General features: G+C 73.9%; 60 protein-coding genes (2 of these 60 cut by a window edge). 28 read left to right on the top strand and 32 right to left on the bottom strand.

The window, feature by feature from the left end; all coding sequences use genetic code 11:
* Positions 1–128, bottom strand: partial view of a DUF899 family protein gene (locus AB0J74_RS26500; protein WP_363452472.1) — the 5' portion only. The gene continues 520 nt to the left of window position 1, outside the view; 128 of the gene's 648 nt are visible here — the first part of the coding sequence; its start codon is at positions 126–128; the stop codon falls past the left edge of the window.
* Positions 129–183: 55 nt separating this feature from the next.
* Here AB0J74_RS26500 and AB0J74_RS26495 point away from each other — a divergent pair, with 55 nt between their 5' ends.
* Genes AB0J74_RS26495 through AB0J74_RS26480 form a run of 4 tightly spaced genes read left to right on the top strand, consistent with a single transcriptional unit; the run spans position 184 to position 4,653 of the window.
* The gene (locus AB0J74_RS26495) at positions 184–1,224 is read left to right on the top strand and encodes a DUF4037 domain-containing protein (RefSeq protein ID WP_363452470.1); all 1,041 of its coding nucleotides are present in this window, start codon (positions 184–186) and stop codon (positions 1,222–1,224) included.
* A 9-nt stretch (positions 1,225–1,233) separates the two neighbouring features.
* A complete protein-coding gene (locus AB0J74_RS26490) occupies positions 1,234–2,337 on the top strand; it encodes a Xaa-Pro peptidase family protein (RefSeq protein ID WP_363452468.1) in 1,104 nt (367 codons plus the stop codon).
* Positions 2,334–3,476 (top strand): acyl-CoA dehydrogenase family protein, encoded by a 1,143-nt coding sequence (locus AB0J74_RS26485; RefSeq protein ID WP_363452466.1) that lies wholly within the window; start codon positions 2,334–2,336, stop codon positions 3,474–3,476. Before AB0J74_RS26490 ends, AB0J74_RS26485 begins: the two co-directional genes overlap by 4 nt.
* Positions 3,477–3,486: 10 nt before the next feature.
* Positions 3,487–4,653 (top strand): DUF6596 domain-containing protein, encoded by a 1,167-nt coding sequence (locus AB0J74_RS26480; RefSeq protein WP_363452464.1) that lies wholly within the window; start codon positions 3,487–3,489, stop codon positions 4,651–4,653.
* On the opposite strand, the gene AB0J74_RS26475 is transcribed toward AB0J74_RS26480, so the two are convergent.
* A complete protein-coding gene (locus AB0J74_RS26475; protein WP_363452461.1) occupies positions 4,643–4,996 on the bottom strand; it encodes a YciI family protein in 354 nt (117 codons plus the stop codon). The two genes, AB0J74_RS26480 and AB0J74_RS26475, sit on opposite strands and share 11 nt — an antisense overlap.
* 9 nt (positions 4,997–5,005) lie before the next feature.
* Positions 5,006–5,356, bottom strand: a complete 351-nt coding sequence (locus AB0J74_RS26470; protein WP_363452459.1) for a YciI family protein — start codon at positions 5,354–5,356, stop codon at positions 5,006–5,008.
* Positions 5,357–5,453: 97 nt separating this feature from the next.
* Here AB0J74_RS26470 and AB0J74_RS26465 point away from each other — a divergent pair, with 97 nt between their 5' ends.
* Complete coding sequence (locus tag AB0J74_RS26465) at positions 5,454–5,924, top strand: Lrp/AsnC family transcriptional regulator (RefSeq protein ID WP_363452457.1); 471 nt, start codon at positions 5,454–5,456, stop codon at positions 5,922–5,924.
* On the opposite strand, the gene AB0J74_RS26460 is transcribed toward AB0J74_RS26465, so the two are convergent.
* Positions 5,896–6,468 (bottom strand): histidine phosphatase family protein, encoded by a 573-nt coding sequence (locus tag AB0J74_RS26460; RefSeq protein WP_363452455.1) that lies wholly within the window; start codon positions 6,466–6,468, stop codon positions 5,896–5,898. The two genes, AB0J74_RS26465 and AB0J74_RS26460, sit on opposite strands and share 29 nt — an antisense overlap.
* Positions 6,469–6,590: 122 nt before the next feature.
* Between AB0J74_RS26460 and def the strand changes: the two genes are divergently transcribed.
* From def to AB0J74_RS26435, 5 genes are all read left to right on the top strand, one after another.
* Entirely contained in the window at positions 6,591–7,088 is a 498-nt protein-coding gene (def, locus tag AB0J74_RS26455; RefSeq protein ID WP_363452453.1) for a peptide deformylase, read from the top strand.
* A complete protein-coding gene (locus tag AB0J74_RS26450; protein WP_363452451.1) occupies positions 7,073–7,300 on the top strand; it encodes a hypothetical protein in 228 nt (75 codons plus the stop codon). The genes def and AB0J74_RS26450 overlap by 16 nt, the downstream gene beginning before the upstream one ends.
* A 3-nt stretch (positions 7,301–7,303) precedes the next feature.
* On the top strand, positions 7,304–8,035 hold the full coding sequence (locus tag AB0J74_RS26445; protein WP_363452449.1) for an arginase family protein: 732 nt from the start codon (positions 7,304–7,306) through the stop codon (positions 8,033–8,035).
* Between the two features lie 159 nt (positions 8,036–8,194).
* Positions 8,195–8,524: a sigma factor gene (locus AB0J74_RS26440; RefSeq protein ID WP_363452447.1), complete on the top strand. Its 330-nt coding sequence runs from the start codon at positions 8,195–8,197 to the stop codon at positions 8,522–8,524.
* Between the two features lie 38 nt (positions 8,525–8,562).
* Entirely contained in the window at positions 8,563–10,074 is a 1,512-nt protein-coding gene (locus tag AB0J74_RS26435) for a glycoside hydrolase family protein (protein WP_363452445.1), read from the top strand.
* Here AB0J74_RS26435 and AB0J74_RS26430 read toward each other — a convergent pair.
* Genes AB0J74_RS26430 through AB0J74_RS26415 form a run of 4 tightly spaced genes read right to left on the bottom strand, consistent with a single transcriptional unit; the run spans position 10,056 to position 14,930 of the window.
* Positions 10,056–10,859, bottom strand: coding sequence for a hypothetical protein (locus tag AB0J74_RS26430; RefSeq protein WP_363452443.1), 804 nt, complete (start codon positions 10,857–10,859; stop codon positions 10,056–10,058). The two genes, AB0J74_RS26435 and AB0J74_RS26430, sit on opposite strands and share 19 nt — an antisense overlap.
* A gap of 9 nt (positions 10,860–10,868) precedes the next feature.
* The gene (locus AB0J74_RS26425) at positions 10,869–12,005 is read right to left on the bottom strand and encodes a type III PLP-dependent enzyme (RefSeq protein WP_363452441.1); all 1,137 of its coding nucleotides are present in this window, start codon (positions 12,003–12,005) and stop codon (positions 10,869–10,871) included.
* On the bottom strand, positions 11,995–13,551 hold the full coding sequence (locus AB0J74_RS26420) for an IucA/IucC family protein (RefSeq protein WP_363452440.1): 1,557 nt from the start codon (positions 13,549–13,551) through the stop codon (positions 11,995–11,997). The genes AB0J74_RS26425 and AB0J74_RS26420 overlap by 11 nt, the downstream gene beginning before the upstream one ends.
* Positions 13,548–14,930 (bottom strand): IucA/IucC family protein, encoded by a 1,383-nt coding sequence (locus AB0J74_RS26415; protein WP_363452438.1) that lies wholly within the window; start codon positions 14,928–14,930, stop codon positions 13,548–13,550. The genes AB0J74_RS26420 and AB0J74_RS26415 overlap by 4 nt, the downstream gene beginning before the upstream one ends.
* Before the next feature lie 178 nt (positions 14,931–15,108).
* Between AB0J74_RS26415 and AB0J74_RS26410 the strand changes: the two genes are divergently transcribed.
* Complete coding sequence (locus AB0J74_RS26410; RefSeq protein WP_363452435.1) at positions 15,109–15,918, top strand: endonuclease/exonuclease/phosphatase family protein; 810 nt, start codon at positions 15,109–15,111, stop codon at positions 15,916–15,918.
* Here AB0J74_RS26410 and AB0J74_RS26405 read toward each other — a convergent pair.
* Both AB0J74_RS26405 and AB0J74_RS26400 read right to left on the bottom strand, forming a co-directional pair.
* Positions 15,915–16,850, bottom strand: a complete 936-nt coding sequence (locus AB0J74_RS26405) for an RNA polymerase sigma-70 factor (protein WP_363452433.1) — start codon at positions 16,848–16,850, stop codon at positions 15,915–15,917. The two genes, AB0J74_RS26410 and AB0J74_RS26405, sit on opposite strands and share 4 nt — an antisense overlap.
* Positions 16,847–17,779: an NAD(P)-dependent oxidoreductase gene (locus AB0J74_RS26400; RefSeq protein WP_363452431.1), complete on the bottom strand. Its 933-nt coding sequence runs from the start codon at positions 17,777–17,779 to the stop codon at positions 16,847–16,849. The genes AB0J74_RS26405 and AB0J74_RS26400 overlap by 4 nt, the downstream gene beginning before the upstream one ends.
* 154 nt (positions 17,780–17,933) lie before the next feature.
* On the opposite strand from AB0J74_RS26400, the gene AB0J74_RS26395 reads away from it, so the two are divergent.
* A complete protein-coding gene (locus AB0J74_RS26395; protein WP_363452429.1) occupies positions 17,934–18,362 on the top strand; it encodes a GNAT family N-acetyltransferase in 429 nt (142 codons plus the stop codon).
* A 162-nt stretch (positions 18,363–18,524) separates the two neighbouring features.
* On the opposite strand, the gene AB0J74_RS26390 is transcribed toward AB0J74_RS26395, so the two are convergent.
* Positions 18,525–19,058, bottom strand: coding sequence for a DUF6817 domain-containing protein (locus tag AB0J74_RS26390; protein WP_363452427.1), 534 nt, complete (start codon positions 19,056–19,058; stop codon positions 18,525–18,527).
* A gap of 157 nt (positions 19,059–19,215) precedes the next feature.
* Here AB0J74_RS26390 and AB0J74_RS26385 point away from each other — a divergent pair, with 157 nt between their 5' ends.
* The 10 genes from AB0J74_RS26385 to AB0J74_RS26340 all read left to right on the top strand — a co-directional run bounded on the left by AB0J74_RS26385 (position 19,216) and on the right by AB0J74_RS26340 (position 26,290).
* Positions 19,216–19,554 carry a YciI family protein gene (locus AB0J74_RS26385; protein ID WP_363452425.1) on the top strand — a complete coding sequence of 113 codons (339 nt, stop codon included), beginning with the start codon at positions 19,216–19,218 and terminating at the stop codon, positions 19,552–19,554.
* Positions 19,555–19,556: 2 nt separating this feature from the next.
* Positions 19,557–20,714, top strand: a complete 1,158-nt coding sequence (locus tag AB0J74_RS26380) for a sigma-70 family RNA polymerase sigma factor (protein ID WP_363452423.1) — start codon at positions 19,557–19,559, stop codon at positions 20,712–20,714.
* A 43-nt stretch (positions 20,715–20,757) separates the two neighbouring features.
* Positions 20,758–21,180 (top strand): ester cyclase, encoded by a 423-nt coding sequence (locus tag AB0J74_RS26375; protein ID WP_363452421.1) that lies wholly within the window; start codon positions 20,758–20,760, stop codon positions 21,178–21,180.
* On the top strand, positions 21,177–21,527 hold the full coding sequence (locus AB0J74_RS26370; protein ID WP_363452419.1) for a DoxX family protein: 351 nt from the start codon (positions 21,177–21,179) through the stop codon (positions 21,525–21,527). The genes AB0J74_RS26375 and AB0J74_RS26370 overlap by 4 nt, the downstream gene beginning before the upstream one ends.
* 15 nt (positions 21,528–21,542) lie before the next feature.
* Complete coding sequence (locus tag AB0J74_RS26365; RefSeq protein ID WP_363452417.1) at positions 21,543–22,181, top strand: hemerythrin domain-containing protein; 639 nt, start codon at positions 21,543–21,545, stop codon at positions 22,179–22,181.
* A 220-nt stretch (positions 22,182–22,401) separates the two neighbouring features.
* Positions 22,402–23,238 (top strand): patatin-like phospholipase family protein, encoded by an 837-nt coding sequence (locus AB0J74_RS26360; protein ID WP_363452415.1) that lies wholly within the window; start codon positions 22,402–22,404, stop codon positions 23,236–23,238.
* A gap of 93 nt (positions 23,239–23,331) precedes the next feature.
* Complete coding sequence (locus tag AB0J74_RS26355) at positions 23,332–24,069, top strand: hypothetical protein (RefSeq protein WP_363452413.1); 738 nt, start codon at positions 23,332–23,334, stop codon at positions 24,067–24,069.
* 1 nt (position 24,070) lies between these two features.
* On the top strand, positions 24,071–24,550 hold the full coding sequence (locus tag AB0J74_RS26350; RefSeq protein ID WP_363452411.1) for a pyridoxamine 5'-phosphate oxidase family protein: 480 nt from the start codon (positions 24,071–24,073) through the stop codon (positions 24,548–24,550).
* Positions 24,551–24,579: 29 nt separating this feature from the next.
* Complete coding sequence (locus AB0J74_RS26345; RefSeq protein WP_363452409.1) at positions 24,580–25,371, top strand: lysophospholipid acyltransferase family protein; 792 nt, start codon at positions 24,580–24,582, stop codon at positions 25,369–25,371.
* Between the two features lie 550 nt (positions 25,372–25,921).
* Positions 25,922–26,290, top strand: a complete 369-nt coding sequence (locus AB0J74_RS26340) for a hypothetical protein (RefSeq protein WP_363452407.1) — start codon at positions 25,922–25,924, stop codon at positions 26,288–26,290.
* A gap of 4 nt (positions 26,291–26,294) precedes the next feature.
* On the opposite strand, the gene AB0J74_RS26335 is transcribed toward AB0J74_RS26340, so the two are convergent.
* Together AB0J74_RS26335 and AB0J74_RS26330 are read right to left on the bottom strand one after the other, a co-directional pair.
* Positions 26,295–26,825 (bottom strand): LuxR family transcriptional regulator, encoded by a 531-nt coding sequence (locus AB0J74_RS26335; protein WP_363452405.1) that lies wholly within the window; start codon positions 26,823–26,825, stop codon positions 26,295–26,297.
* A gap of 30 nt (positions 26,826–26,855) precedes the next feature.
* Positions 26,856–29,735: a LuxR C-terminal-related transcriptional regulator gene (locus AB0J74_RS26330; RefSeq protein ID WP_363452403.1), complete on the bottom strand. Its 2,880-nt coding sequence runs from the start codon at positions 29,733–29,735 to the stop codon at positions 26,856–26,858.
* A 237-nt stretch (positions 29,736–29,972) separates the two neighbouring features.
* On the opposite strand from AB0J74_RS26330, the gene AB0J74_RS26325 reads away from it, so the two are divergent.
* From AB0J74_RS26325 to AB0J74_RS26315, 3 genes are read left to right on the top strand one after another with little or no spacing between them, the layout of a single operon-like run.
* On the top strand, positions 29,973–31,493 hold the full coding sequence (locus AB0J74_RS26325; RefSeq protein WP_363452401.1) for a dynamin family protein: 1,521 nt from the start codon (positions 29,973–29,975) through the stop codon (positions 31,491–31,493).
* A gap of 43 nt (positions 31,494–31,536) precedes the next feature.
* Entirely contained in the window at positions 31,537–33,384 is a 1,848-nt protein-coding gene (locus AB0J74_RS26320) for a dynamin family protein (RefSeq protein WP_363452399.1), read from the top strand.
* Complete coding sequence (locus tag AB0J74_RS26315) at positions 33,381–34,013, top strand: hypothetical protein (RefSeq protein WP_363452397.1); 633 nt, start codon at positions 33,381–33,383, stop codon at positions 34,011–34,013. The genes AB0J74_RS26320 and AB0J74_RS26315 overlap by 4 nt, the downstream gene beginning before the upstream one ends.
* A 90-nt stretch (positions 34,014–34,103) precedes the next feature.
* On the opposite strand, the gene AB0J74_RS26310 is transcribed toward AB0J74_RS26315, so the two are convergent.
* The 8 genes from AB0J74_RS26310 to AB0J74_RS26275 all read right to left on the bottom strand — a co-directional run bounded on the left by AB0J74_RS26310 (position 34,104) and on the right by AB0J74_RS26275 (position 42,659).
* Positions 34,104–35,786, bottom strand: a complete 1,683-nt coding sequence (locus tag AB0J74_RS26310) for an acyl-CoA dehydrogenase family protein (RefSeq protein WP_363452395.1) — start codon at positions 35,784–35,786, stop codon at positions 34,104–34,106.
* Positions 35,787–35,878: 92 nt separating this feature from the next.
* Positions 35,879–37,423 (bottom strand): hypothetical protein, encoded by a 1,545-nt coding sequence (locus tag AB0J74_RS26305; protein WP_363452393.1) that lies wholly within the window; start codon positions 37,421–37,423, stop codon positions 35,879–35,881.
* A 32-nt stretch (positions 37,424–37,455) separates the two neighbouring features.
* On the bottom strand, positions 37,456–38,334 hold the full coding sequence (locus AB0J74_RS26300; protein WP_363452391.1) for an ABC transporter ATP-binding protein: 879 nt from the start codon (positions 38,332–38,334) through the stop codon (positions 37,456–37,458).
* Positions 38,331–39,116, bottom strand: a complete 786-nt coding sequence (locus AB0J74_RS26295) for a hypothetical protein (protein WP_363452389.1) — start codon at positions 39,114–39,116, stop codon at positions 38,331–38,333. Before AB0J74_RS26295 ends, AB0J74_RS26300 begins: the two co-directional genes overlap by 4 nt.
* Complete coding sequence (locus tag AB0J74_RS26290) at positions 39,113–39,658, bottom strand: RNA polymerase sigma factor (protein ID WP_363452387.1); 546 nt, start codon at positions 39,656–39,658, stop codon at positions 39,113–39,115. Before AB0J74_RS26290 ends, AB0J74_RS26295 begins: the two co-directional genes overlap by 4 nt.
* Before the next feature lie 55 nt (positions 39,659–39,713).
* Positions 39,714–40,385 (bottom strand): thymidine kinase, encoded by a 672-nt coding sequence (locus tag AB0J74_RS26285; RefSeq protein ID WP_363452712.1) that lies wholly within the window; start codon positions 40,383–40,385, stop codon positions 39,714–39,716.
* 55 nt (positions 40,386–40,440) lie between these two features.
* Entirely contained in the window at positions 40,441–41,841 is a 1,401-nt protein-coding gene (locus AB0J74_RS26280; protein ID WP_363452385.1) for an MFS transporter, read from the bottom strand.
* Between the two features lie 14 nt (positions 41,842–41,855).
* Positions 41,856–42,659 carry a glycerophosphodiester phosphodiesterase gene (locus tag AB0J74_RS26275; protein WP_363452383.1) on the bottom strand — a complete coding sequence of 268 codons (804 nt, stop codon included), beginning with the start codon at positions 42,657–42,659 and terminating at the stop codon, positions 41,856–41,858.
* Between AB0J74_RS26275 and AB0J74_RS26270 the strand changes: the two genes are divergently transcribed.
* Positions 42,658–44,082 carry an Hsp70 family protein gene (locus AB0J74_RS26270; RefSeq protein ID WP_363452381.1) on the top strand — a complete coding sequence of 475 codons (1,425 nt, stop codon included), beginning with the start codon at positions 42,658–42,660 and terminating at the stop codon, positions 44,080–44,082. The genes AB0J74_RS26275 and AB0J74_RS26270 overlap by 2 nt on opposite strands.
* 6 nt (positions 44,083–44,088) lie before the next feature.
* On the opposite strand, the gene AB0J74_RS26265 is transcribed toward AB0J74_RS26270, so the two are convergent.
* From AB0J74_RS26265 to AB0J74_RS26225, 9 genes are all read right to left on the bottom strand, one after another.
* Positions 44,089–44,685, bottom strand: coding sequence for a dihydrofolate reductase family protein (locus tag AB0J74_RS26265; RefSeq protein ID WP_363452379.1), 597 nt, complete (start codon positions 44,683–44,685; stop codon positions 44,089–44,091).
* A 50-nt stretch (positions 44,686–44,735) separates the two neighbouring features.
* Positions 44,736–45,668 carry an RNA polymerase subunit sigma-70 gene (locus tag AB0J74_RS26260; RefSeq protein ID WP_363452377.1) on the bottom strand — a complete coding sequence of 311 codons (933 nt, stop codon included), beginning with the start codon at positions 45,666–45,668 and terminating at the stop codon, positions 44,736–44,738.
* A gap of 193 nt (positions 45,669–45,861) precedes the next feature.
* Positions 45,862–46,740, bottom strand: coding sequence for an ABC transporter ATP-binding protein (locus tag AB0J74_RS26255; protein WP_363452375.1), 879 nt, complete (start codon positions 46,738–46,740; stop codon positions 45,862–45,864).
* A gap of 13 nt (positions 46,741–46,753) precedes the next feature.
* Positions 46,754–47,602 carry a hypothetical protein gene (locus AB0J74_RS26250; protein ID WP_363452373.1) on the bottom strand — a complete coding sequence of 283 codons (849 nt, stop codon included), beginning with the start codon at positions 47,600–47,602 and terminating at the stop codon, positions 46,754–46,756.
* A complete protein-coding gene (locus AB0J74_RS26245; protein WP_363452371.1) occupies positions 47,599–48,285 on the bottom strand; it encodes a hypothetical protein in 687 nt (228 codons plus the stop codon). Before AB0J74_RS26245 ends, AB0J74_RS26250 begins: the two co-directional genes overlap by 4 nt.
* 83 nt (positions 48,286–48,368) lie before the next feature.
* On the bottom strand, positions 48,369–49,265 hold the full coding sequence (locus AB0J74_RS26240; RefSeq protein WP_363452369.1) for a zf-HC2 domain-containing protein: 897 nt from the start codon (positions 49,263–49,265) through the stop codon (positions 48,369–48,371).
* On the bottom strand, positions 49,262–49,828 hold the full coding sequence (locus AB0J74_RS26235) for a sigma-70 family RNA polymerase sigma factor (RefSeq protein WP_363452367.1): 567 nt from the start codon (positions 49,826–49,828) through the stop codon (positions 49,262–49,264). The genes AB0J74_RS26240 and AB0J74_RS26235 overlap by 4 nt, the downstream gene beginning before the upstream one ends.
* A 70-nt stretch (positions 49,829–49,898) precedes the next feature.
* A complete protein-coding gene (locus AB0J74_RS26230) occupies positions 49,899–51,158 on the bottom strand; it encodes an MFS transporter (RefSeq protein WP_363452365.1) in 1,260 nt (419 codons plus the stop codon).
* Entirely contained in the window at positions 51,155–51,721 is a 567-nt protein-coding gene (locus AB0J74_RS26225) for a helix-turn-helix domain-containing protein (RefSeq protein ID WP_363452363.1), read from the bottom strand. The genes AB0J74_RS26230 and AB0J74_RS26225 overlap by 4 nt, the downstream gene beginning before the upstream one ends.
* Positions 51,722–51,815: 94 nt before the next feature.
* On the opposite strand from AB0J74_RS26225, the gene AB0J74_RS26220 reads away from it, so the two are divergent.
* Positions 51,816–52,991: a winged helix DNA-binding domain-containing protein gene (locus AB0J74_RS26220; protein ID WP_363452361.1), complete on the top strand. Its 1,176-nt coding sequence runs from the start codon at positions 51,816–51,818 to the stop codon at positions 52,989–52,991.
* A gap of 93 nt (positions 52,992–53,084) precedes the next feature.
* Here AB0J74_RS26220 and AB0J74_RS26215 read toward each other — a convergent pair whose 3' ends face one another.
* Together AB0J74_RS26215 and AB0J74_RS26210 are read right to left on the bottom strand one after the other, a co-directional pair.
* Entirely contained in the window at positions 53,085–54,050 is a 966-nt protein-coding gene (locus AB0J74_RS26215) for a tyrosine-type recombinase/integrase (protein WP_363452359.1), read from the bottom strand.
* Between the two features lie 9 nt (positions 54,051–54,059).
* Complete coding sequence (locus AB0J74_RS26210; RefSeq protein WP_363452357.1) at positions 54,060–54,875, bottom strand: AraC family transcriptional regulator; 816 nt, start codon at positions 54,873–54,875, stop codon at positions 54,060–54,062.
* A gap of 50 nt (positions 54,876–54,925) precedes the next feature.
* Here AB0J74_RS26210 and AB0J74_RS26205 point away from each other — a divergent pair, with 50 nt between their 5' ends.
* On the top strand, positions 54,926–55,192 hold the 5' portion of the coding sequence (locus AB0J74_RS26205) for a DUF2000 domain-containing protein (protein ID WP_363452355.1). 144 nt of this gene lie beyond the right edge of the window; the window shows 267 of its 411 coding nt (coding positions 1–267); it begins with the start codon at positions 54,926–54,928; its stop codon lies off the right edge, out of view.

The following is a 55,192-nucleotide window of genomic DNA, read 5'->3' as shown; positions in this document are numbered from 1 at the left end:
ACCATCGGCAGCCGGCGCCGCTCGGCGGCCAGCGCGTCCAGCGCCCGGGTGGCCGCCTTCTCCTTGACCAGCAGGGCGTCGCGGGCTGCCTGCCACTGCTCGCGGGGCACGATCTCCGGATGAGCCATGGTCTCTCGTCCTCTCACCGTGAGTGATCAAACAACCCTATCCCGGGGGTACGACATGACGTTCACACCGGGGCTGGCGGTCAGCCGAAGGCTGCACGACCAGGTGGTCGGTCCGGCCCTGCGCGGACGGCCCTACGCCGCGGCCCGGGTCGACACCGGCTCCGATGTGCTCGGCTTCGACACCACCCGGTCGATGGACCACGACTGGGGCCCACGGCTGCAGGTCTTCGTCGCCGACCGGAACGCCGCGGCGGGCGCCCGCGCGGCCATCGACGCGGCCCTGCCGGCGACCTTCCACGGCCTACCGACCCGGCCGTCCGCCGACGGCGGCGAGCGGCTCGGCGTGACCGTCGACGCCCTCGACGACTACCTGCGCGACAGCCTCGGACTCGCCGACCCGGCCCGACCGACCACCACGGAATGGCTCGCGCTGCCGACCCAACGGCTGGCCGAGTTCACCGGCGGCGCGGTGTTCCACGACGGCCTCGGCGGGCTGACCGCGGCCCGCGCCGCGCTGGCCTGCTACCCGGACGACGTCTGGCGCTACGTGCTCGCCGCGCAGTGGACCCGGATCGACCAGGAGGAGCCGTTCGTCGGGCGGTGCGGCGAGGCCGGCGACGACCTGGGCAGCCGGATCGTCGCCGCCCGGCTGGCCCGCGACCTGATGCGGCTGTGGCTGCTGCTGGAGCGCCGCTACCCTCCGTACGCCAAATGGCTCGGCACCGCCTTCGCCCGGCTGCCCGGCGCACCGCACGACGCGCTGACCGCCGCCCTGGCCGCCACCGACTGGCGCGAGCGCGAGCGGCACCTGGTCGCCGCGGCCGTGCGGGCCGGCGAGCGCACCAACGAGGTGCTCGGCACCGCCGTCGACCCCACCCCGGTGCGCTTCCACGACCGGCCCTACACGGTGCTCGGCGCCGCCCGGTTCGCGGCCGCGCTGACCGCCACGATCACCGATCCCGGGCTGCGCGACCGGCCGCCGGTCGGCGCCGTCGACCAGTTCGTCGACAGCACGGATGTCCTGGCGCATGTCGGACGCGCCCGGGCGGCGGCGGGTGGCTTCGAGGGGCCACGGAGCGGCCCGAACGAACGTTAAGCTGACGGTGTGCTCAGTGCGGAGCTCCACCCACCCGAGCGGCTCGAGGCCGCACAGCGTGCGACGGCCGGCGTCGGCCTCGACGCGCTGCTCATCACGCCCGGCTCCGACCTGCGCTACCTGACCGGCTACGACGCGCACGCGCTGGAGCGGCTGACCTGCCTGGTGGTGCCCGCGCGGGGCGAGCCGACCCTGATCGTGCCGACCCTGGAGCGGCCCGCCGCCGAGGTCGCCACCCGCGGCCTGCGGATCGTCGACCACCGCGACGGCCAGGACCCCTACCCGCTGGTCGTCGCCGCCCTCGACGGCCCGCCCAGCGTGGTCGCGCTCGGTGACCGGATGTGGGCGGCCCACGTGCTCGGCCTGCGGGCCGCGCTGCCCGGCACCGAGCAGCGCCTCGCCGGCGACGTGCTTGCCGAGTTGCGGATGCGCAAGTCACCGGCCGAGGTCGAGGCGCTGCGCCAGGCCGGCGCCGCCATCGACGCCGTGCACGCCCGGATGGGCGAGTGGCTGCGGCCGGGCCGCACCGAGCGGCAGGTCGGTGTCGACATCGCCGAGGCCATCCTGGCCGCCGGGCACGCCACCGTCGACTTCGTCATCGTCGCCTCGGGCCCCAACGGTGCCAGCCCGCACCACGAGACCGCCGACCGGGTGATCCGCGAAGGCGAGCCGGTGGTGGTCGACATCGGCGGCACGATGCCGTCGGGCTACTGCTCCGACTCGACCCGCACCTACGTGGTCGGCCGCCCGCCGGCCGACGTGGTCGACTTCTACGCGGTGCTGCGGGCCGCCCAGCGCGCCGCCGTCGACGCGGTCCGCCCCGGGGTCACCTGCGAGCAGGTCGACGCGACCGCCCGTGACCTGATCGCCGCCGCCGGCTTCGGAGCGGCGTTCCTGCACCGCACCGGTCACGGCATCGGCCTCGACGGGCACGAGGAGCCCTACATCGTGGCCGGCAACGACCGGCCGCTGGAGCCCGGCATGGCGTTCTCCATCGAGCCCGGCATCTATCTGGCGGGCCACGCCGGTGCCCGCATCGAAGACATCGTCGTCTGCGCCGGCGGGGGAGCAGACGTCCTCAACACCACGACCACGGAGTTGGCCGAACTATGACCATCGACCGCATCCTGCCCACCGAGGAAGCCGGAGACCTGCTCGCCCTCACCACGGAGATCGCCGACCAGGAACTGGCGCCGATCGCCGCCGACCACGAGGCCCGCCGCGCGTTCCCGCGCGAGGCGATCCGCCTGCTGGGTCGCGCGGGCCTGCTCGGCCTGCCCTACCCGGAGGAATACGGCGGCGGCGGCCAGCCCTACGAGGTCTACCTCCAGGTCCTGGAAATCCTCGCGTCGCGCTGGCTGGTGGCCGCCGAGGCGGTCAGCGTGCACACGCTGGCCTGCTACCCGGTGGCGTCCGTCGGCAGCGAGCAACAGCGCAAGCTGCTGCCCGACATGCTCGGTGGCGAGTTGTTGGGCGCCTACTGCCTCTCCGAGCCGCAGGGCGGCTCCGACGCGGCCGCGTTGACCACCCGGGCCGTCCGCGACGGCGACGCCTACGTCGTCGACGGCACCAAGGCCTGGATCACCCACGCCCACGACGCCGACTTCTTCAACATCTTCGCCCGCACCGGCGGCCCGGGCCCGGGCGGCATCTCCTGCCTGCTGGCCGACGCCAACACGCCGGGCATCGTGCCGCAGGCGCCGGAGCGCACCATGGGCCTGCACGCCTCGCCGATCTCCCAGATCGCGTTCGACGGCGCCCGGGTGCCCGCCGACCGGCTGGTCGGCGACGAGGGCACCGGCTTCGGCATCGCGATGCGCGCCCTCGACTCGGGCCGGCTGGGCATCGCCTCCTGTGCGGTCGGGCTGGCCCAGGCGGCGCTCGACTACGCGGTCGACTACGCCCGCGAGCGCGAGCAGTTCGGCACCCGGCTGGTCGACTTCCAGGGCGTCGGGTTCATGCTCGCCGACATGGCCACCCAGGTCACCGCCGCCCGCGCGCTGACCCTGGCCGCGGCCCGGCTGCGTGACCACGGCCGGCCCTACTCGACCGAGGCGGCCAAGGCCAAGCTGTTCGCCACCGACACGGCCATGCGGGTGACCACCGACGCGGTGCAGGTGCTGGGCGGCTACGGCTACGTCGCCGACCACCCCGTGGAGCGCTACATGCGCGAGGCCAAGGTGCTGCAGATCGTCGAGGGCACCAACCAGATCCAGCGGGTGGTGATCTCCCGCTCGCTGGCCAGGGGATAGCCTCGCGACCGTGGTCGATGCCACCGGCGCCCTGGAGGCCGTCTGGCGGTCCGACGCCGCCGGGATGCGGGCGGTGCTCGCCCGCCGCCTCGGCGACCTCGACCGGGCCGAGGAGGCCCTCCAGGACGCCGTGGGCGAGGCAATGCGCCGCTGGCCGACCGAGGGCGTGCCGCAGCGGCCGGCGGGCTGGCTGGTCACCACGGCCTGGCGCAAGGCCCTCGACGGCCTGCGCCGGGAGGCGACCGGCCGCGAGAAGGCAGCCCAGCTCGCCCTGGAGCCGCCCGTCGAACCGACCGGCGACGACCGGCTCGCGATGATCTTCGCCTGCTGCCACCCGGAGCTGAGCGAGGCGTCCCAGGTCGCGCTCACCCTCTCGGCGGTCAGCGGCCTGTCCACCGAGCAGATCGCCGCCGCCCACCTGGTGCCGACGGCGACGATGGCGCAGCGGCTGGTCCGGGCCAAGCGGGCGCTGCGCGGCGCCCGCTTCGACGTGCCCGGTGATCGGCTGCCCGCCGTCCTCGCCACCATCTACCTGGTCTTCAACCAGGGCTACGACGCGGTCCGCCGCGACCTGGCCCGGGAGGGCCTCGACCTGGCCTGCCAGCTCGCCGCCCTGCTGCCCGACTCGGCCGAGGCCGAAGGGCTGGCCGCGCTGCTCACCCTGCACGAGGCCCGGGCCGCGACGCGGGTCGACTCCGCCGGCCGGCTCGTGCTGCTCGCCGACCAGGACCGGTCGCGGTGGGACCGAGACATGATCACTTCGGGGGTACGCCGCCTCGGCCGCGCCGCCGCCCTCGGCCCGCCCGGGCCCTACCAACTCCAGGCCGCCATCGCGGCACAGCACGCGCTCGCGCCGTCCTACGCGGCGACCGACTGGGCCGCCGTCCGCGGCCTCTACGACCGGCTCCTCGACCTGCGCCCCTCGCCGGTGGTCGCGCTGAGCCGGGCCGTGGCGACCGGCTTCGTCGACGGCCCAGCGGCCGCGCTGGCCGAGACCGAGGCGCTGGCCGAGCGGCTGGCCGGCTACCGGATGTGGCACGCCACCCGGGCCGACCTGCTGGCCCGGCTGGGTCGCACGGCCGAGGCGGCGGACGCGACCCGCCGGGCGCTGGCGCTGGCCACCAACGACGCCGAACGGGACCTGCTCGCCCGCCGCCTCGCGGCGCTCAGTTCATGACCGGCCGGACCTCGACCGTCTCCCGGAACGGGACGATGCCCGGCCAGGTGGCCGCGATCGCGACCGCCTCGTCGGCGTCGGTGACGTCCAGCGGCACGATGCCGCCGATCACCTCCTTGAGCTCCACGTAGGGGCCGTCGGTGACCGCGACCCGGCCGCCCTCGCCGGCGGCGATCGTGCGGGTCGCCGCGGCCGGGCCGAGCATCGCCCCGCCCGGCAGGACCTTGCCGGTGGGCAGCCAGCGGGCGTACCAGTCGCGGATCTGCCCCATCACCTCCCGCGTGGCCGCGTCGTCGCCACTCCAGGCAGCCTCGTCTCCGCTGATCAGCATCAGGAACCGCATGGGTACCACCTAACGTTCGATCGTCGGCCGGACCTCGACCTGGTCACCGAGCGCCTCGATGCCCGGCCAGGTCGCCGCGCAGGCGATGGCGTCGTCGATCGTGTCGGCCTCCAGCAGCATGAAACCGCCGACCACGTCCTTGATCTCGATGTAGGGCCCGTCGGTGACCACGGCCTTGCCGTCGGCGCCCCGCCGCACCGTCCTGGCCGTCGCGACCGGCTGCAACTCGGCGCCGCCGTCGAGGATCACCCCGGCCGCGTGCCACCTCTCCCACCAGGAGTTGACCGTCTCCATCACGACCTCGGCCTCCGGGCCCTCCCAGTTGGACTCGGGCCCGCAGATCATCATCACGTACCGCATCGTTTCGCCTCTCGTCGGAAGTGTCATGGGGATGACGAATGGCACCGTGGCGGGATCGACATCGCCGTGGACGGAACGTGCCGGTAGTTTCTTGCGCGTGGAGGACATTGACCGCGCCATCGTCGCAGCCCTGACCGCCGACGGCCGGCTGTCCTACACCGACCTCGCCGAACGCGTGGGGCTGTCGGTGTCGGCGGTGCACCAGCGGGTCCGCCGGCTGGAGCAGCGCGGGGTGATCCGCGGCTACACGGCCAGGATCGCCTACGACGCGGTCGACCTGCCGCTGGCCGCGTTCGTGGCGATCCGCCCGTTCGACCCGTCGCAGCCCGACGACGCGCCCGAGCGGCTGGCACACATCCCGGAGATCGAGTCCTGCTACTCGGTCGCCGGGGATGACTTCTACCTGTTGCTGGTGCGGGTGGCCGGCCCGGCCGACCTGGAGCGGGTGCTGCAGGAGATCCGTACGGCGGCCAACGTCACGCACCGCACCACCGTGGTGCTGTCGACCCCCTACGAGGGCCGGTCGCCGAAGGTGGCGCTCACTGACCCGAGTTCCACTGCTGGATGACCCGGGTGCCGTGCTCGAAGCCGAGCACGGACAGCGTGGCGGTGTCGAGCTTGAGCAGCCCGCCGCCCTCGGTGCCCAGCCCGATCCAGCGGGCGCCCACGACCCGCAGGCAGTGCCCGTGGCCGACCAGCGCCACGTCGCCGTCGTCGAGCAGCTTGGCCGCCTTCTCCAGCACCCGGTCGACCCGCGCGCCGACCTGCGCCGGCGTCTCCCCGCCGGGCGCGCCGTCGGTCCACAGCGACCAGGTCGGGTCGTCGCGCCGGTGGATCTCGGCCGAGGTGATCCCCTCGTAGCGGCCGTAGTTCCATTCCGTCAGGTCCTCGTCGACCTCGGTGACCCGCAGGCCCGCGAGTTCCGCGGTGCGCAGCGCCCGCCGCCGCGGACTGCTGATCACGGCGGCGAAGGACCGTCCGGCGAGAAGGTTGCCGATCTCCCGGGCCTGGCGCTCGCCGTCGGTGGTCAGGTCGATATCGGTGTACGAGGTGTGGTTCCCGGCCATGCTCCACTCGGTCTGCCCGTGCCGGACCAGGACGATCTCCGCCATGGAGTCCATCCAACCGGAGCCTCGCCCGACGCGCTGGCCGAATCATCATCCTAGGACGCCGTAGGGGGCGTGCCGAGGTCCATAGATCAACACTGCGGCGGGGGAGCGGTAGGGTCGGCCGCATGACGATCCGTCCCATCCGGCTCCTGGGCGACGCGGTGCTGCGCGCCGAGTGCGACCCGGTGCGCAGCTTCGACGCGGAGCTGCGGGCGCTGGTCACGGACCTGATGGACACGCTGCTCGGCGAGCCCGGCCGGGCCGGCGTGGCCGCCAACCAGATCGGCGTCAGCGCCCAGGTGTTCGTCTACGACGCCGAGGGCCAGCGCGGCCACGTGGTCAACCCGTCGATCACGGTGTCCGAGCAGACCCAGGACGGCGACGAGGGCTGCCTGTCCATCCCGGAGCTGTACTTCCCGACGCCGCGGGCCATGCACGCCACGGTCACCGGCTTCGACCAGCACGGCGAGCCGCTGACGGTGTCCGGCAGCGGCTTCCTGGCCCGGGCGCTGCAGCACGAGACCGACCACCTGGCCGGCCGCCTGTTCGTCGACACGTTGCGCGGCCAGACCCGCCGCGAAGCCCTGCGGGCCATCCGCGCGGAGCCGTGGAAGCGTCGCTGATCCGGGCCGCGGGCGAGTTCCGCCGCACGCCCTTGGAACGGTCCGATCAGCGCGTCTCGTGGCAGCGGCCGGACCAGGCCGTCCCGATCACCGTCGGCCTCGCCGCGTTCTGCGCGGGCCACGTTCACCGGATGCCGCACGGATACTGGGACGACCCGCTGCCGCGGGCCCGCGCCTACCTGCGCCGCCGCACACCACCATGGGAGGCCTGACCGGTGATCGTTCGCGTGCCCTACCACCAGGACGAGGTGGTCGACAGCATTCCGCCGTTGGGGGAGACGGTCGCACCGGTGTTGCCGGCCGGCACCGTCTGGGAGCGGCTCGCGGCCCTGCACGGCGTGGTCGCCGACAGGGTGGCCGCCGAGATCCGTGCCGGTGGAGCGCCCACTGTGGTCTCCGGTGACTGTCTGGTCGCGCTCGGGACGCTCGCCGGGGTGCAGCGGGCCGGTGTCGACCCCGCGGTGGTCTGGTTCGACGCGCACGGTGACGTGCACACGCTGGAGACGACGACCTCCGGCTACCTCGGCGGTCTGGCCCTGCGGCTGGCGATGGGCGCCCACCCCGACCTGGTGGCCGGGCCGCTCGGGTTGCGTCCGCTCGCCGCGGCCCGGGTCCTGCTGGTCGACGCCCGCGACCTGGACCCGCCGGAGGCCGCGTTCCTGGCCTCCGGCGGTCCCGCCGTGTGCGCCGTCGACGAGATCGACGACGCGGTGCTGCCCGCCGGCCCGCTCGTGCTGCACGTCGACGTCGACGTGATCGACCCCGCGGAGCTGCCCGGCCTGCGCTTTCCCGCTCCGGGCGGCCCGTCCACCGGCGCGGTTCTCGGTGCGGTCCGCCGGGTCCTGGCCACCGGCCGGGTTGTCGCGCTGGACATCGCCGCACCCTGGCACCCCGCTCCTGACGACGAGGCCCGCGCCGACCTCCTCTCGGCACTTCTAACATCCTAGGACGCCTTACGGGTAGTGCCGCCAGTCGCAACGACAAGTCAGCGCCGATGGCGCTACGGGCCGGTCGGGAAGTCCTAGGCGGACCTTAAAACTGTTATCCGGCGGTCGCGCCGGTCGTCTCCTGTGCGCCACGATGGGGCGGCTTCAAGGAGAGGTGCGATGCGCGAAGGGTACGAGCAGGCGTTGGTCGTCGCTGCTCGCGACGGTGATCCGCGGGCGGTCGACCGGCTGGTCGCCGAGTATCTGCCGCTGGTCTACAACGTGGTCGGTCGTGCGCTCGACGGGCACGCCGACGTCGACGACGTCGTGCAGGAGACGATGCTGCGCTGCGTGACCGGCCTGCGGGGGCTGCGCGACCCGGCGAGCTTCCGGGCCTGGCTGGTCGCGACCGGCAGGCGGACCCCTACCGCGCACGGCAGGCCGGTCACCTGGGCTACCCGGGCAGCGAGCAGACCCTCGCCGACCCGGGCGCCGACTTCGCCGAGCTGACGATCCTGCGGCTGGAGCTGGCCGGCCAGCGGCGGGAGGTGGCCGAGGCGACCCGCTGGCTCGACCCGGACGACCGTGAGCTGCTTTCGTTGTGGTGGCTGGAGTCGTCGGGCGAGCTGACCCGCGACGAGCTGGCGCAGTCGCTGGGTGTGACCAACCAGCACGCCGCCGTGCGGGTGCAGCGGATGAAGGAGCGCCTCGACACGTCGCGGGTGCTGGTGCGGGCCCTGCACGCCCGGCCCCGCTGCCCCGACCTGGGTGAGCTGGTCGCCGGCTGGTCGGGCCGCCCGGACGCGCTGTGGCGCAAGCGGCTGGCCCGGCACACCCGCGACTGCCCCCACTGCGGCACGGGCTGGACCCACCTGGTCGCCGCCGAGCGGTTGCTGGCCGGTGTGGGTCTGGTCGCGCCCGCGGCCGGGCTGGCCGCGGCGATGGTGACGGCCGCCGGTGGCGCGTCGGCCGGCGCCGGCGTGGGTGCCGCCGCCGGTGCGGCCTGGAACAGCGCGACCGGGACGACGGCCTCGACCGCCGGCAAGGCGGCCTGGTTGCCGAAGCTGCTGCAGGGGTTCGTGGTCAGCAAGCCGATCGCGGCCGCGGTGGCCACGGTCGCGGTGGCGGCCGCGGCGGCGGTCACGTTCGGGGTCGTGCGCGACGACGGGGCGGTGCCCGCCGCGGCCGTGTTGCCTCCCGCCGCCTCCGGGGCGCCGTCGCCCGTACCCCCGACTGGTCCGGCAGCGACGACGGCGCCGCCGGCTTCCGCGAAACCGACCCCGAAGAAGACCGCGGCGAAGCCGGCGGTCCCGTTGCCGCCCACCCGCAAGACGGCGAAGAAGGGTGCCGCGGTCTGGGACTTCCCGGCGGTGAACGCGGGCCTGAAGGCGGTCGGCGCGTCCTGGTACTACAACTGGGGCTCCAACAACGACCGGATGCCGGCCTCGGGTGTCGAGTTCGTCCCGATGATCTGGGGAACCACCAACGCGACCGACTCGACGCTGGCGCAGGCCAAGCGCGAGGGTGACACGCTGCTCGGGTTCAACGAGCCGGACATGGCGGAGCAGGCCGACATGACGCCGGCGAAGGCGCTGGAGCTGTGGCCGAAGCTGCAGGCGACCGGGATGCGGCTGGGCAGCCCGGCGGTGGCGTGGGGTGCGGCCGACACCGGGCGGTGGCTCGACGAGTTCATGAAGGGCGCGAAGCAGAAGGGCTACCGCGTCGACTTCATCACCTTGCACTGGTATGGCGGCGACTTCTCGTCGGCGGCGGTGGGGCAGCTCAAGGGCTACATCCAGCAGGTGTACGCGAAGTACAAGCTGCCGATCTGGCTGACCGAGTTCGCGCTGATCCGGTTCGACGGGTCGGGTGCGCACTATCCGACCGACGCGCAGCAGGTGTCGTTCATCAACGGTGCGACGGACATGCTGCAGGGCCTGTCGTACGTGGAGCGGTATTCCTGGTTCGGCCTGCCGTCGACGTCGGACAGCCACACCGGGCTCTACAAGGAGAGTGGCGCGCTGACGCCGATGGGCACCGCCTACCGGGCGGCGGGCTGATCGGCGAGCAGGTGCTCGTAGGGGAAACCGTCGACGAGTTCGGCGCGGCGGGCGGACAGGTCGCGGAGCCCGGCCTCGATGTGTGCGTGGTCGACGAGGTCGGGTTCGGCGCTGTCGCGCAGCTTGAGGCGCTGGCCGATGGCGGCGCCGGCGAGGTCCTCGGCGAGCCGGTCGGCGGGGACGCCGCAGGTGGTGCGGTGTTCGGCGAGGCGGACGCGTTCGAACACGTAGCCGCCTTCGCGGAGTTGGAGCCAGGCCCAGCCCTCGGCGGGCCCGCCGGCCCAGCGGACCCGGATGCCGCGGATGATCGGGTCGAACAGTTGGCGGGCGGCGTAGGCGTCGACGGCGGCGGCGCGGGCGACCGAGGACAGGTCGTTGACGTAGCCGGTGCGGCCGTCGGGGAGGCGGCCGACGATGTCGCGGTAGCCCAGCCCGTCGTCGGCGCCGAACTCGCGCGCGTCGAGGACGTACCCGAGGATCTGGCTGCCGTTGTGTGTCGCGGTCAGGGTCGGTGAGCCGATCCTGATCAGGGGCAGGCCGACGGCGTCGCAGACGGCGGTGGTCATCCGGGTGACGCGCGCGCCGGCGGCGGCGGTGTCGTCGGTGAACAGCAGCGCGAACTCGGGCCGGTCGGTGTCGGCGTCGGTGACCAGGTAGTCGAGGACGACGGCGTGTGCGGTGTTCCACTGGCCGGCGGTGACGCCGGTCGGTTTGCGGCCGATCACCTGGCCGAGGCGTCGTCCGGTGTGGACCCGGCGGCCGGCGCGCAGGATGGTTGGCGTCACGGGCCGACGCTAACCCACGGGTCCGACGGTCAACACCTCCGGGTGCGGGTGGCGCAGGAAGTCGTGGTGGGAGATGTCCCAGCCGTAGGCGCCGGTGCGGGCGAAGACGAGCACGTCGCCGACCCGCATCCGGTCGACGTGCTGGCCGCGGGTGAGCACGTCGCGTGGGGTGCACAGCTCGCCGGTGGCGTCGACGGGAACATCGGATACCTCCGGACGGGTGTACGGGTAGGGCCAGTCGTCGACGGGCAGCACGGTGAACGGGTGGCTGTAGCCCCAGGCGGCGGGTAGCCGGAAGTGGTGGGTGCCGCCGCGCAGGACGGCGAACCAGCGGCCGTGGTTGTGTTTGAGGTCGATCACCTCGGTGGCGTACCAGCCGGCGTCGGCGGCGACGTACCGTCCGGGTTCGACGGCCAGGGTCACCCCCGCGGGTGGCTTTTTGATCTGGAGCTGGTCGAGGTCGAAGCGGGCGTCGCCGGTGTAGTCGATGCCGAAGCCGCCGCCGGCGTTGACGTAGCGCAGCGGGATGCGCAGGCGGTGGGCGGCGGTGGCGGACCAGGCGACGGCGTCGTCGATGAAGGCGGCGTGTGCGGCGGCGTCGAGGTTGTTGGAGACGGCGTGCAGGTGGAAGCCGGTGGGGTTCAGGCCGTGCGGGATCGTGTGGAGGTCGTCCTCGGCGATGCCGAACGGGGTCGGTGTGCCGGTCATCCGGTGGCTGCCCGTGGGTGTCGCGGCGACCCTGTTGACCCTCAGCGCGGCCCGGACGGGTCTTCCGGCGGCCAGGTGGACGAGGCGGCGAGCCTCGTGGGCGCTCTCGACGTGGATCATCGCGGTTGCGTCGACGGCGGCGGTGAGTTCGTCGTCGGTCTTGGCCGGGCCGGCGAACGCGATCTCCTTCGCGCCGGCGGCCAGGGCGAGGTCGAGTTCGCCGCCGGAGGCGACCTCGAGGCCGTCGGCGTGTGCGGCGATCGCGCGGAGCAGGTCGGGGTCGCCGTTGGCCTTGACGGCGTACAGGACGCGGGTGCCCGCGGGGAGGGCGGCGCGGATGGCGGTGATCCGGTCGACGGCGACCCGCGGGTCGTAGACGTAGGCGCAGACGGGGCGGCTGGCGCGGCGCAGCGCGGCGGCGACCGGCTCAGGGACCATGGAGCGGATTGTGCACGGGCACGTAGTGGTCGCCGGCGCCGGCCAGCCGCATCCGCACGAGGGCCTTGTGCGGGACGGTCCGCGCGGTCAGGGCGGCGTGGTCCTCCTTGGCCGCGGCGGCGCAGGTCGGGTCGGCGAGCAGCGGCTCGTAGGCCTCGTCGAGGGCGTCCCGGACGGCCCGCCAGGCGCGGTCCTCGTCGAGGTCGTGCGAGTGGGTGAGCCGCACGACGATCTCGCCCAGGTGGGCCTGCAGGGCGGTGTAGCCGAGCTTGGCCCGCATCACGCCGGCGTCGGTGGTGGCGATGACGGAGCCCGGCCACAGCGGCGGCGGGCCGGCGAGGCGGGGCAGGTGCAGGCGCAGGCCGGCGAAGTCGCGGAACGCGATCCGGTGCGGACGGCCGTCGACGAACGTGGGCAGGCAGTTCTGCAGGTGCGCTTCGAGGGCGATGCCGTGCCGGGCGGCGAGGCCGACGACCGGTGGCAGCAGCAGCCGGGCGTAGTCGGCGACGAAGCGGAGAGCACTCCCCGGTCCGGGTTCTACCAGGTGGTCGAGGGTGTCGCCGGCGGCCAGGCCGCCGCCGGGGATGGCGGTCTCACCGGGCGCCAGGTGGCGGTCGAGGCCGTCGCGCAGGATCGCGGATCCGTCGCGGCCGGCGCCGGCGGCCAGGGCGCTGCCGGCGGTCTCGGCGAGCAGGATCACGGTGGGGTCGTCGGCGAGGAGCCGGTGCAGCAGGGCGGAGATGGCGGGGCCGTTGCGGGTGCTGGCGGTGGAGATGCTGCGCCGGGTGCTGGTGACCTGGATGTCGAGGGAGAGCTTGAGGTAGCGGCGGTGGCCGTCCGCGCTCTTCGGCAGCAGCAGGGTGCGGACGGCGGCCGTCGGTGCGGCCTCGATGGTGCCGTCGAGGTCTTTGAGCGCGCCGCTGGCGTAGAGGTCGGCGTAGCGGCGGCGCAGGACGGTGTCGCGCTGCCACTGGTGCACCGGGATGACGGCCCTGTCGTCGTGGCGGCCGAGGGCCTCGCCCAGGTCGTCGCCGATCAGCAGGTCGCGGCGGACCTGCACGAACGCGACGGTGGTGGTGCCGGCCTCGACGTCGTGGCGCAGGGTGTCGACGGTGTCCCAGCCCAGTCGCGTGCGGCCGCACGGGTGCAGGTTGTGGCCGTCGATCGCGATCCGCTCGTACGCGAGGGCGCGGGCGTCGGGATCCGGGCCGGGATCCTCCGGTTTGGGGCGGGCGTACGCGAGGGCGAGGTTGACGGTCGCGTTCGTCAGTTCCTCGGCGAGGCCGTCGGCGCCGGGCGGGAGCAGGTCGGTGAGCGGTTCGTCGCCGAGCTTGTCAATCTCGACGCGGTCGAAGCCGTGCCGGCGGCCGATGCCGGCGAACCGTTCCCGGGCGTCGCCGATGTCCTCCCGGTAGAGGGCGCCGGCGAGGCGGCGGGCGACGGTGGCGGCGGCGCGCGGCAGGGCGGCCCGGAACGGGGCGACGAGGGTCGGCGCGACCTGGTTGAGGCGTGCCGCGGTGTGCCGCGCGGCGCTGTCGAGGCTCACCGGTGGCCCGCGAGCGGGTTCGGCACGTACGCCCAGCGGGGTTCGAGCGGGTCGGCGGCGAGGCGCATGGTGGTGGTCGCCTTGATCGGGAGGGTGTCGCGGCCGGTGAGGCGCTCGCCGGCGGTGCGGGCGCAGGCGGCCCACAGCTCGCCCGGTGGTGTGCCGGTGGCGGTGGCGAGGGTGGCGACGAGTTGGCCGAGCACGACGCCGAGGGCGGCGTGCAGGGTGGTCGCCGGCTCGTCGGGGTCGGCGGCGGTCACGTCGCCGTGCAGCGGCGGCGGGGCGATGCCCTTGCGGCGCACCCGGTCGGGGTCGATCCGGATGCCGCCGACGTCGCGGTAGTAGAGCCGGTCCGGTCTGCCGCCGGCGAGGGTGACGAGGGTGTTCTGGCCGTGCGCCTCGAGGCCGATGCCGAGGTCGAGGAGCTGCTCGGGGCCGGTGACCAGGACCCGGGTGAGGTCGGCGAGGAACGGGCGGGGGTCACCGTGGTAGCCCAGGCGTATCGCCTCGCGGGCCAGCGGTGCGCCGTCGGCGGGTGAGGGTGCCGACAGGGCGGCCAGTGGGATCGCGTGTGCCGGCGGGGCCTGGCGGTGGATGACGGCGAGGCGGCGGTCGGGCTCGTTGCCGTCGGTGCGAACCGCGCCGCCGGCGTGCTCGCGGAGCACGGTCAGCGCGGGCGTGAGGCTGCTCAGGAATGCGGTCAGGGTCGGTCCGTTTTCGAGGGCGGCCGGGGAGACGGTGCGCACGGCGCTGGTCATCTGCACGTCGACGGCGGTCTTGAGGTGCAGGCTCGGGTCGTCGAGCGGGGCCAGGGTGCGCAGCGACATCAGCGGGCGGGCGCGGCGGGTGCCGACCGGGCGCAGGTCCGGGTGGTCCGGGAGGACGCGGGCGGCCTGCCAGGGGTGCAGGTGCAGCAGCGGGGGCAGGCCGGCGCCTGTGGTGTGCCAGCGGTCGGCGGGTACCGCCACCCGGACGAGGTCGACGGTGGTGCGGTGCTCGGGGGCGTAGGCGAGGACGTCGGCGGTGGTCAGGCCGGTCCGGGTGCGGCAGCCGGGGTGCAGCGGGTGGCCGTCGACGACGAGTTGCTCCCAGTGCGGCGGTGTGGCGCGGGTCAGGGCCGGTGGGCCGCCGTCGGGGTGCGGTTGGGTGGCGCGGGCCAGGGCGAGGTTGGCGACGCTGTTCTCGAGCTCGGCCGTGAAGCGCTGGTGGGCCGCGTACCCGCTGATGTTTTCCCGGGCGATGGCCTCCGTGAGCCGCCGCTGGATTTCTTCGCCCGCGCCGGGCAGTTCCCGCAGGTAGGCGGGATGCAGGTCGGGGCGGTGGCGTGCGAGCCATCGCGAGGTGCTCGACGGGTCGGGCTCAGCCTCCGCGCTGCTCACGCCGAGAAGCCTACTAAGGGAATCCTTACCTATTTTCGTCCACCCCGGACGCTCAGCGGTCGCGGGAGCGGCGCACGTAGAGGCCGGCCATCCCGATCAGGATGAACGCCAGCGCCAGGCAGACGAAGAGCTTGAAGATCACGGGGCCACCTTGTCACATTCCCCGTAGGGTGCATAGGTGCGGTTGGCGACCTTCAACGTCCTACACGGCCGGTCCATCGACGACGGGATCGTCGACCAGGCGCGGTTCGCCGCGTCGGTAGCGGCCATCGACGCCGACGTGCTCGCGCTGCAGGAGGTCGACCGGCTCCAGCCGCGTTCCGGCACGCTCGACCTGACCGCGCTCGCCGCGGAGGCGGCCGGCGCGACCGCGCACCGGTTCGTGGCGGCGGTGGTCGGCACGCCGGGGGAGAGCTACCGGCCCCTGGCCTTCGACGACGACGGCGCCGACCAGCCCAACTACGGCATCGGCCTGGTCAGCCGCTACCCGGCGCGGTCGTGGCGGACGGTGCGGCTCTCGCCGTCGCCGGTGCCCGGCCCGATCTACGCGCTCGGCCCCGGCGGCCGGGGTCGCCCGATGCTGCTGCGCGACGAGCCGCGGGTGCTGCTCGTCGCGCAGCTCGTCACGCCCTGGGGTGACGTCACGGTCGGCGCCACCCACCTGTCGTTCGTGCCCGGCTGGAACCTGTGGCAGCTCCGCCGGGTGGTGCGGGTCATGCGCGCCATGCCGGCACCGCGGCTGCTGCTCGGCGACCTCAACCTGCCCGCCGGGCCGGCGGCGGTCGGCTCGGGGTGGCGGCCGCTGGGCCGGCTGCCGACGTTCCCGTCGTCGGCGCCGCGGGTGCAACTCGACCACGTGCTCGCCGACCCGCGCGGCTGGGGCCAACGCCCGTGGGCGGCGACGGCGTCGACCCCGGCGGTGGCGGTGTCCGACCACCGGCCACTGGTTGTCGATCTTGCGTTCAACGGGGTGGGGGAGCGGACCTAGCCCTGTGGGTCTCCCCCGGACCTAGCCCTGTTGGTCTCCCGCACCACGGCCCACGCGTCGGCGACCGGGCCGACGTGGCCGAGCTTGTCGGGGTTGAGCACCGCGCGGATCGTCTGGATCCGGCCGTCGGCGATGTCGAGCGTCCAGGTGTTGACCACCTTGCCGGCGCGGTCCCGGAAGATCGCTCCCGGTTGCCCGTTGACCTCGTGCCGCTCGACGACACCGCCGATCCGCGCGAACGGCGCCGTCAGCGCGGCCAGCGTCCGGGCCACCTTCGCGGCGCCGAAGACACCGTCGCCCCACAGCGGTGCCTTGCCGCCGCTGTCGCCGACCAGTTGTGCGTCGGCGGCGAGCAGGTCACGCAAGCTGTCGACGTCGCCGTCGCGGAACGCCTCGAAGAACCGGTCGGCCAGTTCGGCGCGCTCGGCCCGGTCGGCGGCGAACCGCGGCCGACCCTCGTCCATGTGCCGGCGGGCCCGGACGGCGAGCTGCCGGCACGCCGCCTCCGACCGCTCGACCGCGTCGGCGATCGTGGGGAAGTCGAAGGCGAAGACCTCGCGGAGCACGAAGACGGCCCGTTCGAGCGGGCTGAGCCGCTCCAGCAGCAGCAGGGCCGCGGTCGAGAGCGAGTCGGCCAGCTCGGCCGCGCGGGCCGGGTCCTCGTAGGGGTCGGACAGCAACGGTTCGGGGAACCAGCGGCCGACGTAGGTCTCCCGCCGGACCCGGGCCGAGCGCAGCACGTCGATCGAGATCCGGGTGACCACGGCCGACAGGAACGCCTTGGTCTCGGCGGGCTCACCCGGGTAGGCCTGGAACCGCAGCCAGGCCTCCTGGACGGCGTCCTCGGCCTCGGTGACGCTGCCCAGGATCCGGTAGGCGATCGAGAACAGCAGGGGCCGCAGCTCCTCGAACTCGTCCGTCCTGGTCGTCACGTCAGGTCCTCTTTGAACCCTTGCCGCCAGCTGCGGTAGTGGGGCTCCCAGCCCAGCTCCCGCTTGGCCTTGGCGTTGGAGAAGCCGCGCCCCTCGGTCATCATGCTCACCACGACCTCGCCGGCCAGCAGGCGGGCCAGCCAGACCGGGATCCGCATCGGCGCCTTGGCGCCCGCGCACTCGGCGAGGTAGGGCAGCCATTGGTTGGCCGGAGCGGGTTCGTCGTCGACGATGTTGAACACCCCGGTGGCGTGCTGCTCGACGGCCAGGACGGTGGCCGCGGCGGCGTCGTCGAGGTGGATCCAGGAGGCGTAGCCGGTGCCCTGGCCGACGAGCGGGAACTGCCGCTTGCGTACGAGCTCGACCTGGTCGTCGGTGGCACCCGGCCCGTAGAACCCGCCGTACCGCATGACCGCGCCGCCGGCTCCGACTACGGCGTCCTCGACGTGCTTGAGCGCGGCCATCCCGCCGTAGGCGGCCGTACCCTCGTGCAGGTCCAGCGGGTCGTCCTCGGTCTTGACCCAGCCGCCGGTGCGGATCCCGTTCCAGTTGGCGTAGCCCTGTGCCACGACGTGCGAAACCCCGGTCGCCTGGGCGGCGGCGAGCAGGTGGTCGGTGCCCTCGGTCCGCAGCCGGATGGTCGGGGCGGACCAGCGGTCGAAATGCTTCAGGTCGGGCTTTCCGGCATGGGTACGGCTGAGCCCGGTCATCTGGTGCACGATGGCGTCGGGCTGCGCCTTGGCGACGGCCTCACCGACCGCGGCCGCGTCGAGCGCGTCCATCACGACGGCTTCGGCGCCGAGCTGCTCGAGCGCGCCGAGCTTGGCCGGGTTCGTCGTCGTGGCCGTCACCTGGTGGCCGCGCGCCACGAGTTGGGGCACGAGCCGCCGTCCCAGGACGCCGGTGCCGCCCGCCAGGAAAACTCGCATGGTCCTTCACCTTCCTCGGGTCGATCCTTCCGAAACCCGAGACGAGACAGCCCCATCCGGCTGTGACATGGGGGAAGCTCTTCCCGTGCCACCAGCACGCAGGTTTACATAATGTGCATTATCGACCAACCACTGATCACCGGGGTGTCCTGACATGTTCCGTGTGGCCGGCCCTGACGACTTCGGGCCGATCATGGCCCTCTACCGGCAGTTGCACCCGTCCGATCCGCCGGTCCACGACGCGGCGCTGTTCCGGACGATCCTGGCGTCGCCCTGGTTGCGCTTGTTCGTGCTCGATGTCTCCGGCACGGTCGTCGCGACGACCTACCTCAACGTGATCCCCAACCTCACCCGGTCGGCGTCGCCCTACGCGGTCATCGAGAACGTCGTGGTCGACGCCTCCCACCGCGGCACCGGCCTGGGCCGCCGGATCATGGCCGGCACCCTCCAGGCGGCCTGGGACGCGGGCTGCTACAAGGTCATGCTGATGACCGGCTCCCGCGACCCGGCGACACACGGTTTCTATCGGGCCTGCGGCTTCTCACCCGACGCCAAGACGGCATACCTCGCCCGACCGTCCTGAAGAATCGAACGCGTGTACTAGCGTCTTGGGCCCTGCTGTGGCTCTTGCCGCCCGAAGCCCACGGTCCCGAACCACCGCTCCGTGAGCCGCAACGACCCCCTCGGAGCCGCGGTCCGCAGAGGGGATGTCGCCCCGGCCGCACCGCACCGACGCCAGGGTTCCTCAGGCGGCCAGAACCTGACGTGCCTCCGCGGTCACCGATGTGGACGCGATCGGCGTCCACGAGTCGAACACGCCGCGGAAGTAGTCACCGAAGCGGGCCGCGACCGTCGGGTCCCGCTCGACCACGTCGAGCTCGTTGACGATGCTCAGGTCGGCGAACGCCCGTAGCGTCTCCCGGTCGGGTCTGGCGCACTGACCGGTGAACCGGCTCCACACCTCGCCCGTCTCGGCGAGGCGCCGCCAGGTCCGCCCGCGGTCACACCCGCCGTAGAGGTGGATCAGCTCCTCGACGGCCGTACCGGCGAGATCGCGCAGCGGCCCGCGGTCGGCCGGGTCGAGCAGGACCACGTCGAACCCGTCCGTGCCGTAGGCGGCGTGCGCCAGCCCGGCCAACCGCACGTCGGCATCGAGCCCCAACGCGCCGAGCCGCTCGGATACCCGCGACAGGTGGGCGTACAGCGTGCCGCCCGGATGCGGGATCGTCTCGGCGCCGCGCTCCCGCAGCCAGGCCCGCACCGCTCCCTCTGTTCCCACGACCATCTACTCTAGCGAGGCCCTCCCCTGCCCCAGTCATGATCAAAACGGTGGCCGTGGTGCCGGTCGGCTTGAGATTGTGTGGGTGAGGCTGTCCCCCGTGGCACCGCGCGTTCGTCGTGTGGGAGAGAGCCTGCCCGATCTCCGGAGGTAAGCGATGCAGTACGCCCTGTTGATCTACGCCGAGCGCGGCTATGGCGAGGCCCTGTCGGACGCCGACCGCACGGCGCTGGTCGCCGAGTATGAGGCCTTCACCGAAGACGCCCGCTGCGTCGCCGCCGCCCAGCTCGACACGGTGGAGATGGCGACCAGCGTCAGGGTGGCCGGCGGGCGAACGCTGATGACCGACGGACCGTTCGCCGACACCAAGGAGGTGCTCGGCGGTCTGTGCCTGGTCGAGGCCGACAACCTCGACGAGGCGCTGGAGATGGCGGCCCGGATCCCGGCCGCCCGCATGGGTGGTGTGGTCGAGGTCAGGCCGGTGGTACGGCGCTGACGGTGTTGGAGCAGGTTTTCCGCGACGAGTGGGGCCGGGTGCTGGCCTCCCTGGTCGGGTATCTCGGCGACTTCGACCGGGCCGAGGACGCCGCGCAGGAGGCGTTCGCCATCGCGGCCCAGCGCTGGCCCGTGTCCGGAATACCGGACAACCCGGGTGCGTGGCTGGTCACGACGGGCCGCAACCGAGCGATCGACCGGATCCGCCGGGACCGCACCCTCGCCGAGAAGATCCACCTGCTGCCGGTGCCCGAGTCGACCACGGAGGAGTTCGACGACACCGTGATCAAAGACGAACGGCTGGAGCTGATCTTCACCTGCTGCCACCCCGCGCTGCCGCTGGAGGGCCAGGTGGCGCTGACGCTGCGCGCGTTGGGCGGGTTGGAGACCGCCGAGATCGCCCGGGCGTTCCTGGTCTCCGAGGAGACGATGAAGCGGCGCCTGACCCGGGCCAAGGCCAAGATCAAGGCGACCGGGATCCCGTTCGCGGTGCCGGGCGCGCACCTGCTGCCGGACCGCCTCGACGCGGTGCTGGCCGTGCTCTACCTGATCTTCAACGAGGGCTATCAGGGCCGGGTCGACCTCGGCGCCGAGGCGATCAGCCTGGGCCGGGTGCTGGCCGCGCTGATGCCCGACCAGCCCGAGGCGCACGGGCTGCTGGCGCTGATGATGATCCACCACGCCCGGCGCCGGGCCCGGTTCGCCGGCGAGGACCTGGTGCTGCTCGAGGACCAGGACCGCGCGCTGTGGGACACCGATCAGATCGAGGCGGGCCGGGCCGTCCTGGACCGGGCGATCACGCTCGGCGGGCGCGGCCCCTACGTCGTGCAGGCGCTGATCGCCTCGCTGCAGACCCGGGAGCGGATCGACTGGGCGCGGGTCGCGGCGCTGTATGGGCGGCTGGTCGCCCTCACCGGCTCCCCCGTGGTCGCGCTCAACCGGGCCGTGGCGGTCGCGCAGGCCGGCGACCCGGCCGCCGCGCTGCGCGGCGTCGACGCCCTCGACCTGGACGGTTATCTCTACTTCCACTCGACCCGGGGCGAGTTGCTGCGACGGCTCGGCCGGGCCGGCGAGGCGCGGGCCGCGTACGCCCGGGCCCTGGAACTGGCGACCTCGACGCCGGAGCGGCGGTTCCTGACCCGGCGCCTGGAAGATCTCTGACCCGGGCCTGTCCCCTCGGCCCGCCGCGGTTCGTCGCCTGGGTATGAGTGAACAGAACACAGCGGTGTATGCCCGCTTCCACGAGGCCGTCAACAGCGGCGACTTCGACCTGATCGCGAAGACGATCGACGAGGTCGTCGACCCGAACGTGATCTTCCACGCGCCGGTGCCGATGGGGGTGCCCGGGCAGGAAGCCATGAAGCGCGTCTGGACGGTGCTGCTGCGCGCGTACCCGGACGTGCACGTCACCACCGAGGACGTCATCGTCGAGGGCGACAAGGTGGTGTATCGGCAGACGGTCACCGGCACACACCAGGGCGAAGCCTGGGGTGTCCCGGCGACCGGCCGACACGTCACGTACAGCGAGATCTTCATCGTGCGGTTTGCCGACGGCAAGATCGTCGAGATCTGGGGCGTCGTCGACGTGCTGGCCCAGTTGCGCCAACTCGGCGTGCTGCCCGGGTGAACGTCGTCCTGTGGGTAGTGCAGGCGGTTCTGGCGGCGATGTTCGTCGCGTCCGGCCTGTCCAAGCTCGTGCAGTCGAAGGAGCAGCTCGCCGGCCGGTATGCGTGGGTGGAGGACTTCTCCGCCCGCACGGTGCGGCTCATCGGCGTGCCGGAGGTGGCCGGCGGGATCGGGCTCGTGGTGCCGCTGCTGGCACCGCTCGCCGCGACGGGGCTGGCGTTGCTGATGGCGCTGGCGGCGGCCGTGCATGTGCGGCGCCGCGAACCGGCCGCGGTCGGCATCACCGCCGTGCTGCTCACCCTGACCGTGCTCGTCGCCTGGGGGCGCTTCGGCCCCTATGGCTCGTGATCGAAGGAGAGACCCGTGCCCAAGCTCGACATGACCGCGATGTATGCCGCGCACGCGGCATTGCGCCGCGACCTGGAACTGATCGCCCGCACCACCGCCCGGGTCGACGACGACCCCCGGCGGATCCTGCGCAACGCCGCCGGCTGGGCGGTGTTCAAGAAAGCCCTGCACCTGCACCACGCCGCCGAGGACGAGGCGCTCTGGCCGCAGATGCGCGCGACCGCCGCCGACCGCCCCGACGACCTGGCGTTGCTGGACGCGATGGAGGCCGAGCACGACGCCATCGACCCGCTCCTGGAGGAGATCGACGCCGCGCTGGCCGACCCGGAGACCGGACCGGAACGGCTCGGCGGGCTCACCGACGCACTGGCCGCGGGCCTGAGCGGGCACCTCAAGCACGAGGAGGCCGACGCGCTGCCGCTGATGCAGGAGATCGTCACCGAACAGCAGTGGCTGCACTTCGGCCAGGTCAACGGCCGGCTGGTCGGCCCGGACGCGGCGCAGATCCTGCCGTGGCTGCTCGACGGCGCCGACGAGCACGTCGTCGCGACGATGCTCGCGCCGCTGCCCGAGCCGGCCCGGCAGGCGTATCGGAACCAGTGGGTGCCCGCCTACACCGCCCTGGACCGGTGGGGTGCGGCCAGCGCGGGCTGAGGGCGCGTGGGCCCAGCTTCTGCGTCTCACGGAGATGGGTACCGCGCGGACGCCCGAAGGTTCACCGGAAAATGCGACGACGGGCCGGTTGGTGGGGGCCGGCCCGTCGCCGCTTCTCGCTCGACGGTCGAGTTCCGCGCCGGCGGCCGCGACCGAACCGGCGGTCGTCCTCACCGCCACCTAGGCCGTAGCCTGTGTGGCACTTTCAGCGGAGGTGCGCATGGGCGGTAGAGCGCTGGTCTGTGGCGGTGGCGGCGTCACCGGTATCGCGTGGGAGTTCGGCATGTTGGCCGGCCTGGCCGAGGCCGGCGTCGACCTGGCCAGCGCCGACGTGCTGATCGGCACGTCGGCGGGTTCGTTCGTGGGCACGGGGATCGCGGCCGGCGTACCCGTGGCTGATCTTTATGCCTCTCAGCTCCTGCCGCCGGAGGCGGACACGACGGCGAAGCTCGGCCTGGGCTCGATCGCGTCGTGGGTGTGGGCGTCGGCGCGGTCCCGTGACCCGGTGCGGGCCGCGGCGCGGGTCGGTGCGATGGCGTTGCGGGCGCCGACGATGCCCGAGGAGAAGCGGCGTGCGGTGATCGAGGCGCGGTTGCCGGCCGCCGACTGGCCGGAACGTGATCTGCGGATCGTGGCCGTCGACGCGACCAGCGGCCAGACGGCGGTGTTCACCCGCGAGTCGGGTGTCGGCATCGTCGACGCGGTGGGCGCGAGCTGCGCGGTTCCGGGCGTGTGGCCGCCGGTGACGATCGACGGCCGGCGCTACGTCGACGGCGGTGTCCGGTCGGCGACCAACGTGGACCTGGCCGCCGGCTGTGACCGGGTGGTGCTGCTGGCGCCGGTCGCCCGCTCGCTGGGCCGGCACCACCGGCTCGACCGGCAGCTCGCGTCGCTGCGCCGGGCCGGTGCGCAGGTGGTGATGGTCACGCCCGACCCGGCGGCACGGCGCGCGATCGGGCGCAACGTGCTCGACCCGGCCGCGCGGGCACCGTCGGCGCGGGCCGGGCGGGCCCAGGCGGCGACCGAGGCGGCCCGGGTCGCGGCGGTCTGGTCGTGACGTTCGGCGCGCCGGTTTCGGTTTTGTCGTAGCCGCCTGGTAAGAAAAGCCTGCACAAAATCAAACAGGTGTACGGACGAGAGGGGTTCCCTGATGGCCGCCGCGCGCACCGCTGTCCGCGGTCTGTCCACCGACGAGCTATCGTCGATCCGCGACGGTCTCGCCGCCGGGCGCAAGCCCAAGGTGGTGTTCACGGCCGCGGCCGGCCAGATCGAGGGGCAGACCGGCCAGGTGGTCGAGCTGACCGATCCAGACGTCTCCGACGAGTTCGTGGTGGTCCGCTTCGGCCGCGACGAGCTGCCGTTCTCCCCCACCGACCTGGCCGTCGCGCCGCGCGGCGCCGGCCGGGCCGCCGCTCCGGCGAAGACGACCGCGGCCAAGGCAACCGCGGCCAAGGCGCCCCCGGTCGCGGAGCCGCCGCCCGGCCCCGCCCTGCTTCCACCCGCAGCCCCCGTTCCGGCACCACGTGAGGAGACCAAGGTGACCACGTCCACGGTGGAGGAGTCCACGGAGGCGCCCCGCCCCGCCAAGCGCGCCGCGAAGACGGCCAGGCCCAAGGGCCCGGCGGGCCTGACGGTGACGCTGGCCTACGCCGACGGCGAGTGGACGGTGGCGGCCGCGCAGGGCACGAAGAGCCTGGCCAAGCCCTATGTGATCCGGCCGGCCGAGGCGCTCAAGATGGTCGCCCTGGTCGACGTCCCCGGCGTCCACGAGGCGGTCGAGCAGATCATGTCGTCGGAGCGGGCCGAGGCCGAGTCGCAGGCCGAGAAGCTGCGGGCCGAGCTCGCCGAGATCGAGGCCCGGCTGGCCGAGCTGCGAGACGTCGGCTGAGATGGCGTCCTGGTCGGTGTTCGCGGCGGAGGCGCCGGAGCTGGCGGCGCGGGTGCGGGCGGCGTTCGACGCCAACAAGCACAAGACGCTGGCCACCCTCCGCCGCGGCGGCGCGCCCAGGATCAGCGGCACCGAGACCATCTTCGCCGGCGACGACGTGTGGCTGGGCAGCATGCTGCACGCCCGCAAGGCGCAGGACCTGCTGCGCGACCCGCGCTACGCCCTGCACTCGGCGACGATCGACCCGGGTTCCGACCCGGCCGGCTGGCCCGGCGAGGCCAAGGTGTCCGGGCGCGTCGAGGCGGTCACCGACCCCGACCGATTCCGCTCGGTGGTCGGCCCCGACGGCGACCCGACCGGGATGCACCTGTTCCGCTGCGACCTGGCCGAGGTCGTCCACACGGGGCTCAACGATCAGGCCGACAAGATGATCATCCTGTTCTGGCGCCCGGGTGAGGCGGTGCGGCTCTTCGAACGCTGACGCACCCGCTGTGAGATGATCATCTGCTGATGAGGGCCGAGACCGAGCCGACCGCGCCCGCCACCACTTGGCGGCCGCCACGCTTCTGGCTGTTCCTGCAATGGCTGGCCCGCTTCCTGATGCCGATCCTGGCGCGGGTCCAGGTCAGCGGCGACGTGCCGGCCGAGCTACGCCACGGCCCGCTGATCCTGGCCGCCAACCACATCAGCCCCTTCGACCCGATCGTGCTGACGGTCGCCACCCGCGTCCGCCGCATCGCCCCCCGCATCATGGCCACGGGCGGCCTGTTCCGGGCGCCGGTTGTCGGCCCGGCGATGCGCGCCGCGGGCCACATCCGCGTCGACCGCCGCACCGCGACGGTCGGCGACGCCCTCCAGGTGGCCGCCGACGCGGTGAAGGAGGGCTCGGTGGTGATGGTCTACCCGGAGGGCCGCATCGGCCTGGACCCGAACATGTGGCCCGAACGCGGCAAGACCGGCGCGGCCCGCCTGGCGTTCGCGAGCGGCGCCCCGGTGGTCCCGGTCGCACAGTGGGGCTCCCACGAGGTGGTCCCCTACGTGACATCGTTCAAGGGCATCGCCCGCGGCGCGGCCCGCGCGATGATCCGCCGCCCGATCATCAAGGTCCGCTTCGGCGCACCGATCGACCTGTCCGACCTGACCCCGGGCGTCCCGGGCTCGGCGCAGCGCGCCACGGAACGCATCATCGAGGGCCTGACCGAAACCCTGGCCGCGATCCGCCCCGACGAACCCGACGCTCCCCGCTTCGTCGACAAGACACGGCCCGCGGACCTGTCCCGCCGCTACCGCCGCCGCGGCTGACGCACGGCCAACCGCTGCCCGGCGGGTCGTCCTGCACCACGGCGGTCGCCGCCTGTGCTCGTCGTGCACCACGGCGATCGCCGCCCTGCCGCTGGCAGGGCCCGATCGCGGTTGTCCGCCACGCAGCCTGATCGCGGCTGTCCCGCCTCGGCCGACGCCTCGTTGTGCACCGCGGCCGTCGCCGCCTGGACCTGGTAAGGCCCGACCGCGGCTACCCCGCCGCGGTCGACGCACGGCTCCGTCCCGCCGTTACCGCCGGTGCCGCCGAGGACGGCCTGCCTCGCGGCCGGGTGATCCCGGCCGATGACCCCCAGAGCTGCCCGAAGTCTCGGGTCCGGCGTGGTGATTCGCCGGAGGTGCGCGGCGGCCTCGGCTCAGCATTTCCGCCCTTCTACTCACGAGAATCCGCTGCCACTGCCGCAGAGCCGATATCCACAGCGTCCGACTTATCCACAGGTGACGAGATCGCGGCCCCACCGCTCGCGACGGAACGGCATTGTCGGTCGTGCTCCAGATCGGAGCGCACGCGCCGTCGCAACCGGGAGGCCCGATGACCATGACCCGCCCGCAGGATCGGCTCTGCGACTGCCACTGCCCGACCCACCAGGGCTTCCGCCGCCCCGACTACACCGCCAACGGGTGTGCCTGCCTGATCACCTGCCCCACACAGCCGATGACCCTGCTGGTCGACCAGTGGCGCTGTGCGCTGTTTCTCCACCCCGACAACGGTCACCTGTGGTTCGTGATGTCGCTCGGCCACGGCCAGTGGGACTGGGAGTCGGCCAACGAGATCGACGACCGCGCCGAGGTCTTCGTCGCCGGTCAGACGATCGAGTCGTTGCTGAGCAAGATCACCGCCCTGGTCGCGGGGCCCGCGAGCCAGTCAACGCCGGCCGGTTCGCATGTCAGCGGCCGCTGAGCCCTCAGGTGTGCCGTTGGCTCAGGTAGGCCAGGACGGCCTCGCGGGTGGTCCGCACACCCAGCGTGGCCCGGGCCTGGGCGATGCGGCGGTTGGCCGTGCGCAACGACAGGAACTCGGCCGCCGCCGCGGCGGCGATGGTCTCGCCGTTGGCGAGGCGGTCGAGCAGCGCCCGCTGCTCCGGGATCAGCTCGCCGGGGCCGGCCGTGTCCGGGGCCTGTTCTGTCCCACCGGCGTCGCGGTGCACGGGCCCGAGCCGGGTCAGGTCGGCGAGCAGGGCACGGCCGATGTCGCCCCCGGTGTCGGTGATCGCGACGACGCCGGCGCCGCGCGCCGCGGCCAGCACGACCAGGCGTACGGTCTCGCGGTCGGGCACCCGGCCGAAGAGCAGCAACCGGTTGCCGGTCAGGTCCCACGCCTGCTCCGTCAGTGCGAAGCCTTCGCGGGTCACCCAGCCCGATCGAGACAGCCGGCGCAGCACCGCGGTGGCATCACCGGCGCTAGGCAGCACATAGCGGGGCTGCTCGTCGCTCACCGCCACACTCCCGTCACCGCCACACTCCCGTCATCGCAACTGTTCCAGCGCCATCGCGGCGGCCGCGGTGCGGGTGCGGGCGCCGAGCTTGCGCATCCCCGCGCGGATGTGGGTTTCCACCGTCTCGGCGGAGATGCCGAGCTGGCCCGCGATCCGCCGGCTCGGTTCGCCGCGCGCGACCAGGCGCAGCACGTCGCGCTCCCGTTCCGTCAGCTCCGAGCCCGATCGCGGCCCGCGCGTCTCCCGCCGCACCGAGTGGCGCCGCAACGCCCGCCGTGCCCGGCCGAGCAGCACCACCAGGCCAGCGGCCTCCGCGAGCTGCTCGGCGGCCAGCAACGCCGACACCGCGCGCTCCGGATCGGTCTCGTGCACACCGGCGGCCAGCAGGCAGCGCACCTCTTCGCGGACGACCAGGTCGTGCCACGCCGCCGCGGCCCGGTCGAAGCCTCCCGTACCCGACCACGCCGCGAGGGTCTCGCGGACCGCGGGCAGCCCAGCGGACGCCGCGTCCGTCGCGTCGAGATCCGCGGGATCCCGGTCGCCGGCGGCGCCGTCGTAGGCGGCCCAGCGCGCGGTGATCCGGCGCAGCCCGTCGACGAGCGGTGGTGCGGCCGCACCCGCGTCGGGTTGGGCGGCCAGGTCGGGCTGCCCGTCAAGCCAGGCCGCCTCACGCCCGACCCAGTCGAGCAACGCGGCGGCCGCCGGCGCGGGCGCCGCCGCCGCGAGCCGGGCGCGGGCCGGCGCGAGCAGGCCACCGTCGGCTTCGACCAGGCTGGCCGCGGCCACGGCGTAGGCCCGGGCCAGCGCCGGCACGGTCCGGTCGGTGAGGTCGGCGGCCCGGCGCACCACGTCGTCGGCGGGGGTGCCGGCCGGGTCGCCGCGCAGCGCCTCGCACCACAGGGCCGCGGCCAGGAAGCGCGCCTGCCAGCTGTAGGCCAGGTCCGCCGCACACGCCGCGGCCGCCCGTTGCGCGGTCTCGGCCGCCTCGGTCAACCGCCCGTCGGCGGCCAGGGTCTCGACCAGCAGCCAGGCACTCCACCGGGTCGCGAGCGGATCACCGGCCGCGGCGGCGGCCTCCGCGGCGGATGCGAGTCCGTACTCCCAGCCGGGCACCCGCCCGGCCGCCCGGACCGCGGCGACCGCGGCCCGCAGCCCAGCGTGGGCCGGCGCGTCACCGAGACGGGCCGCGGCGGCCAGCGCGCCCGCCGGGTCGGTGGCCAGGCGAGCCATCAGCAGCACCCGGTCGCGACCCGCACGGACCTCGGCGGGAGCGTCATCGGGGACGGGTGCCGCTGCGGCCCGCGCCCCCACCAGGTCGCCGACCTGCAGCAACGCCTCCGCCCGCAGCACCGCGGCGTCGACGCCGTGTGGGCCACCGTCGGCCAGCGCCCGCACCGCGGCCCGTGGTCGGCCGGCGTCGAGAGCCGCCGCGGCGGCGGCGACCCGGGTCGCTTCGCTGGGACGGGCGCCGGGCAGATCGCAGGCGAGCAGGAGCAACTCGGCCCGCTCGCCGGCGGTGGTAGCGCGTTCCGCCGCGTCGACGGCCCGGGCGGCCGCGGCCGCGTGGTCGCCGGCCGCCGCCAGATGCCGCGCGGCCTCCCGGTCCGGGGTCAGCTCGGCCAACCGCCGGTGCAGGGCGGCACGGGCAGCGGCGTCGAGCATCCCGGCCGCGACCTCAGCCAGGTACGGCGAGGCGGGCGCGACAAGATCGGTTCCGGGCCGATCGTGGACCGCTCCCACGGCCGCGACAACCTGGCCGCCGTTCGCGGGTCCCGTGCCGACCACACCTCGACCCGGCTCAGCCACCGGTCCGCCACGGAGAAGGCCACCATCCGAAGCCCCCTCGACACCCGGCCCACCCTTCACCGCATCCTGGCCCTCGACCACGACCGGGACGCCGCGGAGAAGGCCACCACCCGAAGCGTCCTCGACGCCCGGCCCGCCCTGGACCGCATCCTGGACGACCAACCACACATCCTGCCGGCGGTGCGGATCAACCTGCGCCGCACCGGCGTCGCCACCGACGCCCTCGACCCCAGACGCCAACCCGCCGGCGGGGACGATCAGGCCGGCGGCGCGGAGTTCCTCGACGCCGGCGCCGAGCAGGGCCGGACTCGCCGGTCGGCCGAGCAGCCCGAGCGCCGCCATCGCCGTGCGGCCCGGCCGGGTCAGATCGGCCAGGGCCTCGGCCACCGCGTAGGCGACCTGGTCGACCTCGGGCACATCCACCCCGACAAGAGCCGGGAACGCGTCGGTGGCATCCGGCCCGCGACCACCGGCGGCCGGGCGGCCGGACCCGGCGTGCCGGGCCAGCGCCGTCACCGCCAGCGGAATCCCCCCGGCGCGCTGGACGACCTCGGCCACCGCGGCGTCACCCAGCGCCGGCGCGACCCGCCGCGCCAGTTCGGTGGCCGCCTGAGCGGACAGCGGTGGCAACGCCAGCCACCCCGCGGAAGCGGCGCGCAACCCGGCGACCGCCTCGGCCGGCAGCCGGTGGGGTGTCCGCAGCGCCACCACCACCCGGGTATGCGCACCCAGCGCGGCGACAGCGGCGAGCGTCGCCGGATCGGCCCACTGGAGATCGTCGACGACGAGCAGCCCCGACCGGACCCGGGACCGGACCGCCTCGGCGAGCAACGGCACGTCGTGGGCCGGCAACCGGACCCGGACCGCGCGGGACAGGGCCAACGCCGGGACGTCCTGGAGCATCGCCAGACCGCCGCCCGCGAAGACGGGCCCGCGGAAGGACGCCGCGAGGTCGCGCAGCGCGGTGCTGCGGCCGGCGCCGGGCGCTCCGGTGAGCACGACCAGGCCGGGGCTGGCCAGCAACGCGCGGGCGCGGGCGACGGCGTCGTCGGGCGCCGTGCCGGCGGCGCGGTCGGCCACGCCGGTGCCCGGTGCGTGCGGCACTCATCCTCCCGACCCTCGGGGCCGCCGGCGACACATGTCCCGGTGGCACGAACATGGGATCCTGCCGCCGGCAGGATATTCGTAGTGTTGGTCGAGCCGACCCAGCCAGGAGGACCACGCCACAATGACCGCGCACCCCCGCCGGGCCACCGTTATTGTCGCCGACGGCCCGCGCCCTGACGAGCCCAGCAGGGGTGGCATGCCCGGTTGGGGCGGTTTGCAGGGGAGTGTCCGGGCGTGACGGCTCCGGTAGCGCTACGGCAGCTCGTCGCCGGGCTGTGCGACGAGGTCGGGCCGCGGCTCACGTCCGACGCCGCGCGCACCCAGGTCCGGCGGGTGCGGCAGCGGCTCGACGAGCCCCTGCGGGTCGCGATCGCCGGGCGGCTCAAAGCGGGCAAGTCGACGCTGGTCAACGCGCTCATCGGGCGCCGGGTGGCGCCGACCGAGGTCGGCGAGTGCACCCGGGTGGTCACCCAGTTCCGCTACGGGACCTCGGACCGGATCGACGTCGTACGCCGCGACGGCAGCCGCCTGAGCCTGCCGCTCGACGAAGCGGGGATGATTCCCCAGCGGCTCGGCGTACCCGCGGCCGAGGTGGCCTTTGTCGATGTTGCCCTGACCAGCGCCAACCTGCGCGACCTGACCGTCGTCGACACGCCCGGCCTGTCGTCGACCAACGCCTCGGTGTCGGCCGGCGCCCGCCGGTTCCTGTTCCAGGACGCGACGGCGCCGATCGACGACGGGCTCGACGCCGACTCCGCGGGGGCGATCTCCGGCGCCGAAGCGATCGTGTACGTGTTCACCCAGGCCGTCCGCGACGACGACGTGGCCGCGCTCGAGGCGTTCCGGTCCGTGTCGGCGCGGCTGGCCAGCAACCCGATCAACTCGGTCGGGCTGTTCAACAAGGCCGACAAGCTGGTCGAGGCACCCGCCGACCCGTGGCCGGTCGCCGAGCGGCTGGCCGGCGACCAGGCGCAGACGCTGCGCCGGGTGGTGTCGGGCGTGGTGCCGGTCGTCGGGCTGCTCGCCGAGACGACCGAGGCGGGGCGGCTGACCGCGGCCGACTGCGAGGCGCTGCGCGCGCTCGCGGGAATGTCGGTGGCCGAGCGTACGCTGCTGCTCGCATCTGTTGATTTGTTCGTGTCACGGCCCGCACCAGTGTCTGGCGAGCACCGGGAACGGCTGCTGACGCTGCTCGACCTCTACGGCATCGGGTTCTCGCTGGCCCAACTGGCCGCACGGCCGACGCTGGGCAGCGGTGACCTGGTGCGGATGCTCCACCAGGCGTCCGGGTTCCCGCGGCTGCGGCACACGCTCGACCACGCGTTCCGCTGGCGCACCGACGCGATCAAGGCCGGCTGGGCACTGTCCACGCTGGAGAAGGCTGCCGGGCACGCCGACAGCATCGCCGACCGGGAGGTGTTGCGCGACGCGATCGAACGGGTGCTGCAACGCCCCGAATACCACCGGCTGCGGTTGCTCGAAGTGGCGCAGCAGGTCAGCGGCGGTGCCGTCGAGCTGCCGACCCCGATGGAGCAGGAGCTGACCCGGCTGGCCCTGTCACACGATCCGCAGTGGATCCTGAGCATGCCCACCGCCGGGGTCGACGAGCTACGCAAGGCCGCGCTCGACGCCGCGGCCCGCTGGCGGGTGTTCGCGGTCGCGGGCGCCAGCCCGGCCCAGTCGCGGGTCGCGCTGGTCGTGCACCGCGGGTTCCACCTGCTCTCGCAGCGGCTCCGCGAGGGGGTGGCCCCGTGAACGGCCGCGTCTCGGGCCGGGCCCCGGGCAGCGAGGAGCGGGCATGAGCGACCTGGGTGCGCTGCTCGGTGAGGCCGTCGAGGGTTCGCTGGCGTTCCTGCGCCGGGCCGACGCCGACGCGGCCGCCGACATCGAGGAGATCCGCCGCCGCACCGTCACCCGGCCGTCGATCGTGGTGGTGGGCGAGACCAAGCGGGGCAAGAGCTCGCTGGTCAACGCGCTGATCGGGGTGCCCGACCTGTCACCGGTCGACGCGGCCGTCGCGACCGCGACCTACCTGGAGTTCGTGCCCGGCAACCCGCACGGCGCGCGCGCGTGGCTGCCCGATCGCGCGCAGCCCGTACCCCTGGAACTGGCGCAGCTCCGTGATTGGGCGACCACCCTGGGCCGGTTGCCCGACGGGGAGCGGCCACCGAGGCGGGTCGAGGTGACCCACTCGGCGCCGCTGCTGCAATACCTCAGCCTGGTCGACACGCCGGGCACCGGCGGCCTCGACCCGCTGCACGCCGAGATCGCCCTCGACGCGGCGGCCCGGGCCGGCGCGCTGCTGTTCGTCGTCGACGCGTCCGGGCCGTTCACCCGCCCGGAGCTGGAGTTCCTCATCGAGGCCAGCAAGCGGGTCAACGTGGTGGTGTTCGCCCTGACCAAGACCGACGCCTACCCCGGGTGGCGGACCATCCTGGCCGACGACCGGGCGCAGCTGCAGACACACGCGCCGCGGTTCGCGCAGGCGCCCTGGTTCCCGGTGTCGGCACGGCTGGCGCAGCTGTCGATGACGCTGCCGGCCGAGTCCGGCGCCGAGCTGGTCCGCGAGTCCCGGATCGCCGGGCTGCAGCACGCGCTGATCGAGCTGGCCGGCAAGGGCCACCTGCTGCGACAGGCCAACGTGCTGCGCGCCGTGCGCAGCGAGCTGGTGCGGCTCGACCTGCGGGCCGGCGAACGGATGGCGGCCAGCGACCCCGACCCGGCCGACGTCGCCAAGGCCCGCGCCGACCGCAACGCCCTCGCGGCACGCAAGCGGACCGAGTCGCGGCAGTGGTCGCTGACGCTCAACACCGAGACGCAGCGGGCCCGGGTGGAAGCGACCGGAAGGCTGCGGACGTATGTGGCCCAGCTGCAGGACGAGCAGCTCACCCGGATCGACAAGGCCAAGAGCGAGGAGCTCAAGGCGCTGCCGGGCGAGCTCGACACGGCGCTGCAGGCGCTGTCGGTGCGCTTGTCGCAGGATCTCGAGTCGCGGTTCCGTACCGTCGCCGAGAAGGTCCTGGCCCAGGTGTTCGGCGCCGACGAGCTCCAGTTCGTGCTGGCCCGGCTCAACGCGACGCTGCGGCACGCGCTGACCAGCCGCCCGCCGCGGGACACCGGCACCGACAACATGATGATCGCGATGTCGGCCGGCGGGATGGCGTTCATGGCCGGCCGCGGCGCGATGGCCGGCGCGTCGGCGTTGGGTGCCGGTGCGCTGCTCGGCGGCGGCCTGCTGGTGCCGGTCGCCGGGCTGGGTCTGGGGCTGGCCGCGGGGGCGTTCATCCTCTACCGGCGGCGGGCGCAGAGCGACCGGGCCCAGGCCCGGCTGTGGCTGCGCGACGTGCTCGGCGAGGCTCGGGCCGCCCTCTCCGACGAGATCATCCACCGGTTCACCGACCTGCAGTACGCGCTGACGCTGGCCCTCGACGACGCGATCGAGAAACGGCTCCAGCAGCTCGACGCGCACATCGCCGAGATCGACAAGGCGCTCGCCGACGACAAGGCCGACCGGGCCCGCCGCCGCGCCGCGATAGCCGCCGAGCGCGAGGCGATCCGCTCCCGCATCAAACAGGTCGACACGGTGCTGGTCCGGGCCCGGACCCTGGCACCCGCCGCCACCACCGACGACCAGGAGCTGTCATGAGCGACGACTGGAACTGGGACGACGGGCATTCCGGCCACGACATGCCGCCGGACGACCACGATCTCCACCACCACGACGACCCGGACCCGTTCGGCAGCGACCTGCCCGACGGCCTCGACGACCACGGCGTCTTCGGCGCCGACCCGCCGTCACACGACGACCTGCCCGATCTTCACCACGAGGACCTTGGCGGGTACGAGCACGACGGCGGCTTCGACGCCCCCGACCCGTTCGCGCCGGACGCGCTGGTCAGCGAGCACCACGACTGGTCGGCCGGGCTCGATGACGCCGGTGACGATTCCGCCGTCCACGACTCGGGGCTGTTCGCCGTCGACCCGGACGTGGCCGCCTACACCGGCGGGGTCTGGCCGGTTCACGAGTTCCCGGCCGCGCTGGAACTCGGCGACATCTCGCCGGTCGACGGACCACCGTGGACCGATCCGTCCACCTTGGGCACGGCCCCGCCGGACCCGGACCCGCTGCCGACGGACGTGCCCGACGTGTCGGAGCTGGCGTCGTATGCCGGCCTTGATCCGACCTCACCCAGCGCCGGGTGGGACGCGCTGTTGGGCTCCGACGATCCCGCGACGTCGGCGCTCGCCCGGTTCTGGGGTCGGCGGACGCCATAGGCTCGTCGGACCGTCTCGTTGCGGGCCCGTCGGGCATCGCCTCGACCCCGCGGTCGTTGAAGGTCGGCCTCGCGGGTTGAGCGGGCCGTGTCAGCAGAGGACGTCGGCGTCGTTCGCGGCGTCGACGGCGATGTCGTCGCCGCGAAGCCAGCGCCGGGTCCACAACCGTGCCGCGACCTCGGCCAGTTCGTCGCGGTCGGCCGCCTGCTCGACCAGCACCGCGGCGGCCAGCGCGTGGGCTGTGCGCAACGCCAGACCGCGTGCGCCCGCGACGACCGGTGCCGCGGTCGGATCGGCCGCCACCTCGGCGAAGCGGGACCCGAGGTCGCGGGCCACACCGGCGAGAGTGTCGGCCACCGCCGGCGACAGGCCACGGGCGAGGTCGGCGGCGGCCGCGACCCGCGCCACCACCGGGGTGGCGGCGTCGTCGCGGGCGACCGCGCGCAGGGCGTCGAGCGCGAGGACGTTGGTGGTGCCCTCCCAGATCGGCAGGACCTGCGCGTCGCGCAGCAGCCGCGGCACGCCGGTGTCCTCGACGTAGCCGGCCCCGCCGAAACACTCGACGTATTCGCTGGCCGACGAGACCGCCAGCCGCCCGGTGGCCAGCTTCGCCAGGGGCGCGACCAGCCGCAACTCGGCCGCGGCGGCCGGGTCGGAGCCGACCTCGACCCGGCCCAGCAGCGCGAACGCGTGCCCCGCCAGGGCGAACGCGCCGATCGCGTCGACGGCCAGGGTGGCCAGGGTGGCCCGGTGCAGCGGCGAGTCGAAGAGCAGGCCGCCGGCGACCTGGCGGGCCTTCGCGAACGCGATCGCGTAGTCGAGCCCGCGCCGCATCCCGCCGGCCGCCGCGGCGGCGTTGTGCAGGCGGGTGATGACCACCAGCGTCATCGCGCGGACCAGGCCCGGTTGCGTCGGGTCCCCGAGCGGGATGCCGGCGGCGTCGGCGAGCCCGATCTCCGCGGTCGGCAGGGCCCGGGTGCCGAGCTTGTCCTTGAGCCGGTGCACGGTCACGCCCGCGGCCGGCGCACCCGACGAAGCGTCGCCGGCGTAGCGGGGCATCAGGAACGGCACCAGCGCCCGGCTGCCCGGTCGGGCACCTTCGGGCCGCGCCAGGGCGACCGCCATCGCCGAGTCGGCGGCCGAGCAGAACCACTTCTCGCCGGTGAGCAGCCACCGGTCGCCGTCACGGCGGGCCACGGTCGACGAGCGGGCCAGGTCGGAACCGCCCTGCGACTCGGTCATCCACTGCCCGCTGGTGATCGCCGTGTCGGGGTCGGTGGACAGCAGCCGCGGCAGCCACCGGTCACGGACATCGGGGTCGACATCGCCGCGGGACAGCAGGGCGGCGGCGCCGTCGGCCATCGCGACCGGACAGGAGAACGTCGCCGACTCCGGGCCGTAAAGGTGCAGGAGGGCATGTTGGACGCTGCGGGTCGCGGCGCCCCAGGTGCCGCGGGCCCCGTCCAGATAGGGCAGGGCCACGACGGCGTGCCGGGCGGCAGCGGACCGCTGCGCCTGCCAACCCGCGGAGGTGTCGATCCGGTCGACCCGCGCACCCCACGGGTCGTAGCGGACCAGGGCCGGCGGATGCTGCTCCGCGTCGGCGTGCGCGGCCCGCAACGACCCGACCACGTCGGCGGCGAGGTCGGTCAGCCGCGCCTTCGCCAGTGCGTGCCCCGGCACGCCGAGCTGCCGGTCGAGCCAGAGCCGCAGGAACCGATCGCCGGCGTAGGGATCCTCCGGCGGCGGCAGCGGCTGCACGAACCGGGCCATGGGCGCTCCTTCGCGGCGGGAACGGGTTGGCCCCGACGGTAATCGACGCCAGCCCGGCCCGACCAGGCAACCGCTGACCATGCGCCCGACGGCTACGCCCAGTCGACGGACCCACCCCGACGGCTAGGGCGCAAGCGGGCCCGGTGCCCTCCGGCGCAGGCGGCCCGGGGGCCACGTCGCCGCGACCAGCGTTGTCGCGGCGGCGATGACCAGAGCGACCGCCCACCGGTCGTGGGCGTCGGCCCAGGCCGGGTCGCCGAGCTCGCCAGCGCCCCACTGCTGTTGCGGTCGAGGACGCGCACACCCTCGGCGGTGCGCGAACTCGCCTGGCCCGCCAGCCAGACGACCAGTGCGCCCGGGGCGCCGCACGCGACCGCGTTGCCGGCCGGCGCCCGGCCGGTGACGAACCGGTAGGCCACGCCCGCGGCCAGCACCGCCGCCGACTCGGCCTTGCCCCAGGTCGTGCCGATCGTGACGGACTCGGGCAGGCCGGCCGCCGCATCGCTGTCGCGCTGGGCCCGCTCGACGGCCTCCTCGTCGGCCGGCCCGAAGACGCCCGCTGCCACATAACCGTCGGCCCACACCCGCTGCCGCACGGCCAGCGGCGGCCCTGCGGTCGATGCGGCCGGCGGAACCAGGGCGGTGACGTCGCCGACCACGTCTTCCCACGCCGGTATCCACGCGGTGAAGTCGTCGAACGCGCAGTAGGTGACCCCGGCCCGAGCCTGGCAGGTCTCCAGCGCCGACGGGTCAGCGGTGGCCGCTGCCCGGGCCGCGCGCATGCCGGCGCCGCCGACGAACTGCGCGGCGCCGGCGGCCACCGTCACGGCGAGTGCCGCGGCCAGGGCCGGCAGTGCCAGCCGGGCCCGGGCGCCGGAGCGCAGCAGCGCGAGCGTCGCCAGCACCAGGGCCAGGCCGGCCAGGTAGGCCAGGTGCCGGCCGGACGGGCGGTCGACCAGTGCCGCGGGCAGGGCGAACGGCAGTTCGTCGGGCAGCATCGGGAGCAGCCGGCCGACGGTGCTGCCGGTCGCGACCGCGGCGAGCGAGACGAAGCCCGCCGCCGCGATGGCCACCGCGGCCAGTGGGGCGACGACCGCCGACCGGATCAGGCGGCCCAGCAGGACACCGGCGGCGCCGAGGACGGCGACGATGCCGGCCGGTATCGCCACGTCGGACACGTCGAGGACGCCGGCGCGACCGGGCAGTAGCGCCAGGGTCGTGACCTGCGCCGCGAAAACCAGCAACGCGAGGCCGGCGAGCGCGAGGACCGCGACCAGGAACGCCGCCGTGCGCCACGGCGGGGGCAGGACCAGCAGGTCGGACACCGCGTCGGTGCGGTGCCGTCGCTCGCGCAGCGTCGCCAGGTTGGCCACCACCAGGGCCGAGCCGCCGAGCAGCAGCGTCGCGGCCATCTGCAGCGTGACGACGTCGGCGTGCAGGACGGGGTAGTGGTCGGCGCCGGGTCGGGCCAGCACCCACACCCACGGGCCGACATGGAGCAGGACCGCGGCGACGGTCACCGGGTGGCGCAGCATCCGGACGGCCTCGACCCGGGCCAGCGCCAGCATGGCCCGTCGGCGGGTGGCCACGGCCGGCGCCGCCGGCACGGCCGGCAGGGCGTCGACGAGCGCCGTCATCACTGCCCCCTGCGGCCCGGCGACGCGCCCGGTCACGACTGGCCTTCGGTGGCACGCAGGTCGACCAGCGTCAGGTAGCCGTCTTCGATCGTCGGCTCCAGCAGCAGTGCGCCGGATGGTGGGTCGCCGACGTGGCGGTAGGCGCCCGTGCCGGTGCGCCACGACGCCAGGGCCCCGGGTGCGCGACTGTCGCTGGTCCAGACCCGGCCGGCGGCCAGGCCCGCGAGGTCGGCCGGCGCGCCGGTGAAGCGGACCCGGCCCTGGTCGATGACCACGACGGTGCGGCACAGCGACATCACGTCTTCGGTCTGGTGCGTCGACAGCAGCACCGCCCGGCCTTCGCCGAGGTCGGCGAACAGTTCGCGGAAACGCATCCGTTGCTCGGGGTCGAGGCCGACGGTCGGCTCGTCGAGGATCAGCAGCGCCGGGTCGCCGATCAGGGCCGCGGCCAGCGCTACCCGCTGGCGCATGCCGCCGGACAGCGCCCGCATCCGCTTGCCGCGCTGCGCGTCGAGGCCGACCAGGGCGAGCACCCGGCGCACTTCCGCGTGACGGGCGGAGCGCACCGTCAGCTCCTTGAGGATCGCGACGTAGTCGACGAACTCGAACGCGGTGAACGACGGGTGGAAGCCGGGGTCCTGCGGCAGGTAGCCGAGCCGGCGACGCAGCGCCAGCCGGCCCGGGCCGCTGAGCGCGTCGTGGCCGAATGCCTCGACGCTGCCGGCGTCGGGACGCACCGCGGTCGCCACCACCCGCAGCAGCGTGGTCTTGCCGGCGCCGTTGGGGCCGAGCAGGCCGGTCACGCCGGTGCCGAGCGACAGGGAGACCCCGTCGAGCGCGGTGGTGCGCCCGTAGCGCAGCACCACACCCTCCGCGCGGACCGCGACGTCGGTCGCGGAGCTCAGGGTCATCGGAACCTCCGGGTGGGTAGCACGTCGAAGACCGCGGCCCGGCGGGCCAGCAGCACGGAGAACAGCGCGACGGCGGCGAGCAGCGACAGTTGCCCTGCGGTCGAGAACGGCAGCGGGCCCGCCCACGACACCACCAGCACCCACACGGCGCCGACGCCGACCGCGGCGAACACGGGGCTGACCCGCGACGACAGCAGCAGCGTGGCGACGGTCAGGGCCAGCGAAGGCAGGAACCAGCCGGCGGTGAAGCCGGGCAGGAAGACGCTGGCGACCGCGCCCAGCATGATGTTGGCGGCCAGCACGGTGACGCACCGCAACAGCAGGAGCCGGAACCCGTGGACCGGAGACGTCACGGTGATCTCGTAGGTCGGGTCGATGCCCGGACCGAACGACGCCGCCACACCGAGCAACGGCAGCAGGGGCGCCACGCCGAGAAACACGGTGGGGTTGACGGCGTGTGCGACCAGCGCGGTCAGCACCAGCGTCACCCCGACCGCCGCCAGCCACGAGAGCCGCAGCGCCGGTGTGGCCGTGAGCAGGCGCGCGGTGTGGTCGGGCACCCCGACCGCGACCAGCAGCCGCTCGACCGGTCCGGGCCGTGGCGCGTCGAGGGCCGCGTCGAGCCGGGCCCAACCGTCGTCGACGGTCACGAAGGCGGCCACCCGGGAGCGGCAGCCGGGACACGCGGCCAGGTGCGTCTCGGTCGACCACAGCAACGGTGGCGCGAGGCCGCGACCGGCGTAGCGACGCAGGTCGTCGTCGGGAACGTGCCAGGTGCTCATGTCAGCTCCGCACGCAACTGTTGGCGGGCGCGCATCGCCCGGGACTTGACGGTGCCGGTCGGGATGCCGAGCAGGACCGCGGCCTCGGCGGTGGACAGGCCGTCGATGACGGTCGCCTGGATGACCGCGCGCAGCTCTGGGGACAGCCGGGCCAGGGCACCAGCCAGGTCGCCGTGCTCGACGCCGACCAGCACCTGCTCCTCGGCGGACGGCTCGTCGCGGCGCCGGAACCGGGCCAGCAGCCGGCCGAGCCGGTCGCGGGAATGTCGTTTGCGCAGGGCGTCGACCAGCCGCCGGGAACCGACCCGCCACAGCCAGCCGGCGACGTCGGCCTCGGGTGACGCGTGGAACCGGGCGGCGCCCCGCCACACGTCGAGGAACGTCTCCTGCACCACCTCGTCGACCAGCCCGTCGTCGGGGCACCGGTGGCGCAGCCGCAACGACAGCCACGGCGCGTGCCGCCGGTAGAACGCCTCGAACGCGGCCCGGTCGCCGCCGGCGACGTGGGCCAGCAGATCGGCGTCGGTGGGTGGTGGTCTCACATACTCTTCATCGGATCGGAGGGCCGATCCGGTTCGCGACGGGCCGAAGAATTTCTCACATGCCCGGCAGGGCCGGCTGCGGGACGACGGAACCCAGCTCACCGGCCATGTAGTGGCGCCGGCACAGCACCTGGTAGCGCACGTCCGCGTCGGCCGCCGTGTCACCGATCACGACCTGCTCACCCGAGCGGGCCACCACGCCGTTGACCACCCGGGCGTTGAGCTGCCCTTCGCGCCCGCACCAGCAGAGCACCTCGACCTGGATCCGCTCCACCGTGTCGGCCAGTTCGAACAGCCGCCGCGCGGCCGGAAACAGCACGGACCGGAAGTCGGTGGCGAGACCGAACGCGAACACGTCGACGTCGTAGCAGTCGACCAGCTCGACCATCTGCTCGATGTGGCGCTCCTCGTAGAAACAGGCCTCGTCGCAGATCAGATAGTCGACACCGACACCGGCGGCCCACTTCGAGCGCACCAGTTCGACCAGATCCAGGTCGGACGTCACCTCGACGGCATCGTGCGCGAGCCCGATCCGGGTGGTGACCCGCGGGCCGAGCGAGCGGTCGATGCGGGTCAGCACCAGGCCGCGCCGCCCCTGCCGGGCGTGGTTGTAGTTCATCTGCAGCGCCATCGTCGACTTGCCGCAGTCCATCGGACCCCAGAAGAACTTCAGCGCCGCGCCGTGGCGCAGTCGCCCGTCGCCGGCGGCGTGGCAGGTCGCGGACAGTGCGGAGTCGTCGGTCACGATCCGGCAGCCTAACCGCCGGAAACGCGAGAACCGCTCACAGCACGCGCGGCGGCGTGTTCCCGGCGGCCACGATCGCCCGGCGGATCGGGACCGCCAGCAGCAGGAAGAAGCCCACGACGAAGAAGAAGACCAACGACACGATCCCGACGCGGTACGAATCGGTGAGCTGGAACACCAATCCGAAGGCCAGCGGCCCGAGCCAGCTCGTGCCCTTGTCGCTGATTTCATAGAAGCCGTAGTATTCGCCCTCTTTGCCCGCTGGGATCAGCTGGCTGAACAGCGACCGGCTCAGCGCCTGGCTGCCGCCCAGCACGATGCCGATGCACGCGCCGAGGATCATGAACGGCAGCGGCTCCTCCGCCGGTAGCCAGAATGCCGCCACGATCACCGCGATCCACAGGATCAGGCTGAGCAGCACCGTCTTCCACGCCCCGACCCGCTCCGCCAGCCGGCCGAGGGCGAGCGCGCCGCCGAATGCCAGGAACTGCACGATCAGGATCGTCACGATCAGGGTGTTCTGCTCGAGTTTGAGCTCCTCGGTGCCGTATTGGCTGGCCAGCGTGATCACGGTCTGGATGCCGTCGTTGAACACGAGGAACGCGAGCAGGAAGAACAGGGTCAGCGGGTACGCCTTCAGGTGCCGCAACGTGCCGCCGAGCTGCCGGAACCCGTCGGTGAGGACGTTGCCGCGCGGCGGCGGCGTCGTCGCGTCGACGACGATCGGCCGGTCGCGCAGCCACAACAGCGGCAACACGGTGAACGCGGCCCACCAGATGCCCGCCGACACGATCGACCAGCGGGCCAGGTCGAGGGTGCGCTGGTCGTTGCCGTCTTCGCTGAGCAGCATCACCGCGACCAGGTTGAGCAGCAGCAACAGGCCGCCGCCGAGATAACCGAGGGCCCAGCCGCGGCTGGACACCTTGTCGCGGTCGTCGGGCGCGGCCAGTTGAGGCAGGAACGAGTTGTTCACCACGAACGCGGCGCCGAACGCGATGTTCGCGATCAGGAAGAGCAGCCCGCCGAGCAGGTAGCGCTCGCCGGTGACGAACGCGAACAGGATCGTCGCCAGCGAGCCGACGAACGCGAAGCCGCCCAACAGTCGCTTCTTGTAGGGGGTGCGGTCGGCGATCGCGCCCACGATCGGCAGCACGAAAACCTGGAGCAGGACCGACAGCGAGATGAGGTACGGGTAGAACGAGCCGGCCGCGATCCCGATCCCCAGTGGATGGACCCGGCCGGAGCACTCGTCGGCGCCCAGCGCGCAGCCGGCGGCGAGTTCGGTGACCGTGGTCAGGAACGGCCCGAGGAAGACCGTGATGACCGTGGTCTGGAAGGCCGAGTTGGCCCAGTCGTAGAAATACCAGCCCGACCGCTCGCGCCGCGTGCTCGGTGGCGGCGCGGCGGCGACGGAGGTGGCGGCGGTGACCTCGGCCATCGGTCGTCCTTTGGTCAGGCGGGCCAAAGGCCGCGGGCGGTATAGACGTCGCGTAACACGTCGACGCGATCGGTCATGATGCCATCCACGCCGAGATCAAGTAACTGGTGCATCGGGTCGGGTTCGTCGATCGTCCAGACATGGACCTGCAGACCGAGCCGATGCGCGTACGCGACGAAGCGGGCGTCGGTGACGGTGAGCCGCCCGTAGCGGACCGGCACCTGGGCGGCGACCACCGACGGGTGGACCCGGACCGCCCGGGTGCCGCGGGAGGCCAGCCAGAGCCGGGTCACGCCGCGCATGCCCAGCGAGGTCGCGACCTCCGGGCCGGCGAGGGCGCGGACCCGGGCCAGGCGCGAGTCGCTGAAGCTGGCCAGCAGGACCCGGTCGGCGGCCTTGCCCTCGCGGACCGCCCGCACGGTCGGTTCGATGCCCGGCGACGCCTTCACGTCGATGTTGAACCGCACCTGCGGCCACGCGGCCAGGACATCGTCCAGCCGGGGTACGGCGGCCGCGCCCGCGATGCGTACCGTGTCGAGGTCTTTGATCGTCAGGTCCCGGATCCTGCCCGGTTGGCCGGTCAGCCGGCGCAGGTCCGAGTCGTGGAAGACGACCGCGACGCCGTCGCGCGTGCCGTGTACGTCGGTCTCGACGTAGCGGTAGCCGAGATCCACCGCGCGCGCGAAGGCCTCGACGGTGTTCTCGTCGCCGTCGGCGGCGCCGCCCCGGTGCGCGAAGGCGAGCGGCGTGGGCGCGTCAAGGTACGGATGCACGCGACGGAGTATGCCGGCCGAAACCGACGATAGGGTGACGGCCATGCGGGCGGTTGGCATAGATTTCGGCACTTCGCACACGGTTGCGGTGGTCGCCGTCGATGGCGCGCCGGCCCGGCCGCTGTTGTTCGACGGCTCGCCGCTGTTGCCATCCGCGGTCTACCTGGACCCGGGCGGGCGGCTGGTCGCCGGCCAGGACGCGGTGCGGGCCGCGCGGCTCGACCCGGCCCGCTTCGAGCCCAACCCGAAACGCCGGATCGACGAGGGTACGGTGCTGCTCGGCTCGACCTCCGTGGCGGTGTCCGCGCTGGTCGGGGCCGTGTTGACGCGGGTAGCCGAGGAGACGCGGCGGTGGGCCGGCGAGGCCTATTCGGTGGTGTTGACGCATCCGGCAGGGTGGTCGTCGGTGCGGCGCGGGGTGCTGGTCGCGGCGGCGGCGTCGGCCGGGCTGCCCGGTACGCCGTCGCTGTTGCCGGAGCCGGTCGCCGCGGCGCGCTATTTCACGGCGGTGTTACGCGCGACCGTGCCGCCGGGGTCGGCGCTGGCGGTCTACGACCTGGGCGGCGGCACGTTCGACGCGGCGGTGGTGCGGCGCTCCCCCGCCGGGTTCGAGGTGCTGTCCGCGCACGGGCTGCCCGATGTCGGCGGGCTCGACCTCGACCAGGCGCTGGTCGAGCATCTGGGTGCGGCGTACTCGCCGACGCGGACGGCGGTGTGGGACGCGCTGCTGACGCCGACCGACACGGCACACCGGCGGCAGCGGGCGCTTCTCTACGACGACGTGCGCGGCACCAAGGAGGCGCTGTCGCGCACGTCGTCGGCGGACGTACACGTGCCCGGGTTGGAGGTCGCGGCGCACGTGACCCGCGACGAACTCGAGGCGCTGGCGAAGCCGATGCTGGCGCGGACGGTCGACTGCCTGGGCCGGACGATCGCCGACGCCCGGCTCGCCGAGGAGGATCTCGTCGGCGTGTTCCTGGTCGGCGGCTCGAGCCGGATGCCTCTCGTGGCCCGGATGATCCATCAGGAGCTGGGCATCGCGCCGACGGCCCTCGAACAGCCCGAGACGGTCGTGGCCCAGGGCGCGGTCTGCCTGGACCCGCCCAGCCACCGGGTGCCCGCGCAGCGGCGGCCGGTCGCTCCGCAGGCCTCGCCGATGCCGGGGCCGGCGGGTCCCGTGGTCGGACCGGCGTCGGCGCCCAACGGTCCCGCCGGCGGGCCGGGGCATCCGGCGCCGGCGAGTCCCGCCGCCGGGCCGGGGCATCCGGCGCCCGCCAGTCCCGTCATCGGGCCCGGTTATCCGGCGCCGGCGAGTCCGGCGGTTGGTCCTGCCGTGCCCGCCCAGCGCGGCCGGGCCCGGCGACCCGCGTCGACGGCGGGCCGCGCGGGGTTGGCCTGGGTCGTGGTGCTCAGCGTGCTGGTCGCCGCCGCCGCGGTCGTGTTGGTGGTGCTGCTCGCCGACGGGTGACGCGGGCTACGCCGGGGCGTACACGTGGACGACGTTGTCCGATCCCGGAAAGGTCCGGATGCCTGTCAGCCGCAGCCCCGTGGGCGGGTGGAGGAACGCCGGGTCGCCGTCGCCGAGGACCACCGCGCCGACCATCAGGTGGATCTCGTCGATCAACCCGTCGGCGAGCAGTCCGTTCCACATCGTGCGGCTGCCGAACACCAGGATGTCGCCGCCCGGCTGCTCCTTGAGCGCACGCACCGCCGCGGCGGCGCCGGCCCGCCGGACGATCGTGGTGGTGTCCCGCCACACGCCGGTCTGGTCCGCGGTGAGCCGGTCGGAGACGACGACCTTGCCGATCGCGTTGTCAAGCCGGCTGATCTCCCGGTTGTCGGCCGAGAGGGCCCGGTTGTCGCGATCGTCGGGGGCGTCGGCGATCCCCGGCCAGTAGCCGAGGAAGCCGAGGTAGCTGTCGCGCCCGAGCAGCAGCGTGCCGGCGGCGCGGAGGCGTTCGACGTTGTAGGCGTCGAACGCCGCGTCCATCGGCAGGGCCATGACGTTTCCGCCCGCCCCCGCGCTGTACCCGTCGAGCGAGACGATGTTGCTCACGATGATCTTCCGCATGGTGTCCTCCAAGGGTCTTTACCCGTGCAGAGACACCCGGTGCCGCGAACTCATCGCTGAGCGGGAAGAAATTCCAGCAGCCCGAGTACGGCCGGGTCGATGAACCCGGTGATCTCGGCGATCCGCCCGTCCCGGACGGTGAGCGCGTTGACGGCGCTGAGCGCGTAGGCCCCGTCCCTCTGCTGGTAGCAGGCGAAGCCGAGCTGCCCGTTGACCGGCACCGGAGTGAGCCGCCACGCCGACGCGAAAAGCCGGTCGGTGAGGAACCCGGCGACCGCGTCGACCCCGTCGAACCACGCCGGCAGCGGGGGCATGGTGAACCGCGCGTCCTCGGCCAGCAGACTGACCAGCTGTGGGACGTCGGCGCGCTCCCAGGCCGAGACGAACGCGTCGACCAGCTCCCGGCACCCGTCGTCGCCGAGCGCGGCCAGCTCGTCGCGCTGCGACGGCCCGGTCACCCGCTCGTCGACCGTCTTACGAGCGCGCTGCAGGGCGCTGTTGACCGACGCGGTCGAGGTGTCGAGCAGGTCAGCGACCTCGGCGGCGGAGAACTCGAGCACCTCCCGCAGGATCAGCGCCGCCCGCTGGTTGGCCGGCAGGTGCTGCAGGGCGGCCACGAAGGCCAGCTCGACCGCCTCCCGCCGCAGGTAGCGGTCTTCGACGGGCTCCTCCACCCACGGTTCGACGAAGACCGGACCGGCGACCGGTTCGCCCAGCTCGTCGGTGCTGAGTCGGGACGGCCCGTACTCGGCCGACAGCAGCCGCGGTCGACGCCGCTGGGCGAGCCGGATGCTGGCGTGGGTGGCGATCCGGTAGAGCCAGGTCCGCACCGAACTACGCCCTTCGAACGCGCCGAACCCCCGCCAGGCCGCGAGCAGCGTCTCCTGAAGCGCGTCTTCAGCGTCCTGCATCGACCCGAGCATCCGGTAGCAGTGCGCCAGCAGTTCCCGGCGATGGTCAGCGACGACCCGCTCGAAATCCATCCGCCCATCATCGCCGGATGCGTCGCCGCTCACGGCTCCCTCCAACCGCAACCCGACCAAGCGCGTCCGCACCCGACCAGCGCGGGGCGGCACGCTCCGCCCGACCCGTCCGCACCCGACCACCGCAGCAGGCGCACGGCGCCCTGGTCCTCGTCATTCCACAAGCGCCGTCGACGACGCGATCTGGCCTTGGTCAGCCGACCGGCGCGACCTGGGCCGTGCGCATCAGCGCCACATAGCCCTCCTCCAGTGATGGGCTTGCCGGCACCGCGTCTGGGCCCGGCGGTTGGTGGCTGACGACCCGGTAGTGGGTGCCGTCGGCGCGGGCGATGGCCGAGACGACGACGCCGTCGGTGGGTGGCGGGCCGGGGGTGACGATCTCCCAGGTGACGCCCTCGGCGCGGGCGGTCAGGTCGGTGACGGCGCCGGCGAACAGGACGCGGCCGGCGGCGAGGACCGCGGTCTGGCGGCAGGTCTGGGCCACGTCTTCGACGATGTGGGTGCTGAGCAGGACGGTGCGGCCGCCGGCCAGGCTGGACAGCAGGGTGCGGAAGCGGATCCGTTCCTCCGGGTCCAGGCCGACGGTTGGTTCGTCGACGATCAGCAGGGCCGGGTCGCCGAGCAGCGCCTGCGCGATGCCGACCCGCCGGCGCATGCCGCCGGAGAAACCCTTGAGCTTGCGGCGCGCGACCCCCGCCAGGCCGACCAGGTCGAGCAGCTCGTCGACCTGCCTGCGGCGGGCGGCCCGGTCGTCGAGGCCCTTCAGCAAACCGATGTAGTCGAGGAACTCGGCCGGCGACAGGTCGGGGTAGAGACCGAGGTCCTGTGGCAGGTAGCCGAGGCGTTGCTGCACCGCCAGCCGCCCGGCGCGGGTGGACAGGTCGTGCCCGCCGGCCAGGACCCGGCCCGAGGTGGCGGGGAGGACGCCGGCGAGGATACGCATCAGGGTGGTCTTGCCGGCGCCGTTGGTGCCGAGCAGGCCGTACATGCCGCCTGACACGTTCAGGTCGACACCGTCGAGCGCGGTCACGCGACCGAACCGGCGCCGCAAATCAGTGATCTCGATGTGCACGGTGCGGGTCCTCTCAGACGGTCGTGGGTGAGATTTCCCGGGTGGGCCGGGCTTGGTTGGCGGGCCAGGTGACGCGCGCGTGGCGGTGACCGGCCAGCGCGGTGACGGCGAGCGGGATCAGCCCGCACAGGATGATCACGGCGATGCTGACGGCGGCGGTCGCGCCGGACGGGTCGGGGCGCAGGAACGTCAGCCAGCCCGGTGAGCCGGCGAACAGGGCCGGGCCGTCGTCGCCGAGCAGCCAGGTCGCCGCGTAGTCGCCGATCGGGGTGAGCACGGTGCCGGTCAGCGACGGCAGCAGGCCGGGGGCGAGCATGTTGCCCCAGAACCAGTAGCCGACGAACAGGATGCGGAACAGCGGGGCCGACACGACGATCGGGCAGACCAGCGCGAAACCGGCGACCATCGCGATTCCGGGGAGGGTGACCATGGCGAATGCCACCAGGGCCCAGACGAACAGGAACGGGTCGTGCCGGTAGCCCACCTCGACGGTCGCCGCGACGAGGAGCGCGCCCAGGCCGGGCAGCGCACAGGCGGCGACACCGCCCAGGTATTTGCCGGCCAGCCGGGTGGCCGAGGCGTGCGGCAGGCTCTCCAGCAGCGGCTCGACCCGCAGCTTGCGGTCGCGGACGAGCCGGTCGGCCAGCAGCATGCCGTAGGCGAGCGGCATCAGGATCGAGAACAGCAGCGCCCAGGTGGCCATCACCTCGCGCGCAGGCGTGCCCGCCGGAAGGCTCCGTGGCCCGCGCTCGCCCTGCAGCAGCACGAGCACGCCACCGAGCAGCGCCGCGGAGATCCAGAGCGATCGTTTGCGGGCCAGCATCCGGAGCTCGTAGCGGGCCACGGCCAGCAGCGCGGTCACGCTTCCTCCTCGGTCAGCAGTCGTTGGGGTCGGCTCAGGACGGTGGCGGTGGCGGCCAGCATCAACACGCCGCCGGTGAGCAGCGCGACGCGGTTGCCGGCCCAGCCCGGGCCGTCGCCGGCCCGGGTCGTGAAGAACAGGAACACCGGGCGGAGCAGGCTGTTGCCGGCGAACGCGGAGGTCCAGATCTGCTCGGCCAGCCACACCATGCCGACGGCGGTGCTGGCCAGCACCGGGCTGCGGCTGACGGCCGCGACCAGCGCCGCGAAGCCGGCCAGCCACACCGCCGGCGCGGCCCAGACCAGCAGCGCGGCGGCACCGCGCGGGCCGGACTGGTAACCGGCCAGCGCCACCACCCCGGCGTAGGCCGTGCACAGCACGACCGTCACGACACCGACCACGCCGAGACGCCGGCCGATCGTGACCAGGTGCGGGACCGGCAGCGACAGGTGCAGCTCGCGGCAGCCCTCGCGAGTGACGACGGTCAGCGCGACCATCGCGACCGCCAGCGGCGCGATCGCCTCGAGCCCGACCAGCAGCAGGAACTCGACCTGCCCACGGGAGCCACCGCCGACCCGGACGAACACCGCGAGGGCCGCGGCGAGCAGCAGCCCGGCCGGCGGAGCGACCAGCGCCGCGGGCCCGGCCCGCCGCGCCTCGTGTATCCAGATATCCAGTCTCACGGGAATGGGTACCGCGCCGGGGGCCGCGGGTTCACTGGAAATCACAACGGATCCGCGGCGCGGTGCGCGCCAGGTGCCGAGCCTCATGACAGCGCCCCACGCAGGCTGTGGCGGGCCGCGAGCGGCGCCAGCACCACGGTCGCGAGCGCCACCGCGGCGGCGGCCAGGAGCAGCGCCGGACCGGGCCGCCAGAGCGCGTCGAGGACCGGCGCGACCGAGTGGTCGAAGATCTGGCTCGGCGCCATCAGGCGGAGCAACCAGAACGCGGTCGCCGCGGTGACCCCGGCCTCCGGGCGCCACAGGACCGCGAGCGCGAAACTGATGGCCGACAGCGGCACCAGCGGCCCGAACCAGGTCACGAACAGCTCGGCCAGGCCCAGATCGCCGCGCGGCAGGGCGACCGCCGCGGAGGCGGCCGTGCCGATGGCGACCGTCACCGACAGCACCAGGGTCAGACGCGCCAGGACCAGCACGCGCGTCGACGTCGGAGTGGCGCGGACCAGTTCGGCCGCCTCCCCGTCGGCGCCACACGCGGCGGCCACCGCCAGAGCGGCGACCAACGGAACGATCAGCGAGAGCAGGTCACCGGCCAGGCCGGCCGATGCGGTGGCCGCGAAGCTCGCCCCGGCGCCGATCACCAGGACCGCCACGGCCCACACCCGCCAACCGATCACCCGCACCTGGCGGGTCAGCAGCCCCCACGCCACACGCGCCGGAGCGGACCGGCCGCGCGCGCCGGATGGCGCGTAGACCGGGGCCACCGGGCGGGACAGCCGCGCCCGGATCGCCGCGAACGACGGCGGGTCCGACGGGGTTGCGGCCTGGGTGGTCGCGCGTATCCCCGTCGCCAACGCGGACCACGACGCGGCGTCGGCGCGGCACGTGGCGCAACCCCGCAGGTGGTCGGCGATGCGTTTCGCCGCCGGCGGCGGGACGGTGCCGGCGGCGTAGGCCGGCAGTTCATCGACCGGGTGGCTCATCGGCCCGCCTCCTTCGCGGTCAGGTGGTCGACGGGTAGCGCGCGGGCCAGGGCGGCGCGGGCGTTGAACAGGCGGCTCTTGACCGTGCCGACCGGGATGCCCAGCAGCGCGGCGATCTCGGTGTGTGGCAGCTCGGCCGCGAAGGCCAGGTGGAGCACCTCGCGGTGGGAGTCGGGCAGCAGCGCCAGAGCCGCTCCGACCGCGCTGACGTCGGCCCTGGCCAGGGCGACCTGCTCCGGCCGTGCGGCGCTGTCGGGCACCTGCGCCGCCTCGGCGAGCGGCCAGGTCGGTGGCGGGACCGCCCGGGTGTGCTTGCCGCACTGGCGCCGGCAGATGCCGAACAGCCAGGTGCGCACGGTGGACTCGCCGGCGAACCGGGCCGCGGCGCCCTGCCAGACGCCGACGAACGTGTCCTGCACCGCCTCCTCGGCGCGGCCGCGGTCGTCGGTGAGCTGCAGCGCATAGCGGAGCAGCACCGTCGCGTGGCGGGCGTGGAGCAGTTCGAGGGCCTGCTCGTCACCGCCCGCCACGCGACGCACCAACGCCTCGTCGGACCCGTCCATCGTGAGTGGGTACCACCTGGAGGCCCCGAGGTTCACTCCCGGAACCGGGAAATGTCGCCGGGGACTCAGATCAACTCCGCGCCGGCTGATCAGCCGATGCCGGGACGACCGCCGCGCGCTGTTCAGGGACCGGGGCCGGTGGCCGGTCGTCCAGCGTGCGCCAGACCGGAAAGACGAGCGGCGCCACCGACACCGCCAGATAACAGGCCCCGACCCCGAGCATCGCCCAACGCACACCTGCCGCGCCCGCGACGGCGCCGCCGATCAGGCCGCCGAGGGGGATGCCGGCCCAGCTCACCGCCGTGGCCAGGCCGTGCACGCGGGCCATCATGTGTGGCGGGATCCGCTCGTACATGACGGCACCGAGGATCGGGTTGACCGCGGCCAGCGCCAGGCCGGCGAGGAAGGACACGGCACAGAGCAGCCAGATCGCGTCGGACAACCCCGCCGCGGCGAACCGCGGCGCGCCGCCGACCAGGAACCCCAGCGTGAACAGAGCCCAGCGCGGGGCCCGCGGCGCGATCGCGGTGAACACCACGTTGCCGAGCACGGCGCCGATCCCGAACGACGCACCGGCGACACCGAGCGCCACCGGCGACCCGATCATGGTCGCCCAGAGCGGCAGGAGGACCGACTGGTACGCGGCGTCGAACAGGTTGGTCGCCGCCAGCATGAACACGATCGCCCCGGCCAACCGGTCGCGCCGGACGAAGTCGAACCCGGCCCGCAGCGCGCGACCGTAGGACTCCTCCTCGACCGGCGCCGCGGCCGGCCCGACCCGCACCGCCACGACCAGCAACGCCGAGATCGCGAAGGTGGCCGCGTCGAACAGCAGCACGGTCGGCGCGTCCAGGACCGCGATCAACACGCCACCGGCCGGCGCGCCCAGCAGCGTGGCCAGCCGCGACAGCCCGTCCTGCAGGCTGGTCGCCCGGGTCATCTCGATCCCGGACGCCTCCGCGACCCGCGGGAAGACGGCGTGCTTGGCGGTGTCGCCGAAACCGCGCAGGCCGCCGGCGATGCCGACCAGGACGAGCAGACCGCCGAAGCCGATCCGCTCGTGGAACAGCGGGATCGCGGCGACCGCGACGGCGCTGACGGCGTCGGCACCGATGCTGAACCGGCGGCCACCGATGCGGTCGATCAGCGGACCGCCGACCGCCGAGGCGACGACGTAGGGCAGCATCTCGACGAACGCGACCACCCCCGCGCGGGTCGCCGAGCCGGTGGTGGCCAGCACGAACCAGGGCAGCGCGAGCGCGCTCATCCGGGTGCCGACGGCGGAGATCACCTCGGCGCCGAGGAGGGCGACCAGCCCACGCCGGTTCACTGCTCGGCCCGCGGGAACGGCAGGATCTGGAACTGGACGACGACCCGCTCGGTGTCTTCGGGCTGCGGTGCTTCGGGGTCGTCGCGCCGGTAGCGCCCGAGCAGCGCGAACATCTCCTCGTTCAACTGGGCGGCCTGCTCGGCGGTGAGCCGCAGCGGCACGTCGCTGATCGTGCACGCGTCGCCCCAGGCCGGCGGCAGCGAGGCCAGCTCGTCGAGGAACCGCTCGACGCGGTCGGCGTATTGCGCCGCGACGGCGCGCAGGTAGCCCTCGGTCTCCGGCGGTGCGATGGCCGGGTTGATCTCGACGGTCGTGCTCCGGTGCGCCGCCTTCCACCAGCGCTCGCGGCCGACGTTGCGCTCCGGGTCGTCGACCACGAAGCCGTAGGTGGCCAGGATCCGCAGGTGATAGCTGGTCGCACCGGTCGACTGCCCGAGCCGCTCGGCCAACGTGGTCGCGGTGGCCGGCCCGTGCTCACGCAACAGGCCGAGGATCCGCACCCGCAACGGGTGGGCGAGGCCGCGCAGTGTGGTCGCGTCTACCCGAACTTCACGTTCCGTCATGATGCAAAGATATCTTTGCATCGGCTTCTTTGCAAGGGAGTCTTTGCATGTCGCGTACGAGTTTCTGTCGGTGGCGCGTGCGACGATCCCTGGCGTGACGCGACGCATCGACACCACCGAGCGCAGGGCCCGTCTCGCCGTCCGCCATGGCCTGGCCGGCCCCGCCGCACACGATCCGGTCGAGGTCACCCGCGACCTCGTGGTGCTGCACGCCACCGACGCGGCGACGGTCTACCTGTCGGCCGCGGCGCGCCTGCACGCGCCGGTGATCAAAGACATCGAGCAGGCGTTGTACGAGGACCGCACGCTCATCAGGATGCTCGGCATGCGCCGCACGATGTTCATCGCCCCCGTCGAGCACGCCCCGATCGTGCAGGCCGCCTGCACCGACGCGATCGCGGTGGTCCAGCGCAAGCTGCTGCTCAAGCACCTGGCCGAGGCCGGCCACGACGGGGGCGACGAGTGGCTGCGCGACGTCGAGCGCGGCACCCTGGCCGCCCTGGTCGCCCGCGGCTCGGCCACGGCCGCGCAACTGTCCGCCGACGAGCCCCGGCTGCGCACGCTGCTGTCGATCAGCGAGGGCAAGACCTACGGCGCCACTCCGGCCATCACCTCGCGGGTGCTCAACCTGCTGTCGATGGAGGGCCTGATCGTTCGCGGCCGGCCGCGCGGGTCATGGCTGTCCACGCAATACGAGTGGGCGCCGGCCTCCACGTGGGTGCCCGGCGGGCTGCACCGGCACGACGCGGCGACGGCACGGGCCGAGCTGGCCCGGTTGTGGCTGGCCCGGTTCGGCCCGGCCACGCCGGCCGACCTCAAGTGGTGGGCCGGCTGGACCAGCGCCCAGGTCAAGGCCGCGCTGGCCGCCATCGACGTCGAAGAGGTCACCCTCGACGGCGGCGAGACCGGTGTGGTGCTGGCCGACGACACCGCTCCGGTCGCGACCCCCGAGCCGTGGGTGGCCCTGTTGCCGGCCCTCGACCCGACGATCATGGGCTGGATCGGCCGCGACTGGTATCTGGGGCCGCACGCGCCGGCCCTGTTCGACCGCTCCGGCAACCCGGGCCCGACGATCTGGGCCGACGGCAAGGTCGTCGGCGGCTGGGCGCAACACGCCGACGGCCGGGTCGTGCACCGCTTCCTCGAAGACGTGCCGGCCGCGACGAAGAAGCGGGTCGCCGCCGCCGCGAGCGAACTCGCCGACTGGCTCGGCGACGTGCGGGTCAAGCCGAAGTTCCGCACGCCACTCGACCGAGAGCTGTCCGAATAGGACGAACCCGAAGGCGCGGCGCTCGCCGCGAAGCCAGCCACCGGCGGGGTCGCCACCCCGCCAGTCGCGAGTCGGCCCTTGGTGGGCGCCGGATCAGCGAGTGCGGCGGGCGCGGGCGGCCCAGATCGCGTAGGCCGGGTCGCGGTCGAGGTTGTGGCGGTCGCGGTCGTAGCGGCGGGTGGTGCGCGGGTCGGCGTGGCCCATCGCGTCCTGCACGTCCTCGAGCGCCACTCCCTCGGCCCGCGCGGTCGTCGCGAACGCGTGCCGCAGCGAGTGCGGTGAGAGGCGCTCGGCGGCCGGGATGCCGGCGTCGCGGGCCACCCGGCGCACCAGGCGGAAGATCGCGTGCCGGTCGAGCCGGCCGCCCGACGCGGTGGCCAGCAGCGGCCCGGCCAGCACGCCGACGCTGACGCCGGCGGCCTCGGCCCGCTCGGTCAGGTAGGCGTCGACGGCCGCCGCGGTGCCCGGGGTCAGGGCGCGCCGGCGGTGCTTGCCGCCCTTGCCGGTGAACCGGATGCTGCGGTGGCCGCGCTCCTCCCCCAGGTCGGTGACGTCGAGCGAGACCAACTCACCGACCCGCAGGCCCAGGTCGGCGAGCAGGGCCAGCGCGGCCCGGGTGCGGGCGGCGGTCGGGCCGGTCGCGACGGCGGCCGCGTGCAGCAACGCGTCGACCTCCTCCGGCGCGAGGCCGACGGTGGCCGAATGGTCGCGGTCGACGCGCGGGCGGTCGGCACCGGACACCGGGTTGGCGTCGAGGGCGCGGAGCTTGACCAGGAAGTCGTACCAGCTGGACAGCGCCGACATCTTGCGCGCCACCGTGGTCGGTGCCGCCGTCTCCTCGACCTCGCGGGCGTAGGCGTTGACGTCCAGGAACGTCGCCGCCAGCGGGTCGATCCCCCGGCCGGCACACCAGGCCAGCCAGCGGGTCACGTCGCGGCGGTAGGCGGAACGGGTGTGCGGGGAGAGCCGGCGGTTGGCGAGCCACGCGTCGGTGAACTCGCTCGCGCCGCCGGCATCCCGCGCCGGCACGCCGAAGCCGGCCGGCACGAGCGAGGTCACGCCGTGACGCTAGAGCGCGGGTGCCGGCGTGGCCGCGCGGCGCGCCGCGCCCGTCGCGAACTTCGCGGGGGTGGTGCCGAGGTAGCGACGGAACGTACGCGTCAGGTGCGCCTGGTCGTAGAAACCGGCGCTCGCCGCGACCGCCGCGGCCGGCTGCCCGGCGAGCAGCAACGCCCGGGCCCGGTCGACCCGGCGGCCCACCAGATAGGCATGCGGTGGCAGGCCGAACTCCGCGGTGAACGCGCGGACCAGGTGGGTGGGATGCGCACCCAACCGTTCGGCCGCCGCGGTCAGGGTCAGCCCACTGGTCACGTGCGCGTCGAGCAGGTCCCGCAGGTCGCGGGCCAGCCGGCGCGGCGGCGGCGCCGGCCGGGCCTTGCCGAGGTGGTCGTGCAGGCGCTCGACCACCAGCGCCAGGCGGCTCTCCGCGTGCAGTTCGTCGCCCGGGCCGTCGAGCGCCCGATGCAACTGGCCGACCCGCCGGCGCAGCAACGGATCCGCCAGTGCCGGGTGGTCGACGGCGGCACCGACCAGGTCGAGGTCGACGACACCGGGATCCAGGTAGAGGACCCGTTTCACGAACCCGCCGGGGGTGGCGGCGCGACCGTCGTGCGGTACGTGCGGCGGCAGCAGTGTCACCTGGTCGCCGACCGCGCCGTGGCCGTGCCGGTCGAGGTCGTAACGGATCGCGCCGTCGTCGACCACGAGCAGTGTCCACGCGTCGTGGGTGTGCAGCGGGTAGGCGTGCGTCACGAACCGGGCGTGCAGCACCTCGGCGACCCCGGGCACCGCCGGGCGCCACGCGCGCAGCCGCTGGCCGTCCATGTCAGGAACGTACAAGACCGGGCGCCCGCACGGCCGGCACGCTGGTCGGCATGAGGTTCGACACCAAGATCGCCGTGCTGCTCCGTGACGACCTGGCCGCCTGGCAGCGGCTCAACGTGACCGCGTTCCTGGTCAGCGGAATCGCCGGCACCAGACCGGAAACCATCGGCCAACCGTACGCGGACGCCGACGGCACCCCGTACCTCCCGATGTTCCGTCAGCCCGTGATGGTTTTCGCGGGCGACGCCGCCCTGCTCACCGCGGCCCGGGAGCGGGCGCTGCGCCGCGGCCTGGTCCCGGCCGTGTTCACCGCGGAC

Origin of the sequence: Asanoa sp. NPDC049573 (genome assembly GCF_040676615.1) — a bacterium.
Lineage (GTDB): Bacteria > Actinomycetota > Actinomycetes > Mycobacteriales > Micromonosporaceae > Asanoa.
This window is presented reverse-complemented; position numbering and strand designations above follow the sequence as displayed.

Bases quoted from the DNA above. Each gene is read 5' to 3' on its own strand.
- AB0J74_RS26320 (WP_363452399.1), top strand. From the start codon at position 31,537: ATGAGCGACCTGGGTGCGCTGCTCGGTGAGGCCGTCGAGGGTTCGCTG.
- AB0J74_RS26345 (WP_363452409.1), top strand. From the start codon at position 24,580: ATGAGGGCCGAGACCGAGCCGACCGCGCCCGCCACCACTTGGCGGCCG.
- AB0J74_RS26425 (WP_363452441.1), bottom strand. From the start codon at position 12,005: ATGGTCCCTGAGCCGGTCGCCGCCGCGCTGCGCCGCGCCAGCCGCCCC.
- AB0J74_RS26485 (WP_363452466.1), top strand. From the start codon at position 2,334: ATGACCATCGACCGCATCCTGCCCACCGAGGAAGCCGGAGACCTGCTC.
- AB0J74_RS26360 (WP_363452415.1), top strand. From the start codon at position 22,402: ATGGGCGGTAGAGCGCTGGTCTGTGGCGGTGGCGGCGTCACCGGTATC.
- AB0J74_RS26270 (WP_363452381.1), top strand. From the start codon at position 42,658: ATGCGGGCGGTTGGCATAGATTTCGGCACTTCGCACACGGTTGCGGTG.
- AB0J74_RS26495 (WP_363452470.1), top strand. From the start codon at position 184: ATGACGTTCACACCGGGGCTGGCGGTCAGCCGAAGGCTGCACGACCAG.
- AB0J74_RS26300 (WP_363452391.1), bottom strand. From the start codon at position 38,334: ATGACCCTGAGCTCCGCGACCGACGTCGCGGTCCGCGCGGAGGGTGTG.
- AB0J74_RS26295 (WP_363452389.1), bottom strand. From the start codon at position 39,116: ATGAGCACCTGGCACGTTCCCGACGACGACCTGCGTCGCTACGCCGGT.
- def (WP_363452453.1), top strand. From the start codon at position 6,591: ATGACGATCCGTCCCATCCGGCTCCTGGGCGACGCGGTGCTGCGCGCC.
- AB0J74_RS26375 (WP_363452421.1), top strand. From the start codon at position 20,758: ATGAGTGAACAGAACACAGCGGTGTATGCCCGCTTCCACGAGGCCGTC.
- AB0J74_RS26305 (WP_363452393.1), bottom strand. From the start codon at position 37,423: ATGACGGCGCTCGTCGACGCCCTGCCGGCCGTGCCGGCGGCGCCGGCC.
- AB0J74_RS26265 (WP_363452379.1), bottom strand. From the start codon at position 44,685: ATGCGGAAGATCATCGTGAGCAACATCGTCTCGCTCGACGGGTACAGC.
- AB0J74_RS26225 (WP_363452363.1), bottom strand. From the start codon at position 51,721: ATGACGGAACGTGAAGTTCGGGTAGACGCGACCACACTGCGCGGCCTC.
- AB0J74_RS26395 (WP_363452429.1), top strand. From the start codon at position 17,934: ATGTTCCGTGTGGCCGGCCCTGACGACTTCGGGCCGATCATGGCCCTC.
- AB0J74_RS26470 (WP_363452459.1), bottom strand. From the start codon at position 5,356: ATGCGGTACGTGATGATGATCTGCGGGCCCGAGTCCAACTGGGAGGGC.
- AB0J74_RS26460 (WP_363452455.1), bottom strand. From the start codon at position 6,468: ATGGCGGAGATCGTCCTGGTCCGGCACGGGCAGACCGAGTGGAGCATG.
- AB0J74_RS26440 (WP_363452447.1), top strand. From the start codon at position 8,195: ATGCGCGAAGGGTACGAGCAGGCGTTGGTCGTCGCTGCTCGCGACGGT.
- AB0J74_RS26235 (WP_363452367.1), bottom strand. From the start codon at position 49,828: ATGGACGGGTCCGACGAGGCGTTGGTGCGTCGCGTGGCGGGCGGTGAC.
- AB0J74_RS26355 (WP_363452413.1), top strand. From the start codon at position 23,332: ATGGCCGCCGCGCGCACCGCTGTCCGCGGTCTGTCCACCGACGAGCTA.
- AB0J74_RS26350 (WP_363452411.1), top strand. From the start codon at position 24,071: ATGGCGTCCTGGTCGGTGTTCGCGGCGGAGGCGCCGGAGCTGGCGGCG.
- AB0J74_RS26340 (WP_363452407.1), top strand. From the start codon at position 25,922: ATGACCATGACCCGCCCGCAGGATCGGCTCTGCGACTGCCACTGCCCG.
- AB0J74_RS26275 (WP_363452383.1), bottom strand. From the start codon at position 42,659: ATGGCCGTCACCCTATCGTCGGTTTCGGCCGGCATACTCCGTCGCGTG.
- AB0J74_RS26260 (WP_363452377.1), bottom strand. From the start codon at position 45,668: ATGGATTTCGAGCGGGTCGTCGCTGACCATCGCCGGGAACTGCTGGCG.
- AB0J74_RS26280 (WP_363452385.1), bottom strand. From the start codon at position 41,841: ATGGCCGAGGTCACCGCCGCCACCTCCGTCGCCGCCGCGCCGCCACCG.
- AB0J74_RS26315 (WP_363452397.1), top strand. From the start codon at position 33,381: ATGAGCGACGACTGGAACTGGGACGACGGGCATTCCGGCCACGACATG.
- AB0J74_RS26310 (WP_363452395.1), bottom strand. From the start codon at position 35,786: ATGGCCCGGTTCGTGCAGCCGCTGCCGCCGCCGGAGGATCCCTACGCC.
- AB0J74_RS26210 (WP_363452357.1), bottom strand. From the start codon at position 54,875: ATGGACGGCCAGCGGCTGCGCGCGTGGCGCCCGGCGGTGCCCGGGGTC.
- AB0J74_RS26240 (WP_363452369.1), bottom strand. From the start codon at position 49,265: ATGAGCCACCCGGTCGATGAACTGCCGGCCTACGCCGCCGGCACCGTC.
- AB0J74_RS26475 (WP_363452461.1), bottom strand. From the start codon at position 4,996: ATGCGGTTCCTGATGCTGATCAGCGGAGACGAGGCTGCCTGGAGTGGC.
- AB0J74_RS26385 (WP_363452425.1), top strand. From the start codon at position 19,216: ATGCAGTACGCCCTGTTGATCTACGCCGAGCGCGGCTATGGCGAGGCC.
- AB0J74_RS26400 (WP_363452431.1), bottom strand. From the start codon at position 17,779: ATGCGAGTTTTCCTGGCGGGCGGCACCGGCGTCCTGGGACGGCGGCTC.